This window comes from Telluria antibiotica (assembly GCF_011682055.1).
In the GTDB taxonomy this organism is placed as follows: domain Bacteria; phylum Pseudomonadota; class Gammaproteobacteria; order Burkholderiales; family Burkholderiaceae_D; genus Telluria; species Telluria antibiotica.
Genome location: NZ_JAAQOM010000009.1, coordinates 228,814 through 285,409, shown reverse-complemented (window position 1 = coordinate 285,409; position 56,596 = coordinate 228,814). Strand labels below are relative to the sequence as shown.

Here is a 56,596-nt window from a genome sequence, read left to right as displayed (position 1 = left end):
GCGCCGTGTTCATAACGGGCCATTCCGGCGATATCGCACATGTGCCCGTTGTAAAAATCGAGGTGGGCGCGCACGTACACGTGGTCGGCGTCGTACGGCACGATCTCGACGACGTTCTCGGCCTGGTACGGCACGTCGGCCTCGCCGGGGGCCTTGCCGGGCGTAATCGTCGCGCTCACGAAGCGTTCCTTGTACACACCGGCCATCTGTTCCATGAGTCGCGCGGGTTCCTGCGCGGAGGCGGCACACGCGCCCGATGCCGCCAGCAGCAGGACGAGAAATCGCAGGGTCATCGGTCGCTCCTTTTGTCGGGATGACGGGCAATGATAGAACATCCGACCGCCGCGCGGCTCGCCTGCTCGGCTATGATCGCCTCTTGATCGACACGACAAGAAAGGACGAACGATGCGCCTCCGCACGAGACCCCTCATCGCCGCACTGGCCCTGCTGGTCGGCACGCTGCCCGGCGCACGCGCTGCCGACGCGCGCCCCGTCCTGCTGACACCCGACCGCGTCTGGACGGGCGACGGCGCCTCGCACGGCGGCTGGAGCGTGCTCGTGGCGCAAGGCCGCATCCAGGCCGCGGGGCCGACCGGCACCTTGGCCGTCCCCGCCGACGTCGACCGCATCGACCTGCCCGGCAAGACCTTGATCCCGGGCTTGATCGACCTGCACTCGCACGTCCTGCTACACCCTTATAACGAAACGACGTGGGACGACCAGGTGCTGAAGGAAGCGCCCGCGTACCGCATCGCGCTCGCCGTGCGCCACGCGGCCGACACGCTGCAGGCCGGCTTCACGACGTTGCGCGACCTCGGCACGGAAGGCGCGGGGTATGCCGACGTCGGCATCAAGCGCGCGATCGACGAGGGACAAGTGCCGGGCCCGCGCCTGCTCGTCGCCACGCGCGCCATCGTCGCGACCGCGAGCTATGGTCCGGCCGAGCGCTCGTACCGGCCCGACATGGACATTCCGTACGGCGCCCGGCAGGCGACGGGTGTCGACGAAGCGACGAAGGCCGTGCGCGAACAGGCGTCGCACGGGGCCGACTGGATCAAGTTCTACGCCGACTACCGCACGGGCCCGGACGGCGGCACGCGGCCCACGTTCACGCTCGACGAGATGAAGGCGATCGTCGCCGCGGCACACACGAGCGGGCGCAAGGTGGCGGCGCATGCCAGCAGCGACGACGCGATCCGGCTGGCCGTGCTGGCCGGCGTCGATACCGTCGAGCACGGCTACGGCGCCAGCGAAGCGACGTTCCGCCTGATGTTGGAACACAAAACGGCGTACGTCCCCACATTGACGGCGCCGGAAGCCATCGGCGAATACTTCCAGCACCACGTGCGCGGCGGTACGCCCACGCCCGCGATGCAGCAGGCCGAACGGGCGTTTCGCCTCGCGCGCCGGCTCGGCGTGACGATCGGCAACGGCAGCGACGTCGGCGTGTTCGCGCACGGCACGAACGAACGCGAACTGGAGTGGATGGTGCGTTTGGGCATGACCCCGACGGAGGCATTGCGCGCGGCCACGATCGTCGCCGCGGGCATCCTCGACCGCCAGGACCTCGGGGCGATCCAGGGCGGCATGCTGGCGGACGTGGTGGCCGTGGACGGCGACCCGACGTCCGACATCGCCGCGCTGCGCAAGGTCGTGTTCGTCATGAAGGGCGGCACGGTCTACCGCCGGCCCTAGGTTGATCGGCGGGCCGGATTATTCAGCAAACCCAGGTGTTGGTATCAGGCACGGCGTTGCGGTTTTCCACAATAGCCCGTGCAGATATTTTGCGTGATGATGACCGTGTTACTAATAACGCATGAAGCCTAGCCATGAAAAAACCATTCTATAAAGTCCTTTATGTCCAGGTATTGTTTGCGATTATCGTGGGCGTCCTGCTGGGCATCTACGATCCGGGCATCGCAACGGCGATGAAGCCTTTGGGAGACGGCTTCGTCAAACTGATCAAGATGATCATCGCCCCGGTGATCTTCTGTACCGTCGTCGCCGGTATCGCCGGCATGCAGGACATGAAAAAGGTCGGCCGCGTCGGCGGCAAGGCCCTGATCTACTTCGAGATCGTCTCGACGTTCGCCCTGGCCATCGGCCTGATCGTCGCCAACCTCATCAAGCCGGGCGCCGGCTTCAACGTCAACGCCGCCACGCTGGACACGCACTCGATCGCCCAGTACACGGACAAGACCAAGTCGCTGACCACCGTCGACTTCCTCATGAACATCATCCCGAACACGTTCGTGGATGCGTTCGCCAAAGGGGAAATCCTGCAGGTGCTGCTGATCGCGATCCTGTTCGGCTTCTCGCTGTCGATGCTGGGTGAACGCGGCCGTCCACTGACGCGCTTCATCGACGACATGTCGCACGCCATCTTCGGCGTCGTGAACATCATCATGAAGGCGGCCCCGATCGGCGCCTTCGGCGCCATGGCCTTCACCATCGGCAAATACGGCGTCAAGTCGCTGATCCCGCTGGCCTCGCTCGTCGGTTCGTTCTACCTGACCTGCTTCCTGTTCGTCGTCATCGTGCTGGGCCTCATCGCCCGCATGACCGGCTTCTCGATCTTCCGCTACCTCGCCTACATCAAGGAAGAGCTGCTGATCGTGCTGGGCACGAGCTCGTCGGAAAGCGCCCTGCCCGCGCTGATGCGCAAGCTGGAAAAGATGGGTTGCCCGAAATCCGTCGTGGGCCTCGTCGTGCCGACCGGCTACTCGTTCAACCTGGACGGCACCAACATCTACATGACGATGGCCGCCCTGTTCGTCGCCCAGGCCACGAACACCGAACTGACCCTGACGCAGGAACTCACGATCCTGGGCGTGGCGATGCTGACGTCGAAAGGCGCTTCGGGCATCACCGGTGCCGGCTTCATCACCCTCGCCGCCACCTTGGCCGTCGTGCCGACGATCCCGGTTGCGGGCATGACGCTGATCCTCGGTATCGACAAGTTCATGAGCGAATGCCGCGCCCTCACCAACATCATCGGCAACGGCGTCGCAACGGTCGTCGTGTCGAAATGGGAAGGCGAACTGGACCAGGCACGCCTGACCGCCGAACTGAAGAATCCGAGCCCGGACGACGGCACTTCCGAACTGCATCCGGTCCGCGAAGCCGCGTAAGTCACGCGACCAGAACGATTCCTCGTTCAGACGCCGGGTTCGCCCGGCGTTTTTTTTGCGCCTGCGCTGCCTCAACCGGGCATGCTGTCAGCGGGTGCGCCGCGGCAGGTTTTCGAGGCGGAAGATCACGTCGACGGGTTGGCGCAGCTTCAAGGCGGGCACTGCCAGCAATTGCTCGCGGTCGACGTCCTGCGCGCGCGCCCGGTCCGCGCCGCCGTCGCGCCGGAACTCGGCGCGTTCCAGGCCCATCGCCGTGCTGAGGTTCTTCAGCGCTTCCGGCGTCGCGCCCATCAGGCCACCGACGCGCCGCCCGCCCGCGGCCGCCATCACGTCCGCCTGGCGGCGGGCGTCCTGGATGGCCTGGGTCACGAGTTCGTCGTGAATCGTATCCATGTCGCTGCGGTCGAAGGCGGACGCGAAGCCGTCGAGATTGGGCTTGCCGAGCAGGCCACCGGCCAGCGCGGCCCAGTTGGCGACGTTGCGCACGTTGATGTGGACGTCGCACCGCAGCTCGTACACCGGCGCGCCGTTCGCCGCCCGCTCCTCCTTGCGGATGCCCTGGCGCACCTCGCGCACGACGACGTCGTCTCCCTCGATGCCGAGCTGCCGGGCCAGGTCGCGCACCTCGCCCACGCGCGCCTCGAGGACGGCGCGGGCCGCGGCCGGGTCGGCATCGGGCACGACGATCTCGAAATCGAGGCTGGCGAGGTCGGGCACGACAGCCTGGAACGAACTTCCCGTGACGTGCACGAACGGGTAATCGGGGACGGACGAGGCGACGGCGCCGCTTGACGCCACCAGGAGAACGAGGGCGGCGGTACGCAGACGGGTTTTCAGCATGGACACTCCCTTTTTGTAGACAATGATGTCTATGCTATGACCGGATGAACCGCTAAAGCAAGCGTCCGTGTGCAAAATAAACTTGTAGACAACTCGATCTAGACGAGTTAGTCTAGGTTTATCGACCACGTTCCGAAGACGCCATGGCCAAATCCCCCACCCCTCCCAAGCCAACGCCCGCCGAACTCGACCTGTTGCAGGTACTGTGGCCGCTCGGCTCGGCCACGGCACGCCGGGCCCACGAGGAAATCGTCAAGGAGCGCCCGGAGGTGACGTATGCGACCGTGCTGCGCCTGATGCAGATCATGCACGGCAAAGGTTTGCTGATCCGCGACGAAAGCGAACGGTCACACGTGTACGCGCCCGCGCATCCGCAGGAATCGCTGCAGACGAATCTGCTGAAGGACCTGATGCAGCGCGCCTTCGCGGGGTCGGCCAAGGCGCTCGTGCTGGCCGCGCTCAAGAGCGGCATCTCGAAAAAGGAACGCGAGGAGATCGAACGACTGCTGAAAGACGGAGACGACCGATGAGCGCCGGGCTCGTCAGCGGGCTGTTGTCGGTCTTGCTGCCGACCAGCCCGCTCGCGCCGCTGCCCTCGCACTTGCCTGATGCGTTGCCTGATGCGTTGACCAGGCTGCTGGCCGCGCTGTCGAATGGCTTCGTGCCCAGCCTCGGATGGGCATTGCTGCACTTCGTGTGGCAAGGCGCGCTGGTCGGGTGTGCGACGGCCGTGCTGCTCGTTGCGCTGCGCAATGCCAAGCCGGAACGCCGCTATGCCGTTGCGTGCCTGGCCCTGCTGCTGTGCGTCGCCTGGCCCGCCGTCAATTTCGTGACGATGCTGCTGGACGACCGCGACGTCGCGACCGCGCGCGCGTTGCCGCTGGCGTCGGCACCGGCGGCCGTGTTGCGCGACGCCGTTGGCCTGCTCGCCTGGCTGCAGCGGCAGCTCGACTGGATCGTGGGCGCGTGGGCGGCCTGCGCCGCCGCGTTCGGGCTGCGCATGGCGCTGGGACTCGTGTGGGTCGGACGCGCGTCGCACGGACGGGCCGCCGCGGCGCACGGCGCTGAGGAACGCGTCTGGCAAACGAGGCTGGCCCGACTTGCCGCCCGCTGCGGCATCGACCGCGACGTGCGCCTGCGCATCGTCGACAGCTTGGCCAGCCCGGTCACGGCCGGCTGCTGGCGCCCGATCGTGCTCGTGCCGGCCGCCCTCGTGACGGGCATGCCGCCGCAATTGCTGGAAGCGCTGCTGGCGCACGAGCTGGGGCATGTCCGCCGCCACGACTACCTCGTCAACCTCGTGCAGACCGTGATCGAGGCCCTGTTGTTCTATCACCCGGCCGTGTGGTGGATCTCGCGGCGCATTCGTCACGAACGCGAGCAGATCGCCGACGATTTCGCCGCCCGCCGGCTGGGCGAACCGCGCCGCCTGGCGCGCGCCTTGTCGGAGCTGGAACGCCTGCAGTTTTCCAGCCACCACCTGGCGCAGGCCGCGGCGGGCGGCGACCTGATGGCGCGCATTCGCCGCCTCGTCCGGCCCGATCCGCAGGCGCTGGACTGGCGCGCCGCGATTCCCGTGCTCGGCCTCGTCCTGGCGTGCGCGGCGAGCGCCCACGTGCTGGCGACGCGCGACTCCCCTGCCGTCAGGACGGCCGGCCTGACGCGTTCCGCGGTCGCGGACTTCTCGAGCTGCAGCAAACCGCACTACCCGCAGGCCGACATTGCGGCCAGCCACGAGGGCACGGTCACGTTGAATTTCCGCGTCGACGCCTCCGGCCTCGTCACGGACTCGACCATCCTGCAGTCCAGCGGTTACGCCAGCATGGACGAGGCGGCCCGCGCCGCCCTGCACCGCTGCCGGTTCGCGCCGGCGCTGCGCAACGGCCAGCCCGTCGCGACGTGGCATCCGGTCCAGTACGTCTGGACGCTCGCGTGACGTGACGTCGCCACACTGACTAGCCGGGCGGTCGCGCCCTCATTCATCGACGAAGCATTCGCGCAGGACGGCGCGCGGCGCCCTTACGCCCTGACGAACCGAAGGTCATCGGTTCCCACCACAAGGAGAGCACCATGTCCCGCATCATCCGCACGACCCTGCAATGCCTGTCCCTCGCCCTCGCCTGCACGGCGTCCGCCCATGCGGCACCACAAGGCAGCAGCACCGCAAAGCTCGACTTCACGAGCTGCGCCAAGCCGCAATACCCGCACGCGGACGTACAGGCCGTTCATGAGGGCACGGTCACGCTCGGCTTTCTCGTCGACGAGAACGGCAAGGTCAAGGATTCGAAGGTGAAGGCGTCGAGCGGGTTCCCCACGCTGGACGAAGCCGCGCGCTCGGCGCTGGCACAGTGCAGCTTCCAGCCCGCGCGCCAACACGGCAAGGCGGTGCAGCAATGGGCCAACGTCGATTACGTGTGGAAGCTGCGCTAGCGCAGGAAGGACGGGCGGCACCGCAGCGCCGCCCGGAGGACGTCAAACGCTCGACACGTCCAGTTCGGCCGACGTCGCAGCCACGACCTCGTCCTTGGTGACACCCGGCGCCAGCTCCACGAGCTTGAGGCCGCTGTCCGTGACATCGATGACGCCCAGGTCGGTGATGATGCGGTCGACGACGCCGACGCCCGTCAGCGGCAGGTCGCATTTCTTGAGGATCTTGTGGCTGACGGTGCCGTCCTTGCTTGTGGCTACGTGTTCCATCACGACGACGACACGCTTGACGCCGGCCACGAGGTCCATCGCACCGCCCATGCCCTTCACCATCTTGCCCGGGATCATCCAGTTGGCGAGGTCGCCCTTTTCCGACACCTGCATCGCGCCGAGGATTGCCAGGTTGATCTTGCCGCCGCGGATCATGCCGAACGAGTCGGCCGAGCTGAAGTAAGCGGCACCGGGCAGCGCGGTCACGGTCTGCTTGCCGGCGTTGATCAGGTCGGCGTCGACCTCGTCCGCCGTCGGGAACGGGCCGATGCCCAGCAAGCCGTTTTCCGACTGCAGGAACACTTCGATGTCGTTCGGGACGTAGTTCGCCACCAGGGTGGGCAGGCCGATGCCCAGGTTCACGTAGAAACCGTCCTGCAGTTCCTTGGCCGCGCGCGCGGCCATTTCATCACGAGTCCATGCCATGTCTGTCTCCCTGGTCTTATGCTTGACGCACGGTGCGCTGTTCGATGCGCTTTTCCGGCGTCGGGTTGTGAACGATGCGGTGCACGAAGATGCTCGGCGTGTGCACCTGGTCCGGATCGATCTCGCCGATCTCGACCAGCTGCTCGACTTCCACGATGCAGACCTTGCCCGCGGTGGCGACGTTCGGGTTGAAGTTGCGCGCCGTCTTGCGGAACACGAGGTTGCCGGCGCGGTCGGCCTTCCAGGCCTTGACGAGGGAGACGTCCGGCACGAGCGCGCGTTCCATCACGTACATCTCGCCATCGAATTCGCGGGTCTCCTTGCCGTCCGCGACGATGGTGCCATAGCCCGTCTTCGTGAAGAACGCGGGGATGCCGGCACCGCCGGCGCGCAGCTTCTCGGCCAGGGTGCCCTGCGGGGTAAATTCCAGTTCCAGTTCGCCGGCCAGGTACTGGCGTGCGAATTCCTTGTTCTCGCCCACGTACGAAGCGATCATCTTCCTGATCTGGCGCGTCGTGAGCAGCTGGCCGAGACCGAAGTCGTCGACGCCGGCATTGTTCGAGATGGCCGTCAGGTTCTTGACGCCGGAATCGCGCAGCGCGAGGATCAGCGCCTCCGGAATACCGCACAAGCCGAAACCGCCCACGGCGATCGTCTGGCCGTCGGCGACAACCCCTTCCAGCGCGGAGCGCGCATCTGGATACACTTTGTTCATACCCGTCCCTTTAATCGTTAAGCTTCAAGCGTGGATGAGCCGACAGGAGCTCTTTCTGTACAGCAGAGTAGAATTCGAGAATAGAATACGCCCCTCCAAAGCACAATACCGTAGAAATACCGGCTGGCGCCTCGCGCGGGAACAGTCGACCACCATCAAATGAACGCATCATACGCCATCGATTACGAGTTGATTTTCCAGCACGCGCCCGTCGGCATGTGCATCTCGGTGAACCGCGTGATCCAGTCGTGCAACCACGCGCTGGCGGCGATGTTCGGCTACCAGCGCACGCAGCTGGACGGCCAGTCGTTCTCGGTACTGTACCCGACCATGGACGAGTTCCTGCGCACGGGCGACCGCATCATTCCCATCATGAACGCGAAGGGCCGCTACTCGGACGAGCGCATCATGCGACGCGGGAATGGGGAACTGTTCTGGTGCCACGTGACGGGCCGCGCGCTCGACCCCGCCGAGCCGCTGGGCGCCGGCGTGTGGACGTTCGAGGACGTCAGCGAAAAGCGCCCCGTGACTGCCGAGCTCACGCCGCGCGAGCGCGAGATCGCGGCGCTGCTCGTCGAAGGCAAGACGAGCAAGGTGATCGCGCGCGAGACCGATCTGTCGCCGCGCACGGTGGAGATGCACCGGGCCAAACTCATGCGCAAGTTCTCGGCGTCGACGTCGTCGGAACTCGTGCACAAGCTCGTCGGCATGGCACGTTGATGGTGGGCACAGGGTGTCCACCCTACCGCCGTGCCCACCGGACGTTTCACGGTTACGCTGCCGGCAGGATCTCGCGCAAGCGTGCCGGCAACGGCACCGACTTCTCGGCCGCGAAGTCGATCCATACGACCTTGCCGCCACCTTCCGCCGCGACGACGTCGGCCTTGCCCTCGGCATCGACCATCCGGATCTCGTGCGTCACCTCGAAGCTCGAACGGCCCGCGGGACCGGCGAACGTGCGGATCTCGATCTCCCCCGGATACTTCAGCTGCCGGATGAAGGTGCAGTGGGCGGTGACGAGCACCGGTCCTTCATCCTTGATCTCGACGTCGCCCGCCGCGTGCTCGAGGAAGGCGATGCGCCCGCTCTCCATGTACCGGAAATACACCGTGTTGTTCACGTGGCCGAATGCGTCCATGTCGCCCCAGCGGATCGCCTGGCGCATGACGTGAACCTGCTTCTTTTCGCTCATTGCTGCTTGTTTCGATGAATGGGAAATCGTCCCCGCCGCGCGCGGGCGCGGCGGGCCATGGTCGTACTCGTGGTCATGCGGACGAAATGATACGGGGCTTTACGCCCCTTCGTCCTAGAGGATGGACTCGACGCGGTGCGGGATCACTGCGCCGTCATGCCATCGTCGGCCGTGATGATGGCGCCGTTGATGAAATGGGCTTCCTCGGCGGCGAGCAGCAACAGCAGGCCGTCGAGGTCTTCCGGCCTGCCCGTGCGGCGGCGCGGCAGCATCTCGATCAGCTTCTTGCCCTGCTCCGTGTCGAAATAATCCTCGTTCATCTCGGTCGCGATATAGCCGGGGCAGATGGCGTTCACGTTGATGCCGTAGCGGCCCCATTCGACGGCCATCGCCTTCGTCATCTGCACGACGCCGGCCTTGCTCATGCAGTACACGCCGATCTGCGGCAGCACCCGCAGGCCCGCGACCGAGGCGATGTTGACGATGCGGTGCTGCTTCTTCGGGTCGCCCTTCGCGCGCTGGATCATGCGCTTCGCGGTCTGCTGGGCCATGAAGAAGGCGCCGCGCAGGTTCGTGTCCATCACGTAGCCGTAGTCTTCCTCGTTGACGTCGAGCAGGCGCTGCGTCGTCGACACGCCGGAATTGTTGACGAGGATGTCGATCGGCCCCGCTTCCGTCTCCGCGTGGGCGATCGCGGACTTGATGCTCGCGAGGTCCGTCACGTCGAGCGCAACGACGTGGGCCGCGCCGCCGTCGGCCTCGATCTCGGCGCGCAACTCTTTCAGGCGTTCGACGCGGCGCGACGCCAGCACCACCTGGGCGCCGGCACCGGCCAAGGCCTTGGCGAAACGCGCCCCGAGCCCGCTCGACGCGCCTGTGACCATCGCGATCTTTCCTTCGAAATTGACTTCAATACCCACGTTACGCCCCCTGTCCCCGAACTAAATTCTGTTGCGAAGCCATAATGATTGCACACTTCACCTATTTCACGCCGATTAGATTGCCGCGTCTAATAGTTGCCCTACAATGGCGCTCGGCGTTGCCAACGAGCGCAAAAAAGTGCACACTCGTGCTTAAATTTAATCACTCCAATAAGACATGACTCAGCCCAACACCCTCCTCGAAGAATACGGCCCCCGCGAAGCAATGGAATACGACGTGGTCATCGTCGGCGGCGGCCCCGCCGGCCTGTCGGCCGCGATCCGCCTGAAGCAGCTGGCTGCCGAAAAGGGCCAGGACGTGTCGGTCTGCGTGCTCGAAAAAGGCGGCGAGCTGGGTGCGCACATCCTGTCGGGCGCCGTCATGGACCCGCGCGCGCTGGACGAGCTGTTCCCGAACTGGAAGGAACTGGGTGCGCCGCTGAACACGGCCGTCACGGAAGACCGCATGCTCTTCCTCACGGAGACGAAGTCCTACCAGACGCCGTCGTTCATGATGCCGAAGATGTTGACCAACCACGGCAACTACGTGATCTCGCTCGCGAACGTCGTGCGCTGGCTCGGCCAGCAGGCGGAGGCGCTGGGCGTCGAGATCTTCCCTGGCTTCCCGGCCGCGGAAATCCTGTACGACGACGACGGCTCCGTGAAAGGCGTCGCGACCGGCAATATGGGCGTCAACCGCCACGGCCAGCCGACGGACGCGTTCCAGCTGGGCATGGAACTGCACGCAAAATACACGCTGTTCGCGGAAGGCTCGCGCGGCCACCTCGGCAAGCAGCTGATGGCGAAATACGACCTGAACAAGGGCAAGGATCCGCAGACGTACGGCATCGGCATCAAGGAACTGTGGGAGATCGATCCGGCCAAGCACCAGCCGGGCCTCGTGGTCCACACGGCCGGCTGGCCGCTGCCCAACGACACGTACGGCGGCTCGTTCCTGTACCACCTGGAAAACAACCAGGTCGCCGTTGGCTTCATCGTCGGCCTGTCGTACCAGAACCCGTACCTGTCGCCGTACGAGGAATTCCAGCGTTATAAAACGCACCCCTCGATCCGCCACTTCTTCGAAGGCGGCAAGCGTATCTCGTACGGCGCGCGCGCGATCACGGCGGGCGGCCTGCAGTCGCTGCCGAAGACCGTGTTCCCGGGCGGCGCGCTGATCGGCTGTGACGCAGGCTTCCTCAACACGAGCCGCATCAAGGGCAGCCATGCCGCCATCAAGACGGGCATGCTTGCAGCCGACGCCGCCTGCGCCGCGCTGGGCGCGGGCCGCCAGCACGACGAACTGACGAGCTACCCGGCCGCATTCGAGCAGTCGTGGCTGCACGAGGAGCTGCACGTCGCCCGCAACTTCAAGCCGTGGATGGCCAAAGGCCTCGTCCTCGGCACGCTCATGACGGGTATCGACCAGATCCTGTTCAAGGGCAAGGCGCCGTGGACCTTGCACCACCAGCATGCCGACCACGAATGCCTGCGTCCGGCGTCCGACTTCAAGCCGATCGTGTATCCGAAGCCGGACGGCAAGCTGACGTTCGACCGCCTGTCGTCCGTGTTCATCTCGAACACGAACCACGCGGAAGACCAGCCCATCCACCTCACGCTGACGAATCCGAACGTGCCGGTCGAGGTCAACCTCGCGAAGTTCGCGGGCCCGGAACAGCGCTACTGCCCGGCCGGCGTGTACGAGTTCGTGAAGACGGACGAAGGCAACGATCGCCTGCAGATCAACGCGCAGAACTGCGTGCACTGCAAGACGTGCGACATCAAGGACCCGACGCAGAACATCGTCTGGGTCACGCCGGAAGGCGGCGGCGGGCCGAACTACCCGAACATGTGATGATCAAACGGCGCTGCGGCGCCGTTTTTCATTGGCTGTGTTCGCGATAATTCGGCGACACCGTCGTTCAGCCGAGCTGGGCCGCAGCGCACAACAGATGAGCCGGCGTCGTAAGGCGTCGCGCGTCGAGCAACCGTTGCCAGCCCGAGTAATTGATCAGGTAACGGCTCGCGACGCCGCGAAACCGCACCAGCCAGCTCTTGAAACGGCTGTGCCAGGCGTTCACGTTCTGCAGGTGAATCGCACCGCGCGCGCGTACGCCCGCCTTCACGTTCACCATCTCGTGCATGATGCCCGCTTGCCTGGCGAAGTGACGGTACGAGAGCGCCGAATCGCTGATCAGGAGGACGTCGGCCGGCAGCACAGGCTTGAGGCACTTTTCCAATTGCGCCACCGTTACCTGCCCGCGGCCAGTGTGGAAATCGAGTGTCTGCCCGGTGCGATCGCGTGCGACGAGCAGGCAATCGTGCTCCTTATTGATGCCGCGCTTCGTCGCGACGCCACCGCGCTTCCTCGGCTTGCGCGTCATGTTGCGCGATCCCTTCTGCGATTCCAGGCGATACGTCTCGTCCGCCTCGACGATGGCAGTCAGGATAGATGGCCGATCGCGCATGGCGCCCGGCACGAAGCGATGGCGCCACCTGAAACTGGTCGTGCGATGCACGCCGACGGCGCGCGCCGCCTCGCGCACGGTACGGGACTCGAGCACGCACTGCAGATACGCCAGCCAATGCTCTTTCTTCCGTAGCCTTGCGAGCGGCGTCCCCGTCAGCGCGTTGTAGCTGCGCCCGCAGCCGAGGCAGCGAAAACGCTGCAGGCCGCTGGCCTGGCCGCAGCGGTGGGCGCGGGGACAAGCGCAGCGAGGACACGGCCGTCCTCGCGCAGCCTGCTCGATCAGGGCGATACACTCGTCAGGATGGGCGATGCCCGCGATCCATTTCCGCAACCGGGCCAGGTCGACGGCGGACAATTGCGCCGCCGTTAACATGGCGAACAACTCGTCGAACGTCAGGCCGCGCATCGTCACTCCTCATGAGCTAACTCGACGACACGTATGACCGCTGCAACGAATTTCAGTTCACATAACTACCGCGAACACAGCCTTTTCATTGGTGACCACGGTTGACGTGGCGCTCCGCGCGGCGCTGCACGGCTTCGAAGAACAGGCTCAGCAGCCAGTACACGCCGGCTGCCGCCACGTACAGCGGCAACGGCCGGAACGTCACGGCGATCAGTTCCTTCGTCGCGAGCATCAGCTCGCTCACCGTGATGACGGACACGAGCGCGGTATCCTTGATCAGGCTGATCAACGTATTGCTCATCGCGGGCACGGCCGTGCGCAATGCCTGCGGCAGGATCACGAGACCCAGGGTCTGACGGTACGTGAGGCCAAGGCTGAACCCGGCGTCCCATTGGCCCCGCCCGACGCCGAGGATGGCGCCGCGCAGGCTTTCCGACAAATATGCACCCGCGTTCAGCGACAGCGCGAGGATGCCGGCCGTGACCGGCGTGAATGCGATGCCGACGCCCGGCAGGCCGTAATAGATGACGAATAACTGCACGAGCAGCGGCGTGCCGCGGAACGCGCTCACGTACAGCGTGGCCGGCCAGCGCAGCGGCGCCCACGGCGCGACGCGCAGGACGGCGGTCGGGAAGCCCAGCACGAGCCCGCCGGCCATCGACGCCACCGCGAACGCGAGCGTCGTGCCGGCCCCTTTCGCCAGTACGGGGGCCGCCTCGCGCAGCAGGTCGACCAGCTCAACCAGGGATGTCACGGGGCGTGCGTCGCGTCGACGCCGAACCACTTGATCGACACCTGCTTCAGGCTCCCGTCCGCGCGCGCCCCATCGAGGGCCTTGTCGACGGCCGCGCGGAATTTCGGATTGCCCTTGCGAAAAGCGATGCCCGTGCGCTCGACGTCGCCCACGCGCGCGCCCGCGCGGATCGGCAGCTGCGAATTCTTCAGCAGATACGCGACCATCAGGCTGTCGTTGAGGGCGGCGTCGATGCGGCCGAATGCGAGGTCCTGCAAGTTCTCCGGCGCGGCCGGATAATGCTTGACCTCGATCCCAGGAACTCCCCGCACCTGCTGTTCGAACACGCTGCCCTGCCCCACGCCGACGGTCCGCCCCTTGAGGTCGGCGAGGCTGCGATAGGTCGCTTCCTCGTTGCGGCGCACGATCAACTGCGGCGCCGAGTAGGTGTACGGCTGGGAAAAATCGAACGCCTGCTGGCGCCGTGGCGTGATACCGACCTGGCTCACGATGACGTCGTATTTGCCGGCGGCCAGGCCGGCGAGGATGGCCGCCCATTCCGTCGTCACGAATTCCGGCCGCACGCCCAGCTTTGCGCAGACGAGCTTGGCGACGTCGACGTCGTAACCCGCGAGCTGTCCCGTCTTCGCATCCTTGAAATTAAACGGCGGATACGTCCCCTCCAGCGCGATGCGCAAGGTGCCGCGCGCCTTGACCGTATCGATGAGGTCCGCCGCCCGCGCCGGCGCAGACAGGGCCGCGAGGCCGGCGGCCAGCGCTGCGGCGGACAGCAATGCGCGCCGCGTGGTGTTCAGGAATCGAATGTGCATCGGCTCAGCTCTTCGTTCGGACAGCGCTGATTTAACACCGAATCGCGCCTATGCGCAAAGGAAATATTGTCGTAAATATATGCTAAAACTGTCGTCGGCCGTGCTTGCCGAAGTTGTGACCCGTGACGATCAGCGAACTCTCGACCAGGGTCGACAAGCCCAGCAGCAACTGCACGAGCTTGTCGTCCGGCAGTACCCAGATCGTGCCGGATGGCTGTTCGGCGCCCGTCGCGGCCATGATCAACGGCGCGACCCAGCCGGCGTCCGGCTCGACGTCGAGGATGACGGCGTCGGCCGCCGTCTGCATATAGATGTCGCCGCCGGGCGCGAGGCGGAAGCGCACGCCGACGCCCGTCTCGTGCGGCTTGACGAGCTCCTGCATCGCGCGGTTGTGCTCTTCGATCCACAGCTCGACGTCCTGCGGCGTCTCCAGCGACGTCCACGGGACGGGGCGAAAACGGGGGCGTTCGGTGTCGTTGTTCTGGTTGGCGTCATGCGTCATGGGTGAGATCGATCAAGCTTGAGGACGGCGCGTATGCTACGGCATTTCCCGCCCCGCGGCCAGCGCGTACTCACGGGACGAGCATCACGATGCGCGCATGCACGGCGTCTTCGTCGATGACGAGCTCGGCGGCCGCGATCGGCAGGCTGAAGCGGCGCCGACCCGCGCTGCCCGGATTCACGTACAGCACGCCGTCGCGCTCCGTGCACGCGGGCCGGTGCGAGTGGCCGGACACGACGATGCGTACGCCGGCCGCGCGCGGGTCGATGTCGAGTGCTTTCAGGTCGTGGATCGCGTACAGGGCGACGTTCCCGAAGTCGACGCGGGCCGTCTCCGGAATCGCGCGCGCCCAGGGCGCCATGTCGTTATTGCCGCGCACGACCGTCAGCGGTGCGATGGCCGCCAGCCGCTCCAGGATGTCCGGGCTGCCGATGTCGCCGCCGTGCACGATGTGATCGGCGCCCGAAAGAAAATCGAGCGCCTCGGGCCGCAGCAGGCCGTGCGTGTCGGAAATCAGACCGACGCGCATTCAGTGCTGGTGGCGGCTCAGCTTGATCGCCGTATAAATCGAATACAAAGCGGCCAGGCCGATGACCACGTACACGACACGGCTCGCGGGGCTGCCCGGGCCGAACAGTGTGGCGACGACGTCGATGTCGAGCAAGCCGACCATCGCCCAGTTGAGGCCACCGACGATCAGCAAGGCCATCGCGAGGTAATCGAGGCCGGTCATCAGCGTCGTGCCTTCGCGCACGGCGGCGCGGCGTTCGGGCAGGTGCCGGCGTTCCATTGTCGGTGCGTTCATGGTTGCCATCATGTCCTCCTTCAGGAAAGATTGTTACGGCCTGCGGTGCATGCCGTTCACTCAAGATAGCAAAAACGCGGGAACGCGTGCGCCGCCTATCCTTAACTCAGCCCTTCCACGTGCGGTTCAAGCCCGTATCCGTGTGGATCCAGCCGCCTTTCGGGCCGGAGCGGTAATAGAAGCCGACGCCGCCCTGGCGGAAGCTCTTCACGAGCCCGCCCAGCACTTCCTCGGTGAGGCCTGCGATACGCACGTCGGCCGCCTTGCCGGACATGTGCAGCGACTGGCGCGCCGCGGGCACGCCCTGCTCGATGAGGCGGTTGTTGGACGCGGGGGTGCGGTAGCCGGACAGGATTTCCAGCGGGCGGTCGAGGCCGTAGCGTGCGACGAATGCCTGCGACGCCCACAACGTCTCGAGCAGCTTGGGGTCGATGGCGATCGACGCCTTGCCGTTGACGTCGCGCAGCAAATGGCACAGTTCCTGGTACGCGGAATCGATCACCTCGCCATCTTTCCAGTACAGGACGCTGGTGCGCTCGCCGCTTTGCGGACGGATCAGGGACAGGGTGCGGGGTTTGACCCAGAAGTCGATGTCAACGACCTGGGCATCGAACAGGTCGGGCGGCGGTTCCAGCTCCGTGGTGCCGGCGGCGTCGACCTGGTCGCGGCCGGCGCGGGCCGCTTCGGCTTGTGCGAGGGGGACGGCGACGAGTCCCAGCGCGGTCAGGCGCAAGCCTTGGTGAAGAAAGTCTCTGCGGGAAGCCATAACGAACTCATCATTGAAACCCGCGTACTATAGCGCATGCGCTGGCGAGAAAGAAGATGAGTTCACGTTGTGTAATGTTAAACAACGATCGGGGCGTGATGCGGCTCACTGGCTGCAATTGCAAAATCGCTTGCGGGCCGGCGCCGATTCCGCGTCGAGCTGCTTCCAGAGGAAATCGCATTCGAGCCCGTAGCACGCCTTGTCCTTGCCCGCATTGACATAGCCCCGGCGTTCGAAAAAAGCACTGGCCGAGCCCGGGCTTTGCATATGCAGCTTGCGGATGTTCCACGCGCGCGCCTGCGCTTCGAGCGCACACAGCAACGCCGTGCCGACGCCTTTACGTAACAGATCGGGGCGGACATAGCACAACGGCACCTTGCCCGCCTGGTTCACGAGGGCGAAGCCGACCACCTCGCGCACGCCATCCACGTCGCGATCCGCCACGACGGCATAGTTGCTGGGCGACGCCAGCCAGCCCAGCACGTTGTCGGTGGTCTTGTTGCCGAGCCAGGCCTGCAGGATCTCCGGACGGCCGCCGTGGTCGGGCATGCACCCTTCCTCGATCGAATGGCGCAGCAGCCGGCACGCAGCCTGCGCGTCGTTCGGTGTAGCCTGGCGAATGTCGATACCCATTGTTTTCAGCGTCAACCTAATACAAACAAACGATGAATCAGCAAAGCGTCAGCCGATCCGAACAGCGGAAGGCCGGACTATAACCCAAACGCGCCAGGCCTGCTTTGCGCCACCTCCAAACGTATGCATGGCTCATGGGGCGTCTAAGCATATGATAAAAATGTACTTTTGTTTTGCTATTTTTTAACGGATCATCCATCACCCCAAGAGAGTCTTCACAAGGAACAACAATATGGCGATCCCATCCGTTTCCTCCCTGCGCCGCGCGCTGCTCGCGCTGGCCCTCGGCAGTGCCCTCCTTTCCCTCGGCGCCCAGGCCGCCAACGTGGAACTGCTGAACGTGTCCTACGACGTGGCACGCGAGCTGTACAAGGACATCAACCCCGCCTTCGTCGCCGAATGGAAAAAGACGACGGGCGAGAACATCACGATCAAGCAGTCGCACGGCGGCTCCAGCAAGCAGGCCCGCGCCGTCGCGGACGGCCTGGAAGCGTCCGTCGTCACGATGAACCAGGCCAACGACATCGACATGCTGGCCGACCGCGGCCTCGTCGCGAAGGACTGGGCGAAGAAATTCCCGGACAATGCGGCCCCGTATTACTCGACCATGGTCTTCCTGGTACGCAAGGGCAATCCGAAAGGCATCCACGACTGGGCCGACCTCGCCAAGCCGGGTGTCAAAGTCGTCATCCCGAACCCGAAGACCGCCGGCAACGGCCGCTATACCTATCTGGCCGCCTGGGGCTCGGTGCTCAAGAAGGGCGGTACCGAAGCCCAGGCGCGCGACCTCGTCGGCAAGATCTTCAAGAACGTGCCCGTGCTGGATGCCGGCGGCCGCGCCGCCACCACCACGTTCACGCAGCGCCAGATCGGCGACGCCCTCGTGACCTTCGAGAACGAAGTGAACCTCGTGCGCGCCGAGTTCGGCAACGACTTCGAAGTCGTGTACCCCGCGATCTCCGTGCTGGCCGAGTCGCCGGTCGCCGTCGTCGACAAGGTCGTCGACCGCAAGGGCGTCCGCAAGCAGGCCACGGCCTACCTGAACTTCCTGTATTCGGAGACGGGCCAGGAGATCGGCGCGAAGCATTATCTGCGCGTGCGCAACCCGAAAGTCATGAAGCAGTTCGCCGCGAACTACAAGCCGGTCCAGCTGTTCACCGTGGATGAGGTATTCGGCGGATGGCGGGCCGCGCAGAAGCGCCATTTCGATGACGGTGGTGAATTCGACAAAATCTACCAATCAAAATAAGACACTCTGGAAAATTCCGTTCAAAAAGAAGGCCCTGCGGCAACGCAGGGCTTTTTTTCTTGTAGAATCATGCTTGTGGACTCGATATTTCACAGACTGACATAGACATATGTCAATGTTTGATGCTATCGTTCATTTAAATGTTGCTGCATAGCTAGACGCTATCTGCCGACTCCGACGTTTTGATGCTCCGCCGCCGTCCGGCGCCCGACCATTAACCGTACTCTGACACCATCCATGATCAAAAAATTCCTCGCTGCCGTAGTGATGACGATCTCCAGTGCAGCGGCCCTCGCCGTGCCGTTCGGATCGCAATCGGTGCTGGTGGTCGAAGACGACACCGGCAAGGTGCTGTTCGAAAAGAACGCCAGCACGGTCGCCCCGATCGCTTCGCTGACCAAACTCATGACCGCCATGGTCGTGCTCGATGCCCATCAGGACATGAACGAGCCGATCGAGATCGAGAAGGAAGACGTCGACATGCTAAAGCACAGCACGTCGCGCGTCCCCGTCGGTGCGACGATCCCGCGCCGCGACGTGCTGCAACTGGCGCTGATGTCGTCGGATAACCGCGCCGCCGCCGCACTGGCCCGCACGTATCCGGGCGGCATCGAGGCCTTCCGCCTGGCCGTCAAGCGCAAGATTGCCGCGCTGGGCATGACGCAGACCATCATCGAGGAACCGACCGGCCTGAATCCGAACAACCGCTCGACGGCAGCCGACCTCGTCAAGATGGCGACGGCTGCGTCGAACTATCCGGAAATCACCCGCATCACGACGTCGTCGAAGGACCTGATCAACATCAAGGGCCGCGAAGTCGAGTACCACAACACGAACCGCCTCGTCGGCGCCAAGGGCTGGGACATCGGCCTGTCGAAGACGGGCTACACGCAGGAAGCGGGCCGCTGCCTCATCATGCGCGTGAAAGCCGCCGGCAAGAACGCGACGATGGTGCTGCTGAACGCGGGCGCGTCCTCGGTGCGCGTGCTGGACGCCCTGAACATCCGTCGCCACGTGCTGGGCGATGCCGGCCCCGTCTCGACGAGCCCGGAATCGGCGCGCGCTTCCGTCGGTGGTCCGCGCATCCGCGCCTCCGTCGGCGGCGGCACGCGCCACGGACGCCGGCACGTGATCGTGACGCGCCATCGCCGCCATCACTGAGCAGCGACGCAAGCGACATAATCCTCCAGCGAGGCCGGGACGGGCAACCGTTCCGGCCTCGTCGTTTCTGGCGCAGCGGTCCGGTATCATGACGGTTTTTCCATCAGGAACCATCGATGAACCGTATCCGCACCCTTGCCGCCGCCACCCTCCTCGCCATCGCCGCCACCAGCGCCGCCAGCCCGTGGTGGACGCTGCACCGCCTGCAGGCGGCCGTCGCGCGCCATGACGCGGACGCCGTGGCCGCGCAAGTCGACTTCCCCGCGCTGCGCGCCAGTGTGAAGGAGCAGGCGTTCGCGGCGATGGGCGGCAAGGCGGGAGAGGCGGCGGGCGGGCGCGACGGCGCCAATCCGTTCGCCGCGTTCGGCAGGAAGATGGCGATGGCCGTCGTCGATCCGCTCGTCGACGCAGCCGTGTCGCCGGAAGGCGTCGCGACGATGGTCGAGCATGGCCGCATCGGGATCGGGCGGCCGGCGCCAGCGGCCGACACGTCCGACACGTCCGACTCCGCGCCGGCACGCGACAAGCCCCGCTACGCCCTCGCCTACCGCGGCTTGAACAGCTTCGCCGTGACGGCGCGCGACGGCGGCAGCTTCATCTTCCGGCGTGACGGGCTGTGGACGTGGAAACTGGCCGGCATCGACCTGGCGCGCGGCCAGTGACCGCGCCAGCCGCTCAGCGCGACTTCAGCTGGCGCACATGGCCTTCCAGCTCGGCGAAGGTCGGGCGCTCCGTGGCCGAGATGACCTTGCGACCGAACTCGACGGCGATCGGTGGCGCGTAGCCGTTCATCGACGCCAGCAGGGTCACCTTCACGCATTGCAGCGCCTTCACGACTTCCTGGTGGCGCCGGTGCAGCAGGTTCGCGAGCGGCGCGACGAGGCCATACGACAGCAGGATGCCGAGGAAGGTGCCGACGAGCGCCGCCGCGATCAGGCTGCCCAGCTCGGCCGGAGGCCGGCCGATGGCGCCCATCGTGTGCACGACACCCATCACGGCCGCCACGATGCCGAACGCGGGCATGCCGTCCGCCAGCTTGTGGATCGCCTGCACGGGGATGTCGGAATCCTCCTGGTAGGTCTCGATCTCGTTGTCCATCAGGTTTTCCAGCTGATAGCTGTTCATCGTTCCCGAGACGAGGAGGCGCAGGTAGTCCGTGAGGAATTCGAGCAGATGGTCGTCCATCAGGATCGCCCGGTATTTCGTGAAGATGGCGCTCGCGTACGGATCGTCGATCTCGTTTTCCAGCGCCATCAGCCCTTCGCGACGCACCTTCGTCAGCAGGTCGAACATGAGGGCCATCAACGCCATGTACAGTCCGCGCGTGTAGCGCGAGCCGCGGAACAGCATCGGCAGGCTGTGCCACGTGAGGCTGATCGCCTTGCGGTCGTTGGCGATGACGAAGGCGCCCAGTGCGCCACCGAAGATCATCAGGAGTTCGTAAGGCTGGAACAGCGCGGCCAGGTGCCCGTCCTGCAGCACGAAGCCGCCGAACACCGCCAGCAGCACGATCACGAAACCCACGACGATCAACATGACACCTCCGATAACATTTCTCAGAACGCAACTTTAACATTGTTGCTATGTGGAAAGCAAAAGATCGTGACAGGTCGGCCGCGTGCCCGGTTGCCCGGCGGCGCACCGCCGCCACGCGCGTCTCCTATGCGCCGATGAGAAGCGGGTTGGTCTTATAATGGGCCGAACTGTCGTGTCGCCATCGCGCCCCCGCGCCCACTGTCTTTCCGGATCCGATGAATGTCTGAAGCGCCGCCTTCCACAGAACTATCCTGCAAGCCCACCCGCCGCATCTCCACCGGCATCGCCGGCCTGGACGACATCCTCGGCGGCGGCCTGACCGCCGAGCGCGTGTACCTGATCGAAGGCACGCCGGGCACGGGCAAGACGACGCTCGGCATGCAATTCCTGCTCGACGGCGTGGCGAAGGGTGAAAGCGGCCTCTACATCACACTGTCGGAAACGGCGGACGAATTGCGCGCCGTGGCCGAGAGCCACGGCTGGTCGCTCGATGCGCTGTCGATTTTCGAGCTCGCGAGCGACGAGGCGCTCGATCCGGAAACGCAGCAATCGATCCTGCATCCGGCCGAGATCGAACTCGGCGAGACGGCGCGCGGCGTCATGGAACAGGTCGACAAGATCAAGCCGTCGCGGGTCGTCTTCGACAGTCTGTCCGAGATGCGCCTGCTGGCCCAGAACCCGTTGCGTTACCGTCGTCAGATCCTCGCACTCAAGCAATTCTTTGCGTCCCGCGCATGCACGGTTCTCATGCTCGACGACAAGACCAGCCAGTCCGACCAGCATTTGCACAGCATCGCCCACGGCGTCGTGTCCCTTGAACAGCTGGCCAAGGAATTCGGCAAGGAGCGGCGGCGCGTCAACGTGATGAAGATGCGCGGCATCGCGTTCCGCGGCGGCTATCACGACTACGTCCTGGATACCGGCGGCCTCCGGATCTTTCCCAGGCTCGTCGCGGCCGAGCACGCCATGGAATTCAAGCCGATCACGCGCTCCACCGGTTCGTCCGGGCTCGACACCCTGCTGGGCGGCGGACTCGTATCCGGCACCAACACGCTGTTCGTCGGCCCGTCCGGCGTCGGCAAGACAACGGTCGTCGTGCGCTGCATGCTGTCGGCGCTGAACCGAGGACAAAAAGCGGCCTACTATCTGTTCGACGAGGGGCTGGGCACGTTCTTCGCCCGTTCCGCTGCGCTCGGCCTCGACCTGCGACCGCACCTCGACACGGGCCTGTTGAACGTGCGCCACATCGATCCCGCTGAGCTGGCACCGGGCCAGTTTGCCCAGATGCTGCGCGATTCGGTGGAGATCGAGGGCGCGACCTTCGTCGCCATCGACAGCCTCAACGCGTATCTGCAGGCCATGCCAGGCGAGCATTTCCTGGTCCTCCAGATGCACGAGCTGCTCGCCTATCTCAACCAGAAGGGCGTGACGACGGCGCTGATCCTCGGCGAGCACGGGATCATCGGCGAAGTCGTGCGCGACGTCGATCTCAGCTACCTGAGCGATTCGACGATACTGCTCCGCTATTTCGAAGCAGGCGGCAAGCTGCGGCGCGCGATCACCGTATCCAAGAGCAGGACGACGAGCCACGCGCTGACCATCCACGAGCTCCTGCTCGGTCCCAACGGCATCGAGGTCGGCGCCGCGCTGGAGGGCTTCGAGGGCGTCCTGACGGGCCTGCCGACCTACCGCGGCGGCACCCCGATGATGGTCGCGACCGATGCCAAACGCTGACCGTCGCGAACAGCGGGTCCTCGTCGTCGCGCCGCATGGCCGCGATGCCGACGTCATCTCGGGCGTCGTCGCGCGCGACGGTGTCGACTGCGAAATCGTGGCCAACGCCGAGGCGCTCGTGGATGCGGTCGGGAACGGCGCTGCGGCCGCCATCGTCGCCGAGGAGGCGCTGTCGCCCCAGGCGCTGGCGCGCCTCTCGGAATGGCTCGGGACGCAGGAATCGTGGTCGGATTTTCCGTTCGTCGTCCTGTTGGCCAAGCGCTTCGGCACGGCCCCCGCGCAGCTGAAGGCGACCCTGGGCGTGCTCGGCAACGTGATCCTGCTGGAACGCCCGCTGAGCGCCGATACGCTGGCCACCGCGGCGGCCTCGGCCCTGCGTGCGCGCCGGCGCCAGTACCAGGCGCGCGAAGTGCTGGCCCAGCGCGCGGCCGTCGCCGACGAACTGGCCTCGTTGAATGCGCACCTGGAGGCGCGCGTCGACGAGCGGACCTGCGCCCTGGCGCGCGCCAACGACCGGCTGACGGCGGAGATCATGGAACGCGAACGGGCCCAGCAAGCCATGGCGCAAGCGCAAAAGCTCGAATTCCTCGGACGTTTCACTGGCGGCATCGCGCACGACTTCAATAACCTGCTGAACGTCATCCAGGGCAATATGGAGCTGATCGGCATGTTTTCGCGCGAAGACTCGACGAAGGAGCGCGCGGCGACGGCACAGGTGGCGTGCAGGCGCGGTGCCAAGCTCACCAGCCAGTTGCTGTCGTTCGCGCGCAATCAGGTGCTGGACTTGCGCCCGCTCCCCGTCAAGGCGCTGTTCGAGAACGTCGCGGCGCTGGCGACACCGATCCTCGGTGCCGGCGTCAGGCTGTCCACGGCAACCGGCGGCGACGTCGACGCCGTTCTCGCCGACACGAGCCAAATGGAAATGGCCTTGCTCAACCTCATCATCAATGCGCGCGACGCGATGACGGGCCAGGGCGCCATCGACCTGCGGGCCGTGCGTGCGCAACCTCCCGCCGGGGCGCTCGCCGCGGGCGACTATGTGTGCGTTACGGTGTCCGACGATGGCCCGGGCATGTCGCCGGAAATCGCGGCCAAGGTCTTCGAACCGTTCTTCACGACCAAGGGTGTCGGCAAGGGGACGGGGCTGGGGCTGAGCCAGGTCTATGGCATGGCCCAGCAATCCGGAGGGGGCGCCTTCATCCGCAGCGCGCCGGGCAAGGGCGCGACGGTGGAGATCTGGTTGCGCGCCGCCCGTGACGATGGCGCCCGCGAAGGGATGGCCGCCGTCGACCGCCAGGGACTGGCCGGACTCAAGGTGCTCGTGGTGGAAGACGACGGCGACGTCCGCGCCGGGATCGTCGACGCGCTGCTGGCCCTGGGCTGCAACGTGTCGCAGGCGGGGGGCGGCACCCAGGGCCTGGCTGCGCTGGCGGGCGGCGAGCCCGGCCTCCTGGTGACGGATTACCTGATGCCCGACATGACGGGCGTCGAACTCGCCGTGCGCGCACGCGAGCTGTTCCCGCGCCTGCCCGTGCTCGTGGCGACAGGGTATGCCGACATGGGCGCCATCGAAAGCGCGATCGGCAGCCATGCCGTGCTGCGCAAGCCGTTCCGGCTCGCGGAACTGAGCGCGGCCGTCAACCGCGTGGTGAACCTCGCGTGATTACGCCGCCGCCTCCGGCGGATACGTGATGCGCAGGCCCTCGACGTGCGCGAACGGCGTCAGCTTGTGGGGCCGGCGCTGGCGTGCATCGATGATGTCGTCGACGGGCACGGCGCGCACGAGCAGCGCGTCGGCGACGAGCGAGCGGTGGCAGCGCCACGGCACCGCTTCCGCGCACATCAGCGCGCACGGCCTGTCGCGGCCCAGCGCGATCACGGTGTCGACGTTCGCGGCGAATTCGTCGGTCTGCATGTAGTCGGCGTAGCCGCGGAACGACGTGTTGCGCCAGCCCGCGTTCGGCGAGTCCTTGCGCGGGCGGCGCAGGCCGCCGAGGCCCGGCAGGTAGCGGTACTCGATGCCCGCGTCGGCCAGCGATTGCGCTAGCTGGTCCTGGCCGAACTGCGGGTTGTGGCGCGACTTCGGCACGGTGCGGATGTCGAGCAGGCAGGCGATGCCGTTCTGCCACAGCAGGCCGATGAAGTCCTCGATCGTGCGGTTCGAATGGCCGATGGTGCAGACGGTGTCCATGCGTCCATTCTGGCATGGACGCGCGCGGGCCGGCGCTACACTGGATCCTTGACGATGCGGTCGACGTAGCACCAGCCCCACGTCTCGCCCGGTTCCTTCGAGCGGATCACCGGGTGCCCCGTCGCACGGAAGTGCTTCGTCGCGTGCCTGTTCTTCGAATCGTCGCAGCACCCCACGTGGCCGCACGCCAGGCACACGCGCAGGTGCACCCACGTGTCGCCCATCTTGAGACATTCCTCGCAGCCGTCCGTATTGCCCTCGCGCGTGGCGATCTGGTGGAAATGCGTGCAGTCGTTGCTCATGCGTTCCTCCCGTCGTGTCCCTTGTCCACCATCCCGCGCAGGCCGCTGACCCGGTGCGTGCGCCGCAGGATCGCCTCGCCCAGCACCGCGGGTGCCGGCGTCGTCAACGTGAATTGCCGGCTCGCGCGCGTGATGCCCGTATAGACCAACTCGCGCGCCAGCACGGCGCCCCCTTCTTTCGGCAGCGCGAGCACCGTGTGCGCGAATTCCGAGCCCTGCGATTTGTGCACGGTCATCGCGTACGCCGTCTCCACGTGGCGCAGCCGCGTCGCGAGCACGCTGCGCACGTTGTCGCCTTCGAGGAACCACACGCGCAGCGAACCGGCTCGCGCGGGGTCCGGGAGCGCCAGGCCGATATCGCCGTTGAAGGTCTTGGTCGGATAGTCGTTGCGCGTGACCATGACGGGGCGTCCCACATACCAGTCGCCGCGCGCGATCAGGCCCGCGTGCGCGAGGCGCTGTTCGATCGCGTCGTTCAAGCCCTCGACACCCCACTCGCCTTCGCGCACGGCACACAGCACGCGGAACGATTCGAAGCGCTGCAGCACGGCGCGCACCCAGTCCTCGTGGCTGCCGTGGTCCGCGCTGCCCGCGCGCAGCAGCTCCAGGTACGGCCGGTAGCCCTCGTTCGCCAGCTGGATCACGTGGTGCTGGTGCGCGTGGTCGATCCAGCGCAGCACGCCCGCCGCGTCCGGCGCGCGCAGGGCCGCGGCCGCGCCGTCGACGTCGCCCGCGTTGACGGCCAGCGCCAGCTTGCCGATCGGGCCGCCGAAGCGGCGGCTGTGGCGCAGCATCACGGTCTGCTGGGCGAGCGGGCCGCCCGTGCCCGCGTACTCGGGAGGAATCGTCTCGCCGCTGGCGGCGCGCACATAGGCCAGCGTGTCCGCGTCGTAGTGGCCCGCCTGCGCGTCGTGGCACAGGTCGCCCAGCACGGCGCCCGCTTCCACGGATGCCAGCTGGTCCTTGTCGCCCAGGAGGACCAGCGTGGCGCCCGCGGGCAGCGCGTCCAGCAGCGACGCCATCATCTCCAGGTGCACCATCGACGCCTCGTCGACGATCAATACGTCCACGTCGAGCGGATTGCCGCGGTGGTGCGCGAAGCTGCGCGTGTCCGGGCGCGCGCCCAGGAGGCTATGCAAGGTGCGCGCGGCGCCCATGCGCGTGGTCAGTTCACGCAGCGGCAAGGCGCCCCCGACGCGGTCGGCCAGGTCGCCCAGCGCCTTGTCGATCGACTGCTTCAGGCGCGCCGCCGCCTTGCCCGTCGGCGCGGCGAGCGCGATGCGCTGGCGCGCGGCGTCGGGCGCCGTCGCGAACAGGAGGGCCAGCAGGCGCGCCACCGTGTACGTCTTGCCCGTGCCCGGGCCGCCCGTGATGATGGCGAACGCGCCGCGCAGCGCGACGGCGCAGGCGATGCGCTGCCAGTCCGGCGATTCGCCCGCGCGCTGGGCGCCGAACAGCGCTTCCAGCCACGTCCGGGCCTGCTCGAGGTCGACGTCGCGCCTCTCCTGCGCACGCGTGCGCACGCACGTGGCGACGAGCGTCTCGTCGCGCCAGTAGCGGCGCAGGTACAGGCGGCTGTCGTCCAGCACGAGCGGCTGGTCGTAATCGAGGTCGCCCACGTGCCACACCTGCTCGCACGCGGCCAGTTGCGACACCCAGCCCTTCACGCCGCGCGGCAGCGGTTTCGCGGCTTTCGAAAGCGCCTTCCAATCCTCGTCGACCCAGCCGAGCAGCGTGGCCGGGTCGCCCGCCAGGTCGTCCAGCAGCAGGCAGCTGTGGCCTCGCCCTTCCAGCTCCGACAGCACGAGGGACGCCAGCAGCAGCGGCGCCGACCGCGCACCGAGGCTGCCGACGAAGCGCGCGAACGCGCCGGACAGGCGGCGCAGCTCGCCCGCTTCCGTCAGGCGTTCGACCTCGGACCAGAATTGGGCCAACTGAGCGTCCGCATCGAAGGTCGCGTCAGGCTTCATGCGTCTCCTTTCCCAGCAGGCGATCGAGGCCGTCCAGAAGTTCCAGGTCGGGCTCGAGCAGGTAGCAGCCATGCGTGGCCGGGTTGCCGACCCCGCGCAGGAACAGGAACACGGCGCCGCCCAGGTGTTCCTGCGGCGAGTAGGCGGCGCCCAGGCGTGCGCGCAGCAGCCGGTGCACGGCGAGCATGTAGATGGCGCCCTGGATGTCGTAGCGGTGCTCTGCCATGCCGGCCGCCATCGCGCCTTGTGTATAGGCCGCGTCGCCCGGCCCCAGCGCGTTCGATTTGTAGTCCAGCACCCAATAGCGGCCGTGGCATTCGAACACGAGGTCCGTGAACCCCTTCAGCATGCCGTGCAGCTGGCGCTCGGGCAGCACGGGGCGCGGGGTCGTGCCCAGCATGCGGCGGCGGCACAGGCGGTCGAGCGCGGCGACGTCCAGCTGGCGGCTGGGGAACCAGAATTCCATCTCCGCGAGCGGCGCATCGATGTCCGCCAGCGCGCAGCCGACGGGCGGCAGCGGCGTCACGGCGATCATGCGCAGCCACGCCACCGCGTCGTCGAGGCGGTTGCCCCACCCGGCGCGCCGGATCCGCTGCGCGAGGCGGCCGCGGAATCCTTCGTCGTCGACCTTGCCGAAGCCTTCCTGTGCCATCCACTCGAGCTGCTCGTGCAGGAAGTTGCCGGGGCCGGCGCCGCGCGGGAAGCGGTGCCACGGCGCGTCCTCGCTGTGCGTGACGGCAACGACGCCGGGGTCTTCCTCTTCCATCAGGTTTTCTTCCTGCGGCCGCGTGGGCGGCGCCGTCGCCACCGTGTTCTTCGTCAGCGACGTGAACGAGCCGACGGCCCAGTTGCGTTCGAAGCGCGCGTCGAAGCGCGGCGGCTCCACGAGTTCCGGCCGCACGTCCGCGCGGCGCAGCACCGTGCAACCGTCCGGGGCGGCCAATGCGTGCAGCTCGATGCCGTCCACGCCTTCGCGCAACCGCTCCCACCGGTCGCGCACCGCGTCGGCCGGCACGGGAGAGCCGCCCGTCAGCAGGTAGCCGAGCGCGGACTCGTGCAACTGGTTCTCGCCCTTCTTGCGCGCCGCGACGGCCGCGACACCGAGCCACAGGAAGTGCCGCGCGCGCGTCAGCGCCACGTACAGCAGGCGCAAGTCTTCTTCCAGCCGCGCGCGGTCGACGGCTTCCAGCGCCGTATCGGACAGCGCGAGGTCGATGCGGCGCTCGCCGCCCTCTTCCGCGTATTCGAAGAACGCGCGGTTGCGGCGGTCCGTCTTGCGCGCCGTGACGGCGAACGGCAGGTACACGAGCGGATACTCCAGGCCTTTCGACTTGTGGACGGTGACGACTTTCACCAGTTCCGCGTCGGACTCGAGCCGCAGCACGCGCTCGTCGCCGCCCTCCCCGACGCCTTCGACCTGCTCGGCGAACCAGCGGATCAGTGCCTGCTCGCCATCCAGTTCGCGGCTCGCTTCCTGCAGCAATTCCGCGAGGTGCAGCAGATTCGTCAGGCGCCGCTCGCCGCCCGCCGCCGCCAGCAGCTTCGCGGGCAACTCGAGTTCGTGGATGAAGCGGCGCAGCATCGCCAGCACGCCCTGGCGCTGCCAGGCCTGGTGCAGCGCCTTCAACTGCTCGACGCGGGCTTCCCACGCCAGTTCGTCGCTCGCCAGCTGCGCCAGTTCGGCCAGCGGCAGCGCGCAGGTGGCGGTCGCGAACGCGGCGCGCGCGAGCGTGACGTCGAGCGGATTCGCGACGGCCTGGAGCCAGCGCAGCACGTCGCCCGCCTCCGCGCTTTCCACGACGGAGTCCTGGTCGGACAGGTACACGCTCGCGACCTTGCGCTGGACGAGCGCGCGGCGCACGGCCGCCGCCTCGCGCCGGTCGCGCACGAGGATCGCGATGTCGGCCGGCAGCAGCCGCGCGAAGCCACCCGCATCGTCCGCGAAGCCGACCCGCGGGTCGTTCAGCAGCCGGACGATGTGCTCCGCACAGTGCTGGGCGAAGAATTCGCGGTAGTCGTCCGCGCGCAAGTCGTCCGCGTCCGCGAGGCCGACGGCCAGCGCCTGGAACGGCCCGTCGACGCCGACCAGCGCCTGCTTGCGCCCCGCCGCGTCGACGGCATCGAACGGCAGCGGGTTCTCCTCGCCCTTGCGGAAGCGGAATGCGCCGGCCGCGTAATTCCCTTCCGCGTGGCGGAACAGCTGGTTCACGGCGGCGACGAGCTGGCGCGTCGAGCGGTAGTTCGTGCCCAGCTGGTAGTGCCTGCCGCTCGTGGCCCGCCGCGCCGACAGATAGCTGTGGATGTCGGCGCCGCGGAAGCCGTAGATCGACTGCTTCGGGTCGCCGATGAGGAACAGGCCGCGCGCCGGGTCGTTGTCCGCCACGCGGTACAGCAGGTCGAAGATGCGGTACTGGTCGGGCGACGTGTCCTGGAATTCGTCGACCATCGCCACCGGATACTGGTCGAGGATGCGCCGCCGCAGCGCCTCGCCGTTCGGCCCTTCCAGCGCATCCTTCAGGCGCGCCAGCATGTCGGCAAAGCCGAACTGGTGGTTGCGGCGTTTCAGTTCCGCCATGCGGTGCGCGATGGCGCAGGCGGCGTGGCGCAGCAGCGCGTGCGATATTGGCGCGATGGCGTCGAGACCTGCTTTCAACGCCTCCGTGTGCTCGAAGCACTGCGGTACCGGCGCGCTGTAATCCTTGCTGAACGCGTCCATGATGCCCGCCGGCGTCAGCCGCTGCCACAGCGCGTCGGTTAGTTGCGGATAGTGCGCCTGCGGATCGTCGGCCCAGCGGCGCAGCGCGTCGAACGCTTTCGCCAGCGAGTCCGGGCGCATCTTGTTGCCGTTGAATGCCTTCGGGTTCACGCTGCGCTGTGCCGCGATCCACGCTTCCATCGCGTCCGCGCGCGCGTGCCAGCCGTCCTTCAGCCGCTCGAGTTCCTTGCGCTGTGCCTTCTCCGCGTCGCCGATGACGGCGCCCAGCGGCCGCTCGCTGGCGCCGTCGATGCGGCCCGCGCGCTGCACCAGTTCGCGCACGGAGCGCTTCAGCGCCTCCACGTCGCTCCAGCACGACAGGAGGCGCGCCAACGCGGCGCCGTTCAGCGGGTACACGTGCTGGCGCCAGTAATCGTGGGCGGCATCCTCGAACAGCGCGCGCTCGTCGCTCACGAGTTCCTCGTCGAACAGGCTGCCGCTGTCGAACGCGTGCTCGCGCAGCATGCGCTGGCACCACGCGTCGATGGTGAAGATCGCCGCCTCGTCCATCGTCTCGGCCGCCAGCACGAGGCGGTGCGCCGCGACGAGGCGCGCGGCCTCGTCGTCGTAGGCATCGGCCAGCGCTTCGAGGTACGGGTCGTCCGCGTCGGCCTCGCCGCGGAAGCAGGCGGCGGCCTGCACGAGGCGTTCGCGCACCCGGTTCGACAGCTCGCGCGTGGCAGCGCGCGTGAACGTCATCACGAGGATTTCCGGCGGCATCAACGGACGCGCGTAGCCATCCTCTCCGCCATGGCCCAGCACGAGGCGCAGGTACAGCGCGGCGATGGTCCACGTCTTGCCGGTGCCCGCGCTTGCCTCGATGAGGCGCGAGCCGTGCAGCGGGAACGTCAGCGCGTCGAGCAGCTGGCTCATGGCGCGTCTCCGTCGAAGCGCGTCGCCACGACGCTCTCCTTCACCCACGCGACGAGCGGGCCATACAGCGCCTCGGCCACCATCGGCCAGCCGCCGCCGGCGCGCAACAGCGCGAATTCGGGCCACAGCCGGGCGAGGCAAGGATCGAGCACTTCGCCGTCGATCTCGAAGCCGCCGTCGTACGTCTCGCGCGCGTCACCGCCCGCCAGGTGCGCGAGCGCCGTCTTGCACGCGACGGGAAGCGGCCGGTCGAGGTTCGCGCGCCACAGCGCGACGAGGTTGGCCAGCTGGGCGCGCGCCGCGTCCTGCGCGAGCGGCGCCAGCGCGAGGCTCGCGTCGCGCGCGACGAGCACGCCGCCGACGGCCTCGCCCATCGCGCCAGCCGCCAGTTGGCGCAGCCACGGGCCGAGCAGCTTGTCGCCGCGCGGCTCGCCCTTGCGGTCCAGCACCTTGGACGACATCTGCAGCAGCCATACCGTCTCGTCGTCGTTGCTGCGCAGGCGATCGATCCAGTCCTCGATGCGCACGCGGTCCACGTCGATGGCGACGACGAGCTTGGGCGCGGGACGCGGATAGCGGCTGCCCACCTCCAGCCACGCGCGCCGCACGGGGACGAGGTCGTCGACAAGCTGTTGCTGCCACTGCCGGCCCACGAGGCCGATCGGCAGCACGCCTTCGCGCGCAAGCCGCGCGGCACGGGTCTCCAGCACGTGGCGCACTTCGCCCGGCGCTTCCGGCGTACCGCTGTCGTCGAGCAGCGTGTCTTCGAGGAAGTAGCGGTCGAGGGCGTCGAGCGAGAACGGTTCTTCGTCTTCGCCGACCACCTGCAGGTCGTTGAACGTGACGCCCAGCCGGCGGCGGAAGAAGAACCGCGCCGGCTGGCGCAGGAAGCTCGCGAGTTCGCCCAAGGTAAGGCGGTAGTCGGGATCGAGCTCGAACGGCGGCAGCGCGTCATCGTCCGTCCCGGCCGCGCCGGCGCCGTGGGCAGCGCGCCATTCTCCCGCGTACGTAAGCAGGCCACCGCGCTCGAAGTAGCGGCGTGAGAACGGCTGCAGCGCGTGCACCGTCGTGCGTTCGGTGAGATCAAGATCCCAGCCTGCGGCCAGGTAATCGCGCAGCTGCGACACGAGCACCGACGCGGGCTGCTCCGTGTTGTCGCGCACGTTGCGTCCGACCCAGCTGACGTACAGTTTTTCGCGCGCGGCCAATACGGCTTCCAGCATCAGGTAGCGGTCGTCGTCGCGGCGCGAGCGGTCGCCAGGACGGCCCAGGCCCGGCAGCGCGAGCAGGTCGAAGTCGGACTGCTGGCCGCGGCGCGGGAAGTCGCCGTCGTTCATGCCGAGCAGGCAGACGACGCGGAACGGCACGGCGCGCATCGGCATCAACGTGCAGAACGTGACACCGCCGGACACGAACTGGTGCGACAACGCGGGCTGGTCCAACTGGCCGAGCCACGCCTCGCGCATCACGGCGAGGGGCACGGGTTCGTCGAACAGCGCGTTCTCGCAGATCTCCAGCCAGCATTGCAGCGCCTCTTCGAGCTGGTGCAGCATCAGGCGGTCTTCCTCGTTCGTCGCGCGGAAGAACCGCGCCAGCAGCGCGCGGGCGCAATCGCCCCATTTCAGCGGCGACTGGACGCGGTCGAGGTCGTCGCGCCACGCGAGCAGCGCTTCGACGAGTTCCGCCAGCGAGCCCGCGAGCGCCGCATCGAGGCCGCCCACTTCCGGATACGGTTCGATGTCGCGGAAGCTCGCGCCATGGCCCGCCGCATAGCCGAGCAGCATGCGGCGCACGCCGAACAGCCAGGAATTCTGTTCGCCGGCCGAACCCAGTCCGAGACCGGCGCGGTGGCGCTGGTCGAGGCCCCAGCGCACGCTGGCGCCCTCGATCCAGTGGCCGAGGATGGCGAGGTCCGCTTCCTCCAGGCCGAAACGCGCGGCCACGGCCGGCACGTCCAGCAGGTCGCGCACCTCGCTCTGGCGGCAGCGCTGCTGCGGCAAGCGCAGCAACCATTCCAGCGCCACCAGCAGCGGATTGCGGCTGCGGTCCTTCACGTCGCCGATCTCGAACGGGATGTAGCGCGGGTCGCTGCGCTTGTGCTGGTCGAACACGGCGTGCACGGCGGCGGAGAACGTTTCGATGTCCGGGACCATCACGACGACGTCGCGCGGCCGTAAAGGATCGTCGCGCTCCTCGGCGAACCACGACAGCAGCTGGTCATGCAGCACTTCGACCTCGCGCTGGGCGCTGTGGGCGATGTGGAATTCGATCGAGCGGTCGTCCGGTGGAGGCGGATCGTGCGGATGTTCGGACAGCGGCAGCAGGTCGCGCACGGCGGCCTGCACTTGCGCCAACAGGGTGTCGCCGTCGTCGTCCGTAAACAGGTCGATGCGCAAGTTACCGAATTGGGCACCCTCGCCGTTGTCGAATTCGTCCAGCATGCGCACGAAGTCGCGGCCTTGCCGTCCCCAGCTCGCGAGCAGCGGATGGCTGTGCGCGTGCAGCTGCTCGACGGGCAATGCCGACAGGTCGCTGCCGTTGCGGTGCTGCTGGCGCTTGTACGCCGCCTGCAGCAGTTCGCGGCCCTCGATGATGTCGCCCCAGTAGAAACGGCACGGGTTCGGCACGGCGATCAGCACCTGCGTGTGGCGCGACAGGCCGGCCATCGCCTGGATCGTCTGGTACGGCAAGGTGGACATGCCGAACAGGATCACGCGGCGCGGCAGCCGCAGCACGGGCGCACGGTCGTCCAGCACGGCCGCCATGAACTGCTGGTGGATCGTCGCACGGCCGGACCAGCGCCGCTCCGGCGGCAGGCTCGCGTGGACCTCGCGCCAGAGCTGCGCCTGCCAGCGCTGGTCCGGCATCAGCGGCACGGGGTCGGTGCCGGCGCGGCGCAACTGGTCCAGGCCGTCGGCCCAGTCGGTGAGCCAGTCGGCGCGGTACACCTGGTACTGGTCGTACAGGTCGGCGAGGCGTTCGGCCAGCTGCAGCCGGCGCTCGGCGTCACCGTCGTCCAGGAAGCGCGCGAGCGGTGCGAACGCGGGCTGGTCCAGCACCTCGGGCAACAGGCGCATCAGGCGCCACGTCAGGGCGTCCTTGTCGAACGGCGAGCGGCGCGGCACCCGTTCCGGGCCCAGCATGCCCCGGTAGGCTTCCCACTGGAAGCGCGCCGGCAGCGCCACGCGCGTGGCCGCGCACACGCCCAGCTCCTCCGCGAGCGCGATCTTGAGCCACTCGGCCACGCCGTTGGACTGGACGAGCATGATCTCTTCCTCCAGCGGACCGAGCGGATTGTCGCGCAGCCAGTCGAAGACGGCGGCGCGCAGCAATTCCATCTGGTTGCCGTGCAGGATGAGGAGGCCGGGGCGGATCGGGGATGGCATGACGACGGGTGGCGAGGAGACTCGCGCAGCATACTACTTCCGGCCGCCCGGCGGTAGAGCTCAGGTCTTCTGGTCCTGGCGCCGCGCGCCCAGCTCGGCGGCGATGTGGTGTTCCAGCCGCGCCAGCAGGCCGCGCAGCCGGGCCGCCAGTGCCCGGGCGGCGTCCGGCCCGTGCTGGCGCTCCAGGTCCGCGCACACATCGCCGAACGCGAGCGCGCCCACCGTGCGCGCCGCCGATTTCAGCCGGTGCGCGACGGCCACCGCCCGCGCCACGTCGTGCGCCGCGAGCGCACGGTCGATCTCGCGCAGGCCGTCGCGCGCTGCGACCAGGAACAGGAACGCGAACTTGCGCATCCGCTCCGGCTGGCCGCCGGACGCGTCGGACAGCACGCGCACGTCCAACAGCACGCCGGCCTGCTCGTCCGCCGCGCGCCCGAGAATGCGCGCGACCGCATCCTCGAGCAGCTCGCGCGCGACCAGTTGCTGGAATGCGACGTCCTCGACACGCAGCACCGTGACGCCATCGAACGCGCCGGCGGCCAGCGGGCGCGGCGCGCCCGTATCCGGCCACGCCGGGGCACCGGCCTGCGGCACGGGGACATCGTCCGCGTCGGTCGCGACGCACAGCACGGCGTCCGGCTCCACGCCGCCACCGACGGGCACCGTCACGCGCCACAGCGGACGCACGACGCCATCGCAGCCGGCGACCGCGTCCCGCGCGGCACGCTTCTCGCCCAGCGCCAGCACGGCGCGGTCCGCGTCCCACAGCGCGTCGGCCTGGGCGGGCGGCAGCACGTCGCGGTCGCGCCGGCCCACGACGTGCGCCGCAGGCAAGCCGCAGAAGGCCGCCATCTTCGCGTTCACGTAGCGGTAGCGCCGGTCGCGGTCCTGCAACCAGATGGCGGCGTCGACGTGGTCCAGCACGACGTCGAGCAGGTCGCTCCGTGCCTCGGCCGCGCGGCGCGCGCGCATGAGGCGGACGAAGAGCGCCGCCGCCAGCAAGGTGGCCGCGAAGCCGGCGCCGCCAGCCAGCCAGGGCGGCACGCCCATTTCCAGGTCGGCGCGGCGGGCGACGAAGCGCGCCTTCCACACACTGTCGTCGAAGCGCACGGGCAGCACGGTTTCCAGCAAGTCGTCGTCGCCGGCCAGCGCCGCCAGTGCGGGACCGGCGCCGTCGTACAGCAGGCTGTCCGCCCCGTTCACGGCCAGCGGCCCTGCAGCGTCGGCCGCGGCCGCCGCGTACAACTGCAGCGCGACGGGACGGCCGACAGCATCCGGCAATGCGCCCCGCACGAGCGCCGGCACGGAAAAGCCGATGCCCACCGATCCTACATACGCCGCGCGCCGCCCTTCGACGTCGACCGGCACGGTGCCGCCGGCCGTCACGCGGTAGACGGGCGCGCGCAAGCCCATGCCCAGGTGGCGCACGGGTTGCTCCACGACGACGGGCTTGCCCGACGCCGCCATGCGTCCGCTGTCGCGCGTGCGCGCCATCGTCTGGGCGGCGACGGGCGCCCCGGCCGTCAGGTCGACGCCGAATTTTTCCGGCAGCAGCGGTTCCAGGTAGGTGAGCACCGTGTGCGACGGCCGATGCCCGGCGGGCCGGATCGCGAAATCCGGATAGCCGGCCGGGTCGAGGCTGCGGTCCGCGCGGACGGCCGCGACGAACGCGTCGCGCGCCCCATCCTCGACGTAGGCCGCGAAGTTCACGGATTCGAGCGCGGGATAGTGTTCGGCCACGCCGAGCGCCTCGACGTAGCGATGGAACTGCAGCCGCGTCGCGGTGCCGCCGTTCGCCTCGAACATGCCGGCCAGCCCGCGCACGACGTCCGCATAGGCACGCACGGCGCCATCCAGCTGCAGCTTGCCGCTGCGCGCCAGGTGGTCGAAGCGGGCCCGCGCGGCCACGTCGACCGCATGCGCCGTACCCAGGTAGACGCCGGTTCCCACGGCGAGGGCGAGCACGCTGGCGCCTGCCCAGCATGCGGCGCCCGGTCCCGTGTTGCGCGATGCAATGTCCGCCATGTCGAAGGCCCCAATCTGACAACAGATATTGTCGTGCGGAAATTTTTAGAATTTTGCTAGTATGGATGAATCGGGCCGGATTGGCGAGCTCAACAATAAGGAATGCTTATGCGCGCGGCGGACAAGAGCGAGGACGACCCGTGGCTGTGGCTGGAAGACGTCGATTCGGAGCGGGCCCTCGACTGGGTGCGCGACCGCAACGCGGAAACGGAGCGCGAGCTGACTGCGCTGCCCGGCTACGCCGCGCTGCGCGCGCGGCTGAAGACGATCCTCGATGCGCGCGACCGCATCCCCTACGTCGGTCACCACGACGGCCGCTTCTATAATTTCTGGCGCGATGCCGACCACGAACGTGGCATCTGGCGCCGCACGACCTTGGACGCGTACCGCAAGCCGCAGCCGGCGTGGGAAACGGTATTGGACCTGGACGCCCTCGCCCGCGGAGAAGGGGAGAACTGGGTCTGGGCGGGCGTTTCATTCCTGGAACCGCACGGCACGCGCTGCCTCGTCTCGCTGTCGCGCGGCGGCGGCGATGCCCATGTCGTGCGCGAATTCGACGTGGCCGCGCGCGCGTTCGTCGACGGCGGCTTTACCCTGCCGGAAGCGAAGACGAGCGTCGGCTGGATCGATGCGGACACGCTGTTCGTCGCCACCGACTTCGGGCCCGACTCGATGACGACGTCGGGCTACCCACGGGTGGTGAAGGCCTGGCGCCGCGGCACGCCGCTGGGAGAAGCAACCCTCGTCTACGCGGCGCAACCGGACGACTTGTCCGCGTCCGCCTGGGTGGACCCGACGCCCGGCCACACGCGCCAGTTCGTGCTGCGCCAGGTCGATTTCTACACGAGCGAACTGTTCCTGCGCGATGCAGGCGACGGCCGCCTGACCCCGATCGCCAAGCCGGCGGACGCGAACGCGTTCGCGCTGCGCGACCAGTTGATCGTCGAACTGCGCTCCGACTGGACGATAGCGGACCGCACGTGGCCGCAGGGCGCCCTGCTCGCCATCGGCTTCGACCGCTTCATGGCGGGCGCGCGCGACTTCGACGTCCTGTTCGAACCATCGTCGACGACGTCGCTGGACGGCATCGCCGCGACGCGCACGGCGCTGTTCGTGACGATCCTGGACAACGTCAAGAACCGCGTCGTCGAGTGGCACCGCGCGGGCGACCGCTGGCAGCGTCGCGACGTGGCGGTGCCTGGGATGGGTGCGCTGCACGTGTCCGCTGTCGACGAATACGAATCGGACCGGGTGTTCCTGACCGTCACGGACTTCCTCACGCCGAGCAGCCTGTACCTGATGGACGCCGGCAGCGATGCGCGCACCCTGCTGAAATCCATGCCGGCGTTCTTCGACGCGGCGCCGTATGCCGTCAGCCAGTTCGCGGCGCGCTCGCCGGACGGCACGAACGTCCCGTATTTCGTCGTGATGCGCAAGGATGTCCCGCTGGACGGCACGCATCCCACGCTACTGTACGGCTACGGCGGCTTCGAAGTGTCGCTGACGCCGTTCTACAGCGGCGTGACTGGCGAGGCGTGGCTCGCGCAGGGCGGCGTGTACGTGCTGGCGAACATCCGCGGCGGCGGCGAGTTCGGCCCGCGCTGGCACCAGGCCGCCCTGAAGGAAAACCGGCAGAACGCGTTCGACGACTTCCTCGCCGTCGCCGAGGACCTTGTCCGCCGCGGCATCACGCAGCCGCGCCACCTGGGCATCATGGGCGGCAGCAACGGCGGCCTGCTCGTCGGCGCCGCACTCACGCAGCGCCCGGACCTGTTCGGCGCCGTCGCTTGCCAGGTGCCGCTGCTGGACATGCGCCGCTACCACGAGTTATTGGCCGGCGCATCGTGGATCGGCGAATACGGCGATCCGGACGAACCTGCCGAGTGGGCGTACCTCGCCCGCTACTCGCCGTACCACAACGTCGCGGCTCGCCGGCACTACCCGCGCGTGCTGTTCACGACGTCCACCCGCGACGACCGCGTCCACCCGGCCCACGCCCGCAAGATGGCGGCGCGGATGCGCGAGCAGGGCCACGACGTCCTGTACTGGGAAAACACGGAAGGCGGTCACGCGGGTGCGGCGAACAACGAACAGACGGCCACGATGTGGGCGCTGACGTACGCATTTATGTTGAGCCAGCTCAACTAAAGGCGACGTTTTTAACGCGCCACCGGGATGTTTCGCATGTAACCATCAGTTTTCAATATCCATCTACCGGAAGATGTGCCCGTGAACTAGCAGGTCTGCTAGGACGCCAAATGAATGTTGCATGGAATACTTGTCTCCTACACATCTTTCCATGGAGGAGCGGCGATGGCTAATGATTTCGTTACCGAAGCAAGCCTGCGGGAACCGTTGGCAGGTACCCTGATGAAACCGTCCGCATCCCTGGCGCCCTCCGTCAGTGATCTGAAGAAATATCGGATCAGCAGACGGGAGAGCCAGGAAAAATTCTGGGGCCGCTTCGGCGTCACCCAATCGAGCGGCAGCCGCTTCGAAACGGGCCTCGCCATTCCGGCCCCGGTCGCCCTGCTGTTGAAACTTTATGTCAACGGCAAACTCAACGATGGTGATCTTCTGGGGTAATCAACCCCAAAGAAATTGCCCTCACAACCGCCTGTTGCCGGGTGTTGACGTTGAACTTCTGCCGGATATTTCCCATATGGAAGTTCACCGTCGCCTCGGAGCAGCCGGTGATCTTTGAAATTTCCCACGACGATTTGCCTACCATCACCCAGTTGAGCACTTCCAGCTCACGCGGGGTGAGGCGCGGAGCCGCCTCCTGCGCCGGCGGGGGGCAGAACCGCACGCCCGACGCGAACGCATAGTCGCGCACGAGGGCCAGGTCGGGCAACATGCTCGCGACGTCGCGCACGAACGCGCCGTCGGCCGCCGTGTCGACGGCAAAGCTCAACAAGCCGAATTCCCCGTTCGGACCATGGATCGGAAACGAGACGCCTGCACGGATGCCGTGGCTGCAGGCTTCCTCGTACAGCGAACGCTGGACCGGGCTGCGAAACATGTCCGGCTGCCACACGAGCGGCAAGGTGCTGGCCATGCAATGGCTGACGATGGGGTCGACGTACGCGAAACGTTCGGCGTCGTAACGTTCTCGCCATTTTGTCGGGTAATTGGTTTGGGTAAACGCGTTTTCGAGGCGGGCGTGGCGCGAACCCGACATACCGAACAAGACTTTGTCAAAACCATACTGCCGGCCGAGGGCGAACAGCGCTTCGCCCCAACTGGACGCGGTGTCAGTATGTAACAACTCGTCTAAATCGACGGTCCTCATGGCTTCCTCGCGCTCTTGTTGTAATGACACTCGATATGCTAGTTGAGTTGTAACCAAAAAGCACGAAAAATTGGCGTTTTATTCATTTTAGGCGAGTGCGTGCGTTTGCTCAGTTGTCGTTCCGATACACCTTCGAACGGGCCTGTCAGCGTATCGTGCGCCGGTCTCTGCGGTTTTCTATTATCCTCGCGCGAATTGTCCATTTAAAATTTCAAAAATGCAAGTTTATGTGGCGTCTGTAACATTCTTGTCGCGTAGGCACTGCCTATGCTTGACTTGACTGGACACCAGAGTATCGTTGCATCTTCCAGACATTTAACAAAACGTGTCCGTCAAACTTTGCTTGCACGCGTCCACATCCCGATCCCGCGGCCTTCACGTCCGCGCGTCCCGGCGCCCGCCGGTGCCCTGCCCTTCCGTACTTTTTCTACCTCGAGGATTTCTAGTCAATGAATAACATGACCGACATGGCTGAACAGCTCGACGTCAAGCTGTTGCTGTCCACGCTGATGGCGCTGAAAAAGGGCGACTTCTCCGTGCGCATGCCGTCCGACTGGACCGGCGTGTCCGGCAAGATCGCCGACACCCTGAACGACATCATCGAGACCAAGGAAAAGATGGTCGAGGCAGTGACGGAAGTGTCGCGCGTCGTGGGCCGCGAAGGCCACCTGACGCAGCGCGCCACCCTGCCCGGCGTCGTGGGCGGCTGGTCCACGATCATCAGCTCCGTCAATACGCTGATCGACGACCTCGTGCGCCCGACGACGGAAATGGCGCGCGTCATCGGCGCCGTGGCGAAGGGCGACCTGTCGCAGACGATGGCGCTGGAGGTGGACGGCCACCCGCTGAAGGGCCAGTACCTGCGCGCGGCGACCACCGCGAACACGATGGTGGAACAGCTGTCGTCGTTCTCGTCCGAGGTGACGCGCGTGGCGAGGGAAGTCGGTACCGAGGGCAAGCTGGGCGGCCAGGCCTACGTGCCGGGTGTCGCGGGCACGTGGAAGGACTTGACGGACTCCGTGAACTCGATGGCGGGTAACCTGACGTCGCAGGTGCGTAACATCGCGGAGGTGACGACCGCCGTGGCGAACGGCGACTTGTCGAAGAAGATCACGGTGGACGTGCGCGGCGAGATCCTGCAACTGAAAGACACGATCAACGTCATGGTGGACCAGCTGCGTTCCTTCGCGTCCGAGGTGACCCGCGTGGCGCGTGAGGTGGGTACCGAGGGCAAGCTGGGCGGCCAGGCATACGTCCCCGGGGTCGGCGGCACGTGGAAGGACTTGACCGACAACGTGAACTTCATGGCGTCGAACCTCACGGGCCAGGTGCGTAACATCGCCGCGGTGACGACCGCCGTGGCGAACGGCGACTTGTCGAAAAAGATCACGGTGGACGTGAAGGGCGAGATTCTCGAACTGAAGAACACCATCAACGTGATGGTGGACCAGCTGTCCTCGTTCGCATCCGAAGTGACCCGCGTGGCGCGTGAGGTGGGTACCGAGGGCAAGCTGGGCGGACAGGCGCAGGTGAAGGGCGTCGCGGGCACGTGGAAGGACTTGACCGACTCCGTGAACTCGATGGCGGGTAACCTCACGGGCCAGGTGCGTAACATCGCGGACGTGACGACCGCCGTGGCGAACGGCGACTTGTCGAAGAAGATCACGGTGGACGTGAAGGGCGAGATTCTCGAACTGAAGAACACCATCAACGTGATGGTGGACCAGCTGAACTCCTTCGCGTCCGAGGTGACCCGCGTCGCAAGGGAGGTCGGTACGGAAGGTAAGCTGGGCGGCCAGGCGAACGTGCCCGGCGTCGCGGGCACGTGGAAAGACTTGACGGACGGCGTGAACTCGATGGCCGGTAACCTCACGGCGCAGGTGCGTAACATCGCGGAGGTGACCACCGCCGTGGCGAACGGCGACCTGTCGAAGAAGATTACGGTGGACGTGAAGGGCGAGATTCTCGAACTGAAGAACACCATCAACGTGATGGTGGACCAGCTGTCGTCGTTCGCATCCGAAGTGACGCGCGTGGCGCGTGAGGTGGGTACGGAAGGTAAGCTGGGCGGCCAGGCATACGTGCCTGGCGTCGGCGGTACGTGGAAGGACTTGACCGACAACGTGAACTTCATGGCGTCGAACCTGACGGGCCAGGTGCGTAACATCGCGGCGGTGACCACCGCCGTGGCGCGCGGCGACCTGTCGAAGAAGATTACCGTGGACGTGAAGGGCGAGATCCTGGAACTGAAGGACACCATCAACGTGATGGTGGACCAGCTGTCGTCGTTCGCATCGGAGGTGACCCGCGTCGCGCGCGAGGTGGGTACCGAGGGCAAGCTGGGCGGCCAGGCCAACGTGTCCGGTGTCGCGGGTACGTGGAAGGACTTGACGGAGAACGTCAACCAGCTCGCGGCCAACCTGACGAACCAGATGCGCGCGATCGGTGAAGTGGCGACGGCGGTGACGCGCGGCGACCTCTCGCGTTCCATCCAGGTGGAAGCGCGCGGCGAAGTGTCCTACCTGAAGGACAACATCAACGAGATGATCCGCAACCTGAAGGAGACGACGCAGAAGAACGCGCAGCAGGACTGGCTGAAGACCAACCTGGCGCGCTTCACGCGGCTGCTGCAGGGCCAGCGCGACCTGCAGGCGGTGACGAAGCTGATCCTGTCGGAGCTCGCTCCGCTCGTCTCGGCGCACCACGGCGTGTTCTATATGATGGATTCGCAGGAAGCCGACGCGCGCCTGCGCATGATCGCGAGCTACGGCTACCGCTCGAGCCGCAAGCTGCCGACGTCGTTCCTGCCGGGCGAAGGCCTCGTTGGCCAGTGCGCGCTGGAAAAGACGCGCATCTGGCTGACGGACGTCCCGCGCGACTACATCGTCGTGTCCTCCGGCCTCGGTTCGGCGCCGCCGACCAATATCGTCGTGTTGCCGATCCTGTTCGAACAGCAGGTCAAGGCCGTCATCGAGATCGCGTCGCTGGACCGCTTCACGGAAACCCACCTTTCGTTCCTCGACCAGCTGATGGAATCGATCGGCGTCGTGCTGAACACGATCGAGGCGAACAGCCGGACGGAATCGCTGCTGACGCAGTCGCAGTCGCTGGCGCAGGAACTGCAGCAGACCAACCAGGAGCTGGCGGAAAAAGCGCGCCTCCTGTCCGAGCAGAACATCGAGGTGGAACGCAAGAACCGCGAGGTGGAACAGGCGAAGCTGGCGCTGGAAGAAAAGGCCACGCAGCTGGCGCTGTCCTCCAAGTACAAGTCCGAGTTCCTCGCGAACATGTCGCACGAACTGCGTACGCCGCTGAACTCCCTGTTGATCCTCGCGCAGCAGCTGTCCGACAACCCGGAAGGCAATCTGTCGTCGAAGCAGGTGGAATTCGCGAAAACGATCCACGGCTCCGGCTCCGACCTGCTGACGCTCATTAACGACATCCTCGACCTGTCGAAGATCGAGTCCGGTACCGTCACGCTGGACGTGTCGGAATACCGCTTCTCGAACCTGCGGAACTACGTGGACCGCACGTTCCGTCACATGGCCGAGGCGAAGCACCTCGGTTTCGCGGTGGAGCTGGCCGAGAACCTGCCGACCGCCGTCATGACCGACACCACGCGCCTGCAGCAGGTCTTGAAGAACCTGTTGTCGAACGCGTTCAAGTTCACGAGCCACGGCAACGTGTCGCTGACGATCAGCCTCGTGACGAGCGGCTGGACGGCCGACCACCCGCACCTGCTGCATGCGGACGCCGTGCTGGCGTTCTCCGTGCGCGACACGGGCGTCGGCATCCCGTCCGACAAGCTGCAGCTGATCTTCGAGGCATTCCAGCAGGCCGACGGCTCCACCGCCCGCAAATACGGCGGCACGGGCCTGGGCCTGTCGATCTCGCGCGAACTGGCGCGCCTCCTGGGTGGCGAGATCCGCGTGGAATCGACCGTCAACATCGGCTCCACCTTCACCTTGTACCTGCCGTACAACCGCGCGGGCTTCATCAACTACGAACAGACCCGCCAGCCGCAACCGGCGCGCCTCGCGCCGCCGCAGCCGCAACAGTCGGCCGTGCCGGCACCGATGATGCTGCTGGAAGCGGAACCGGAAGCCGATACCGGCGGCGCCGTCACGAGCGTCGCGCTGAGCGACCCGTCCGGCGGCCTCGTCGAGTACGCGACGATGCTCGACGACCGCGGCCTGATCGTGCCGGGCGACCCGTCCGTGCTGATCGTCGAGGACGACGAGCGCTTCGCCAAGACCCTGCTCGAATTCGCCCGCGAAAAGAACTTCAAGGGCATCGTCACGCACCGCGGCGATTCCGCGCTGTCGCTCGCCCGCGACTACCTGCCGTCCGCGATCCTGCTCGACATCGACCTGCCCGACATCGACGGCTTCACGGTGCTCGACCGCCTGAAGCGCGACCCGAGCACGCGCCACATCCCCGTGCACGTGATGTCGTCGCTGCGCGAGCGCGAGCGCGCGCTGCGCCAGGGCGCGATCTCGTACATCAACAAACCGGTGAGCCGCGAGATGCTGCAGGAGGAATTCAAGCGCATCCAGAAATTCCTCATGGGCGGCAAGCGGAGCCTGCTCGTCGTCGAGGACGACATGGCGCAGCGAGAATCGATCGTGGGCCTGATCGGCGATTCCGACGTGCGCATCGTGACGGCGGAAGACGGCAAGGCGGCGCTGGAGGCGCTCGCGCAACAGCACTTCGACTGCATGGTGCTGGACCTCACCTTGCCCGACATTTCCGGCTTCGACCTGCTCGACCAGATCGGCAAGCAGCGGCAACTCCGCGACCTGCCGATCGTGATCTACACGGCGCAGGAGTTGTCGCGCAAGGAGGTCACGAAACTGAAGCGCTACGCCAAGACCATCGTCGTCAAGGACGCGCGCTCGCCCGAGCGCCTGCTCGACGAGACGGCGCTGTTCCTGCACCGCTCGCAGGCCAGCCTGCCGGAGACGCAGCGCCGCATGCTGGAAGAGATCCACGCGGCGGACGGCGGCCTCGCCGGACGCAAGGTGTTGATCGTCGACGATGACCTGCGCAACATCTTTGCCCTGTCGTCGCTGCTGGAGCGCCAGCAGATGCAGGTGTTGTTCGCGGAGAACGGCCGCGACGGCATCGAGGTGCTGGAAAAGGATCCGACCATCGAGATCGTCCTGATGGACATCATGATGCCGGAGATGGACGGCTACGACACGATGCGCGCCATCCGCCGCATCCCGAAATTCAAATCGCTGCCGATCATCACCCTGACGGCGAAGGCGATGAAGGGTGACCGCGACAAGTGCATCGCGGCCGGCGCGTCCGACTACATCACGAAGCCCGTCGACGTCGCGCAGCTGCTGTCGATGATGCGGGTGTGGTTGCACTGATGCCGGCAGCGACGCAGGTGATTTCCAATGCGTGGACCGGCCTCGCGGCCGGGCTCGCGGTCGAGGACCTGGAAACGGAGCTGCTGCTGGAAGCCCTGTTCCAGCGCTTCGGTCACGAGTTTCGCGGCTACGACCGGGCTTACCTCCGGCGCCGGCTGGCCGACGCCATGCACGCGCACGGCGCCGCCACGCTGTCCGGGCTGCAGGAAAAAATCCTGCACGACCCGGCCGCGGCGTCGGCCCTGCTGCGCGCGCTGGCACCGCAGCCCATCGAGCTGTTCGAGAATACGGGCCATACGCAACGCCTGCGCACGGTCCTCGCACCGTCGCTGCGCGCGTGGCCCGTGCCGCGGGTATGGGCCGCGGAATGCGCCGGCGTCGGCGAAGCATGGACGCTCGCCATCGTGCTGGCCGAAGAAGGCGTGCTGGGCAAGCTGGACATCCACGCGACCCTCGCCAACGAGGAACTGGTGGCCCAGCATCAGGATGCCTGGCTACCCGTGGCCGCGCTGGACGCCGCGCAGAACCGGTACGCGGCGAGCGGCGGTCATGCGGCGCTGTCGACGTACTTCGAAATGCGCGATGGCCAGGCGCGCCTGCAGCCGCAGCTGCGCCGGCGCATCACGTGGTCGCAGTACAGCCTGGTGACGGATGCCTCGTTCAACGAGTTCCAGGCGATCCTGTGCTGCGGCGCCCTGTCCGACTTCGGTCCCGTGCTGCGCCAGCGCGTGCTGCGGCTGTTCCACGACAGCCTGGCGCGCTTCGGCGTGCTGTGCCTTGACCGGCCGCTGGCCGTGTCGGACGCGTACGCCGGCAGGTACCAGGCGATCGAGGGCGACCGCCCCTGGTACAAGCGCGTCGGCTGACGCGATGGCGTGACTACACGGCCTGCGCGCTCGGGCGCTGCGCGATCCGGTCACGCCACGCCTGCAGGTTCGCGAGGCCGTCGTCGGCCGGCCGGTACTTCATCAGCCCGCGCGCGAATTCCAGCGCGCAGAATGCCGTGATGTCGGCGATCGTGAAGCGGTCGCCGGCCACGTAGTCGCGGTCGGCGAGCACCCCGTCCAGCCAGTGCGTCGACTCCCTGACCTTGGCGCCCTGCGCCGCGCCGAATTCGGCGAACTGCGGCTGCTCGAGCGGCGCGAGGCCCGGATGCGTGTGGCGGATGCAGTTGGCGATGCGCAGGAACAGCTGCAGCTCGCAGCGCCGGTCCATCATCTCGATGAACGCCCGTTCCTCGAATCCTTCGCCCATCAGGTTCGGATCGGGGTGGACGCCCTCCAGGTAAGTACAGATGGCGCGCGTCTCGGCCAGGGTGCGGCCGTCGTCCAGTTCCAGCACGGGTACCTGGGCCATCGGGTTCAGGGCCATGAAGGCCTCGCTGCGGTGCTCGGCCGTGCCCAGGTCGACCTGCACCGTGCGGACGTCGGCGACGCCCTTCTCCGCCATGAACATCAGCACGCGGCGCGGATTCGGCGCGCGGCTGCTCGTGTACAGTTTCATCCGTCCCTCCTTGGTCGTGTGCGTCGCCGATCATACGCCCATCGCCGCGCCACGTCCGCTGTCTGTCTGCTTGGTCATTTGACAGTGCGCGCCGTTTGACCGTAGATTGGCGGATTGGCCGCGCGCGCCCTACCCGCCGCGCGCGCGGGTCCGACGTACATATTCGATAGGATTTCCATGCACCGCAGCCTGCTTTCCGCCGCCGTCGCCCTCACCCTGGCGACGGCGCCCGCCCTTCACGCCAGCGCCGCGCCCACCCGTGCGAGCGCGGGCACGGCGGCCGGCGACACCACGACGCAATTGCCGCGCACCGCCGTCCCGACGCATTACCAGATCTCGCTCGCGCCGGACGCCGCGACGGCCACGTTCAGCGGCCGCGCCGTCGTCACGATCAACGTCACGAAGCCCACCAGCGCGCTGACCTTGAACGCGGCCGACCTGACGTTCGCAAAAGTGACGCTGACCCCGGCCGCCGGCGGTGCCGGCCGCGATGCCACAGTCAACATCGATGCGGAAGCCCAGACCGCGACCTTCACGTTCGCGCAGCCCGTCGCGCCGGGGCTGTACCACTTGGCGATGGACTACTCGGGTGTGATCGGCACGCAAGCCGTCGGCCTGTTCTCGCTCGACTATCCGGGCGCGGACGGGAAGAAGCAGCGCGCGCTGTACACGCAGTTCGAGAACTCGGACGCACGCCGCATGATCCCGTCGTGGGACGAGCCGGCGTACAAGGCCAGCTTCGCGCTGGACGTCGTCGTGCCGGCCGGCCAGATGGCCGTCAGCAATATGCCGGCCGCGCACACCGAGGCCCTGCCGGACGGCCGCCGCCGCGTGAGCTTCGCCACGACGCCGAAAATGTCGACCTATTTGCTGTTCCTGGCACTCGGCGATTTCGAGCGGGCGACGGCGAAGGTGGACGGCACGGAAGTCGGCGTCGTCACGCGCCGCGGCGCGCTGCCGCAGGCGCGGTTCGCGCTCGACGCCCAGCAGGCCATCCTGCGCGAGTACAACGATTACTTCGGCGTGCGCTACCCGCTGCCGAAGCTCGACAACGTGGCCGGCGCCGGCCGCAGCCAGTTCTTCAGCGCGATGGAAAACTGGGGCGCCATCTTCACGTTCGAATACGCGCTGCTGCTCGACCCCACGATCGCCACGCAGCACGACCGCGAGGAGATTTTTTCCACGGCCGCGCACGAGATGGCGCACCAGTGGTTCGGCGACCTCGTCACCATGCGCTGGTGGGACGACCTGTGGCTCAACGAAGGCTTCGCCTCGTGGATGGAAAGCCGCATGACGGCCCGCCTGCACCCGGAATGGAATACCCGGCTCGGCACCGTCGCCACGCGCGAGACGGCGATGCGCCGCGATTCCGTCGCCGGCACGCACCCCGTCGTGCAGCACGTGGAAACGGTCGAGCAGGCGAACCAGGCGTTCGACGAGATCACGTATTCGAAAGGCGAATCCGTCATCCGCATGCTGGAAGCGTACGTCGGCGAAAACGCGTGGCGCAGCGGCGTGCGCGCGTACATGAAAGCGAACGCCTACGGCAACACGGTGTCGGACGACTTGTGGAAGCAGATCGAGAAGGCGGCCGGCAAACCCGTCACGGCGATCGCCCACGACTTCACGCTGCAACCGGGCATCCCGTTGATCAAGGTCGGCGACCCCGCGTGCAGCAACGGCGCGGCCACGGTGCCGCTGACGCAGGCGGAATTCACGCGCGACCGCGCGGGCAAGGCGCCGCTCGCGTGGCGCGTGCCCGTCATCGCGCAGATCGCCGGCAATGCGAAGCAGGGCACCACGCTCGTCGCGGGCGGCCAGGGCGCCGTCACCGTGCCGGGCTGCGGCGCCGTGATCGTCAACGCGGGCCAGACCGGTTACTTCCGCACCCTGTACACGACGGCCGGCTTCGCGCAACTGACGCAGCAGTTCGCGGGCATCGCCCCGATCGACCAGATCGGCCTGCTGGCCGACAGCAGCGCGCTGGGCCTCGCGGGCCTGCAGCCGGCATCGGACGTGCTGGACCTCGTGCAGGCGACGCCGGCCGGCGCCGATCCGGCCGTGTGGTCGCGCATCGCGGGGCTGCTCGACGGCATCCATGAACGCTACCGCGCGGAGGCGCGCGGCGGCGACACGACACGCCAGCGCCGTTTCGCCGCGTATGCGACGAGCCGCCTGGCGCCGCTGATGGCGCAGGTGGGCTGGACGGCGCGCCCGGACGAGCCGACGGCCGTCGCGAACCTGCGCGAACGCCTGATCGTCGTGCTGAGCGACCTGGGCGACGCGACCACCGTCGCCGAAGCCCGCCGCCGCTACGCCGCGCTCGCGCAAGACCCGCAGGCGGTGCCCGGCCCGCTGCGCAAGACCGTCATGGGCGTCGTTGCCCAGCATGCCGATGCCGCCATGTGGGACCAGCTGCACGCGGCCGCGCGCAACGAGACATCCCCGCTCGTGCGCGACCAGCGCTACACCTTGCTGGCTGCCACGGAAGACCGCGCCCTCGCCATGCGCGCGCTGGAACTCGCGCTCACGGACGAGCCGGGCCTGACGATCAGCGCGACGATGATTTCGGAAGTGGCGATGCGTTACCCGGACATGGCGTTCGACTTCGCCGTCGCCCACCTCGCCAAGATCAACGAGCGCGTGGACGCCAGCTCGCGCAGCCGCTACCTGGCGCGCCTCGCGATGGGCTCGGCCGACCCGGCGATGGTGAACAAGCTCGGCGCGTACGCCGACGCGAACCTGGCGCCCACGTCGCGCGGCGACGTCGAGGCGGCCGTCGCCGCCATCCAGGACCGCATCCGCGTCAACGCGGCGCGCGTGCCGGAAATCGACGCCTGGCTGGCGAAGAACGCCCGCTGACGCGGCACATCACGGCTCGGTGACCGCCGCGCCGTGATGCGCGGCCAGCCACGCGTCGAGACGGTGCGCGGCACCGGGCGGCGCGTGCAGCCCCAGCTTCGTGCGGCGCCACAGGATGTCGTCGGCGCACCGGGCCCATTCCTGGCGCACGAGATACTCGGCCTCGACCTCGAACAGGCCGGGCACGATTTCCTCGCCCAGGTCGGCGCGCGAACGGCAATGGGCCAGCAGCGCGGACAGCCGCGTGCCGTAGCTGCGGGCATACCGCGCCAGCAAGGCTTCGGGCAGCCACGCGAATTGCTGGCGCCGCGTACGCACCCAGCCGTCGTATTCCAGCACGGCCCGCGCGAGCGGCACTTTGCCGTACAAGTCGCCGCCGGGCAGGCACGCGTGCGCCGTCCAGGGCGGCATGCTGCGGCCCAGCCGGGGGCCGATCCAGTCGACGGCCTGCTCGGCCAGCTTGCGGAACGTCGTGACCTTGCCCCCGAACACGGACAACAGCGGCGCGCCGCCGGCCGTGTCGTGCTCGAAGCGGTAGTCGCGGCTGGCGGACGACGCATTGCTGCCGCCTTCGTCGATCAGGGGGCGCACGCCCGCATAGCTCCACACGACGTCCGCCGGAGCGATGCGGCGCGTGAAGCAGCGGTTCACGGCGTCGCACAGGTACGCCGTCTCGGCGGCGCTGATGGCGACGCGGTCGAGGTCGGCGGGGTCGTGGTCGACGTCCGTCGTGCCGACCAGCGTGAACGCGCCCTCGTACGGCAGCGCGAACACGATGCGGCCGTCGGGCTGCTGCAGCAGGAACGCGTCGGGCCCGTCGAACAGCCGCGGCACGACGATGTGGCTGCCTTTCACGAGGCGCATGGGCCGCGCGGGACCGGCGCCCGTCTCGTGCAACAAGCTGCCGGCCCACGGCCCGGCGGCGTTGACGAGGCAGCGCGCGTGCACGTGGATCACGCCGTCCGCGCCGCGCAGCTCGGCATCCCAGCGCGCGGCATCGCGCCGCACGCGTACGCAGCGCGTGCGCGTGAGCACGGTGGCGCCGCGCTCGCGCGCATCGAGCGCGGCCAGCACGACGAGGCGCGCATCGTCGACCCAGGCATCGGAATACGCGAACCCCCGCGCGAACTGCGGTTGCAGCGCCGCGCCGGCCGGCGTCGCGCGCAACGCGATGGCACCGGACGCGGGCAGGAAATCGCGCGGCGCCAGGTGGTCGTAAAGAAACAGGCCGGCGCGGATCATCCACGCGGGCCGCTGCCCCGGCGCATGCGGCATCAGGAAACGCAGTGGATGAATGATGTGCGGCGCGCTCTTCAGCAACACTTCACGCTCGGCCAGCGCCTTGCGCACGAGGCCGAAGTGGTATTGCTCCAGATAGCGCAGCCCGCCGTGGATCAGCTTGCTGGACGCGGACGACGTATGCTGGGCCAGATCGTCTTTTTCGCACAACACGACGGACAAGCCGCGCCCCGCCGCGTCGCGTGCGATGCCGGCACCATTGATGCCGCCGCCCACGACGAGCACGTCGCAATCGATCCGTTTGGCAATCTCTCCCATCTTCGCTGCGCTCCTTTGGTCCGGCCCGCGCCGGCAGCAGCCTACTATAAACCGCGAACGGGGCGCTGTGTACGGCCGCGTCAATCCTGCCGGGGTCGGCCGGCCCGGCCGTGTAGAATCGGCCCATGAGCACCGTAGCGAGAATCCGTTGAGATGGCGCCCGACATGCGCGCCTGGGTACGCATGCCGTCCGGCAAGCGGCTCGACCTGTTGAACCCCACGCCGTTCGACTGGGACGACAGCGACCTCGCCCTCGGCCTCGCGCGCACCTACCGCTGGGGCGGCCATTCCGCGTGGCCCTTGCCGCTGTCCGTCGCGCAGCACTCGATCGCCGTGATGCTGTTGCGCCGGGCCGCCGCGCCCGCGCCGCTCGCGCCCGTCGTGGAATTGCGCGAGCTGCTGCACGATGCGGAAGAAGGCTTGCTCGGCTTCGACGCCGTGTCGCCGATCAAGCCATTCCTCGGCGAGGGTTTCCGCGCCCTCACCCGCCGGCTGGAACAGGCCGTGTTCCTGCGCTACCGCCTGCCCGCGTGGACGCCGGCCGAGCACCAATCGCACAAGCGCGCCGACCGTCTCGCCGCCGCCAGCGAAGCCGTGCACGTGGCCGGCTGGTCGGAACGGGAAGTGCGCACGACGTTGAAAATCCGCTCGCCCGTGCTGGAGCGCGATCCGCTCGTCGACGTCTACGACTGTCCGCCATGGGAACCGTGGGCGCCCGCGCTGGCCGCCGAACGCTTCCTCGCCGAGCTGGAACGCCTGCAGCGGCGCATCGACGGGGACGGAGCATGAGCCCGGACGACGATGCCGCCCTCGCCCGCGCGGCCGCGTTGCTGCGCGAGGCGGACGGCCTCCTGATCGGCGCAGGCGCCGGGATCGGCGTCGATTCGGGCTTGCCGGACTTCCGCGGCGACCACGGCTTCTGGCGCGCGTATCCTGCGCTGGCCACCGCCGGCATCCGCTTCATCGAGATCGCGAACCCGCACGGCTTCGACACGCACCCGGAACTGGCGTGGGGTTTCTACGGCCATCGCCTCGCGCTGTACCGGAACACGGTGCCGCATGCGGGCTTCGCGATCTTGCGCGACATCGGCGCCCGCCTGTCGCACGGCGCGTTCGTCTTCACGAGCAACGTCGACGGCCAGTTCCAGCGCGCCGGCTTCGACCTGGAACGCATCGTCGAATGCCATGGCTCGATCCACCACCTGCAATGCACGGGACCGTGCGGCGACGCCATCTGGCCCGCCGACACCGTCGATCCCCTCGTCGACCCTGCGACGTGCCTGATGGCGCCGCCGCTGCCCCGCTGCCCGCACTGCGGCCGGCTCGCGCGGCCCAACATCCTGATGTTCGGCGACGGCCGCTGGCTCGATGACCGTACGATGCGCCAGTACGAGCGCCTGGAACGCTGGCGCCGTCACGTGCGCAACGTCGTCGTCGTCGAGCTGGGCGCGGGCACGGACGTCCCCTCCGTGCGCCGCCTGTGCGAGGCCCAGCGTGCGCCCCTCGTGCGCATCAACCCGCGCGAACCGCACGTCGCGGCCGGTATGGGCATCGGCATTCCGCTGGGTGCGCTCGCCGCACTGCAGGCGCTGCGCGCCTCGCTCGACTGACCGAGCAGCCAGGCAGTCATTTCACGCGTTAACACGTCTTGATCGACGCGAACAACTCGACGCCGCCTCAAGTCCATGAGCTAAGATATTGATTCGACGGGATTAATTTTAATATCCACAAGAAATGTGGATAACTGTGTGGACAAGCGCCTCTTGACAAGCCAGAACCGCAGTATTGATGCGGGTTTCAACAAACTGCACAACGAAAAGGCAAAATCGAAGCCGTTAAAAATCAATGACTTGCACGTGCACGTGTTTTAAGCACATGATGTGGATGAGGCAAATTCCTACAAAAAGTCGATGAGGGGGATAACTCTGCCCCCGGGTGCCGCTTCTGTCCACTTTTCCTGTCATCTTGCCGTCATTTCCCAGAAACCCGGGTACCTGCCTCAGCGCCAGGCGTTCCGGGCACGTTCGCGCACGAGCATCCGCACCGTATCCGGCACCGGCTTGCGGATGTGTTGCGTTTCGGCATTCGTCCACACGCATTCCTCGAAATGCTTGAGCATGGCCGGCGTGACGAAGCGCGTACGCTGCGCGTACACGTGGCGGTCGCCCATCTGCGCCTGCTGCTTGATGAAGAAGCGATTCGGCACGACGAGGTGCAGGTGCTCCTTGGCACGCGTCATCGCGACGTACAGCAGGCGCCGCTCTTCCTCGATGTCCTCCGCACTGCCCGTCGCCATGTCGGACGGGATGCAGCCGTCGACGACGTTCAGCACGTGCACTGCCTTCCACTCCTGCCCCTTGGCCGAGTGGATCGTCGACAGGATCAGGTAGTCCTCGTCCAGCAGCGGCGGGCCGGCGCGGTCGCTCGTCGCTTCCGGCGGGTCGAGCGTGAGTTCGGTCAGGAACGTTTCGCGCGAGCCATACCCGCCCGCGAGCGCGACGAGCTGGTCGAGGTCGGCCGCGCGCACGGGCGCGTCGTCGTGCAGGCGTTCGAGGTGCGGCTGGTACCAGTCGCGCACGAGTTCCACGTCCAGCGGCCAGCGCAGGCCGGACGTTCGCAAGGTGCGGAACAGTGCGGTGAACTGTTCCCACTCGCCTTGCGCGCGCGGGGGCGCGGGGAAGACGTCGACGGCCGCGACGGGGTCCGCCGCTTCCGCCACCGCGTCCAGGAAGCGGGCCGCCGTCGCCGGGCCGACACCGGGCACGAGTTGCACGACGCGGAAGCCCGCGACCCTGCCCGCGGGATTCTGGGCGAAGCGCAGCATCGCGAGCACGTCCTTGATATGCGCGGCCTCGAGGAATTTCAGTCCGCCGAATTTCACGAACGGGACGTTGCGCCGCACGAGTTCCAGTTCGAGCGCCGCGCTGTGGCTGGCGGCGCGGAACAGCACGGCCTGCTGCTTCAGCACGATGCCCGCGTCGCGCTGTTCCAGCACGCGGTTGCAGACCCAGCGCGCCTGCTCGGCCTCGTCCGGGATCAGCACGAGCTGGGGCTTGGCGCTCGCCACTTTATCGGTCCACAGCGTCTTCGCGTGGCGCTCCAGCGCGGCAGCGATGACGGCGTTCGACGCGTCGAGGATCGGTTGTGTCGAGCGGTAGTTGCGGTCCAGCGTGATGATGCGCGCGGGCTGCGCGAACTGCTGCGGGAAATCGAGGATGTTGCGCACGGTCGCGCCACGGAACGAGTAGATCGACTGCGCGTCGTCGCCGACGACCATCACGCCGCGCCCGTCCGGCTTCATGCCTTGCAGGATGGCGGCTTGCAGGCGGTTCGTGTCCTGGTATTCGTCGACGAGCACGTGGTCGAACAGCGCGCCCAGTTCGGGGCCCAGCTCGGGATCGGCCGCCATCTCGGCCCAGAACAGCAGCAGGTCGTCGTAGTCGAGGACGTTCTGCTCCTGCTTCGCGTCGACGTACGCGCCGAACAGGGTCTTGAGCTGGTCTTCCCATTCGCTACACCACGGGAACGTCGACTGCAGCACGTCGGCCAGCGGCTCGCGGCCGTTGACGACGCGCGAGTAAATCGCCAGGCACGTGCCCTTCAGCGGAAAGCGCTTCTGGCCGGCCGTGGCGCCGAGGCCGATGTCCTGCCGGACGAGGCCCATCAAGTCTTCGGAATCGGCACGGTCGTGGATCGTGAACGACGCTTCCAGCCCGATCCGCCCCGCGTACTCGCGCAACAGCCGGGCGCCGATGCTGTGGAACGTGCCGGCCCACGGCAGGTTGCCGACGGCGGACGACGTGCCCAGCACGCGTTGCAGCACGCCGGCCGCGCGCTGCCCCATCTCGCCCGCGGCGCGGCGCGAGAACGTCAACAGCAGGATGCGCTGCGCATCGGCGCCGGCCAGGATCAGTTTCGCGACCCGGTACGCCAGTGTGTTCGTCTTGCCGGAGCCGGCGCCCGCCACGACGAGCAGCGGCCGAACGACGTCCGCGCCGACGTCGTGCTCGACGGCGGCCAGTTGTTCGGGATTCAGGCTCGCGAAAGGATCGGCAGGGGTGGCGGTAGCGGCGACGGACATGGCGGTTGGGCGTTGATGCTCAACTGTACATTTGTCCAGTATCTAAAAGCAAGAGGGGCGATGTCGATGTAGAAAAACCACGTCAGCGGGACGCACGAGCCGCGCGCTGGCCGAATCGATGCATGATTGGCAAAGCTTGCTCAGATATCCACAAAAACTGTGCATAAGGTTGTGGAAAAGCACCCTCTTGACATGGCAAAACCAAGCAGGAATGCGGCTTTCAACAATTTGCCCGTTGTGCGGGCACATCCCAACCTTTGCAAAATCAAGGGTTTACGAACTCAGCCTGGGCACACACCGAAAAAACATGCAAGATGTTATCAAGCAATTTTGTGCATAAGTGCTGAGCCGCCCCTTTCAACGACACCAGGAACGCCGCCGGCCCGGCTCCGTGAGCACCCGTTCGATGACGTCGTTGCCGACGTTTTGCGAACGCAGGTATTCCACGGCCGACATCGTATTGCTGCGCTGCTGCAGGGCAATGCCCAGGTCGACGATGTCCTGTTGTTGCGCATCGCGTCGCTGGTAGGAAACGGTCGCCTGACCGTCGTCGAGCTCGAGGGAATCTTCGTTCATCGCAGTTCCTGACGTTAATGGGATGATGGGTTGCTGCCTAACGAGTATTTCCCACCTTTAGCGAAAGTCAAGGTTATTTTGATGTTCATCCACACGGCCGCGTAATTTCCGGCAGAGAAGCTGCAGCACGGGCAGGCGCGCCGTGCGCCGTCTTCGTCCCGGTACGCCTAGAATGGTCCCGCCATCCATCCACCATGAGGACTCCATGAGCGCGATGCCCGATCCCGACATGAAACCCGGCGACGAAGCCGAACCCGGCACACCTGGCGCCGGCGAAGACTTGTGCGAAACGTGCGGCGGCAGCGGCAAGCTGGCCGACGGCAAGACCTGTCCCGAGTGCGAAGGCACGGGCCGCGTGATGCGAGGCATCGGCGGCGGCTGACGCGCGCACGCGCGCCGGCCCGCGCCGGCGCGCATGGACAGACCCGGGCGGCGGCGCGATAATCCAGGGATGAACGCACCGCCCCGCCCCGCCAGCACCGACCATCCAGATCACGCCGACCGTCCCCGTCCCCGCTCCCTCGCCGACCTGTTCATATCGTTCACCATCCTGGCCCTGCAGGGCTTCGGGGGCGTGCTGGCCATCGTCCAGCGCGAAGTGGTCGACCGCAAGCGCTGGCTCACGCAGGAAGAATTCATCGAAGACTGGGCCGTCGCCCAGATCATGCCGGGGCCGAACGTCGTCAACCTGTCGCTGATGATCGGCGGCCGCTACTTCGGCATTCCCGGCGCCCTCGCCGCGCTGTCCGGCCTGCTCGCGGTGCCGCTCGTGATCGTCCTCGCGCTCGAGCTGCTGCACGACCGTTTCGCCGCGAGCCCCATCGTGGCCGGCGCGTTGCACGGCATGGCCGCCGTCTGCGCCGGCCTGATCGCCGCGGCCGCGCTGCGCCTCGTGAGCGCCCTCAAAAACAACCCGATGCCTCTGTCCTGGTGCCTGGCCATCACCGCAGCCGGCTTCATCCTCGTCGGGCTCGTCAAACTTCCGCTCGCATGGGTGCTGTGCGGCCTGGGCGGGCTCGGCTGCATCCTCACGTACCGCCGCCTGAAGCCATGACCATGCCCCTGCACCTCACGCTGGACTGGGCCGATTGGCTCAACC

At 67.2% G+C, this 56,596-nt stretch carries 48 protein-coding genes (2 of these 48 running past the window's edge); 22 read left to right on the top strand and 26 right to left on the bottom strand.

Translation table 11 applies throughout. From position 1 onward, the window contains the following. Positions 1-293, bottom strand: the 5' portion of a protein-coding gene (locus HAV22_RS16550; protein ID WP_166860406.1) for a hypothetical protein. 280 nt of this gene lie to the left of the window's left edge; 293 of the gene's 573 nt are visible here — the first part of the coding sequence; its start codon is at positions 291-293; its stop codon lies beyond the left edge, outside the window. A gap of 112 nt (positions 294-405) precedes the next feature. On the opposite strand from HAV22_RS16550, the gene HAV22_RS16545 reads away from it, so the two are divergent. After that, a complete protein-coding gene (locus HAV22_RS16545) occupies positions 406-1,695 on the top strand; it encodes a metal-dependent hydrolase family protein (protein ID WP_166860404.1) in 1,290 nt (429 codons plus the stop codon). Positions 1,696-1,829: 134 nt separating this feature from the next. Further along, the gene (locus HAV22_RS16540; protein ID WP_166860403.1) at positions 1,830-3,131 is read left to right on the top strand and encodes a dicarboxylate/amino acid:cation symporter; all 1,302 of its coding nucleotides are present in this window, start codon (positions 1,830-1,832) and stop codon (positions 3,129-3,131) included. A gap of 87 nt (positions 3,132-3,218) precedes the next feature. Here HAV22_RS16540 and HAV22_RS16535 read toward each other — a convergent pair whose 3' ends face one another. Beyond that, positions 3,219-3,971, bottom strand: coding sequence for an SIMPL domain-containing protein (locus HAV22_RS16535; protein WP_166860401.1), 753 nt, complete (start codon positions 3,969-3,971; stop codon positions 3,219-3,221). A 143-nt stretch (positions 3,972-4,114) separates the two neighbouring features. On the opposite strand from HAV22_RS16535, the gene HAV22_RS16530 reads away from it, so the two are divergent. The 3 genes from HAV22_RS16530 to HAV22_RS16520 all read left to right on the top strand — a co-directional run bounded on the left by HAV22_RS16530 (position 4,115) and on the right by HAV22_RS16520 (position 6,401). Beyond that, positions 4,115-4,501, top strand: coding sequence for a BlaI/MecI/CopY family transcriptional regulator (locus HAV22_RS16530; protein ID WP_166860400.1), 387 nt, complete (start codon positions 4,115-4,117; stop codon positions 4,499-4,501). Beyond that, positions 4,498-5,907 carry a M56 family metallopeptidase gene (locus tag HAV22_RS16525; RefSeq protein WP_166860398.1) on the top strand — a complete coding sequence of 470 codons (1,410 nt, stop codon included), beginning with the start codon at positions 4,498-4,500 and terminating at the stop codon, positions 5,905-5,907. The genes HAV22_RS16530 and HAV22_RS16525 overlap by 4 nt, the downstream gene beginning before the upstream one ends. Positions 5,908-6,041: 134 nt before the next feature. After that, entirely contained in the window at positions 6,042-6,401 is a 360-nt protein-coding gene (locus tag HAV22_RS16520) for an energy transducer TonB (protein WP_166860396.1), read from the top strand. A 42-nt stretch (positions 6,402-6,443) separates the two neighbouring features. Here HAV22_RS16520 and HAV22_RS16515 read toward each other — a convergent pair whose 3' ends face one another. Both HAV22_RS16515 and HAV22_RS16510 read right to left on the bottom strand, forming a co-directional pair. Then, the gene (locus tag HAV22_RS16515) at positions 6,444-7,094 is read right to left on the bottom strand and encodes a 3-oxoacid CoA-transferase subunit B (protein WP_166860394.1); all 651 of its coding nucleotides are present in this window, start codon (positions 7,092-7,094) and stop codon (positions 6,444-6,446) included. Positions 7,095-7,110: 16 nt separating this feature from the next. Beyond that, positions 7,111-7,809: a CoA transferase subunit A gene (locus tag HAV22_RS16510; RefSeq protein ID WP_166860393.1), complete on the bottom strand. Its 699-nt coding sequence runs from the start codon at positions 7,807-7,809 to the stop codon at positions 7,111-7,113. Between the two features lie 159 nt (positions 7,810-7,968). On the opposite strand from HAV22_RS16510, the gene HAV22_RS16505 reads away from it, so the two are divergent. After that, positions 7,969-8,529 (top strand): PAS and helix-turn-helix domain-containing protein, encoded by a 561-nt coding sequence (locus HAV22_RS16505; protein WP_166860391.1) that lies wholly within the window; start codon positions 7,969-7,971, stop codon positions 8,527-8,529. 52 nt (positions 8,530-8,581) lie between these two features. On the opposite strand, the gene HAV22_RS16500 is transcribed toward HAV22_RS16505, so the two are convergent. Further along, complete coding sequence (locus HAV22_RS16500) at positions 8,582-9,001, bottom strand: acyl-CoA thioesterase (protein WP_166860389.1); 420 nt, start codon at positions 8,999-9,001, stop codon at positions 8,582-8,584. Positions 9,002-9,144: 143 nt separating this feature from the next. Continuing rightward, entirely contained in the window at positions 9,145-9,921 is a 777-nt protein-coding gene (locus HAV22_RS16495; RefSeq protein ID WP_166860387.1) for an SDR family oxidoreductase, read from the bottom strand. 178 nt (positions 9,922-10,099) lie between these two features. On the opposite strand from HAV22_RS16495, the gene HAV22_RS16490 reads away from it, so the two are divergent. Further along, positions 10,100-11,776 (top strand): electron transfer flavoprotein-ubiquinone oxidoreductase, encoded by a 1,677-nt coding sequence (locus HAV22_RS16490; RefSeq protein ID WP_208296224.1) that lies wholly within the window; start codon positions 10,100-10,102, stop codon positions 11,774-11,776. A 67-nt stretch (positions 11,777-11,843) separates the two neighbouring features. On the opposite strand, the gene HAV22_RS16485 is transcribed toward HAV22_RS16490, so the two are convergent. The 8 genes from HAV22_RS16485 to HAV22_RS16450 form a co-directional block, all read right to left on the bottom strand. Next, positions 11,844-12,797 (bottom strand): IS1595 family transposase, encoded by a 954-nt coding sequence (locus HAV22_RS16485; protein WP_166860385.1) that lies wholly within the window; start codon positions 12,795-12,797, stop codon positions 11,844-11,846. An 85-nt stretch (positions 12,798-12,882) separates the two neighbouring features. Continuing rightward, positions 12,883-13,551, bottom strand: coding sequence for an amino acid ABC transporter permease (locus HAV22_RS16480; protein WP_371869665.1), 669 nt, complete (start codon positions 13,549-13,551; stop codon positions 12,883-12,885). Beyond that, a complete protein-coding gene (locus HAV22_RS16475; protein ID WP_166860383.1) occupies positions 13,548-14,360 on the bottom strand; it encodes a transporter substrate-binding domain-containing protein in 813 nt (270 codons plus the stop codon). The genes HAV22_RS16480 and HAV22_RS16475 overlap by 4 nt, the downstream gene beginning before the upstream one ends. 82 nt (positions 14,361-14,442) lie before the next feature. Further along, positions 14,443-14,862, bottom strand: coding sequence for a hypothetical protein (locus tag HAV22_RS16470; protein WP_166860381.1), 420 nt, complete (start codon positions 14,860-14,862; stop codon positions 14,443-14,445). 70 nt (positions 14,863-14,932) lie between these two features. Continuing rightward, positions 14,933-15,391: a metallophosphoesterase family protein gene (locus HAV22_RS16465; protein ID WP_166860379.1), complete on the bottom strand. Its 459-nt coding sequence runs from the start codon at positions 15,389-15,391 to the stop codon at positions 14,933-14,935. Beyond that, entirely contained in the window at positions 15,392-15,667 is a 276-nt protein-coding gene (locus HAV22_RS16460) for a DUF378 domain-containing protein (protein WP_229421272.1), read from the bottom strand. Positions 15,668-15,773: 106 nt separating this feature from the next. After that, entirely contained in the window at positions 15,774-16,433 is a 660-nt protein-coding gene (locus HAV22_RS16455; protein WP_166860376.1) for a YcbK family protein, read from the bottom strand. A 105-nt stretch (positions 16,434-16,538) separates the two neighbouring features. Continuing rightward, on the bottom strand, positions 16,539-17,066 hold the full coding sequence (locus HAV22_RS16450) for a GNAT family N-acetyltransferase (protein WP_166860375.1): 528 nt from the start codon (positions 17,064-17,066) through the stop codon (positions 16,539-16,541). A gap of 232 nt (positions 17,067-17,298) precedes the next feature. On the opposite strand from HAV22_RS16450, the gene HAV22_RS16445 reads away from it, so the two are divergent. The 3 genes from HAV22_RS16445 to HAV22_RS16435 all read left to right on the top strand — a co-directional run bounded on the left by HAV22_RS16445 (position 17,299) and on the right by HAV22_RS16435 (position 20,138). Continuing rightward, positions 17,299-18,315, top strand: coding sequence for a sulfate ABC transporter substrate-binding protein (locus HAV22_RS16445; RefSeq protein WP_166860373.1), 1,017 nt, complete (start codon positions 17,299-17,301; stop codon positions 18,313-18,315). A gap of 237 nt (positions 18,316-18,552) precedes the next feature. Further along, positions 18,553-19,476 (top strand): serine hydrolase, encoded by a 924-nt coding sequence (locus HAV22_RS16440; RefSeq protein ID WP_166860372.1) that lies wholly within the window; start codon positions 18,553-18,555, stop codon positions 19,474-19,476. Between the two features lie 116 nt (positions 19,477-19,592). Then, positions 19,593-20,138 (top strand): DUF2939 domain-containing protein, encoded by a 546-nt coding sequence (locus HAV22_RS16435; RefSeq protein ID WP_166860370.1) that lies wholly within the window; start codon positions 19,593-19,595, stop codon positions 20,136-20,138. 13 nt (positions 20,139-20,151) lie between these two features. On the opposite strand, the gene motA is transcribed toward HAV22_RS16435, so the two are convergent. Next, entirely contained in the window at positions 20,152-21,012 is an 861-nt protein-coding gene (gene motA / locus HAV22_RS16430; protein WP_166860369.1) for a flagellar motor stator protein MotA, read from the bottom strand. Between the two features lie 219 nt (positions 21,013-21,231). On the opposite strand from motA, the gene HAV22_RS16425 reads away from it, so the two are divergent. Together HAV22_RS16425 and HAV22_RS16420 are read left to right on the top strand one after the other, a co-directional pair. Further along, a complete protein-coding gene (locus HAV22_RS16425; protein WP_166860368.1) occupies positions 21,232-22,746 on the top strand; it encodes an ATPase domain-containing protein in 1,515 nt (504 codons plus the stop codon). Beyond that, positions 22,733-24,409: an ATP-binding protein gene (locus HAV22_RS16420; RefSeq protein WP_166860366.1), complete on the top strand. Its 1,677-nt coding sequence runs from the start codon at positions 22,733-22,735 to the stop codon at positions 24,407-24,409. Before HAV22_RS16425 ends, HAV22_RS16420 begins: the two co-directional genes overlap by 14 nt. On the opposite strand, the gene HAV22_RS16415 is transcribed toward HAV22_RS16420, so the two are convergent. Genes HAV22_RS16415 through HAV22_RS16390 form a run of 6 tightly spaced genes read right to left on the bottom strand, consistent with a single transcriptional unit; the run spans position 24,410 to position 36,248 of the window. Further along, positions 24,410-24,937 carry a DUF488 domain-containing protein gene (locus tag HAV22_RS16415; protein ID WP_166860365.1) on the bottom strand — a complete coding sequence of 176 codons (528 nt, stop codon included), beginning with the start codon at positions 24,935-24,937 and terminating at the stop codon, positions 24,410-24,412. Between the two features lie 35 nt (positions 24,938-24,972). Further along, complete coding sequence (locus HAV22_RS16410; protein ID WP_166860364.1) at positions 24,973-25,239, bottom strand: UBP-type zinc finger domain-containing protein; 267 nt, start codon at positions 25,237-25,239, stop codon at positions 24,973-24,975. Further along, positions 25,236-27,209 (bottom strand): exodeoxyribonuclease V subunit alpha, encoded by a 1,974-nt coding sequence (gene recD, locus HAV22_RS16405; RefSeq protein ID WP_166860362.1) that lies wholly within the window; start codon positions 27,207-27,209, stop codon positions 25,236-25,238. The genes HAV22_RS16410 and recD overlap by 4 nt, the downstream gene beginning before the upstream one ends. Beyond that, positions 27,199-30,837, bottom strand: a complete 3,639-nt coding sequence (gene recB / locus HAV22_RS16400; RefSeq protein ID WP_166860361.1) for an exodeoxyribonuclease V subunit beta — start codon at positions 30,835-30,837, stop codon at positions 27,199-27,201. Before recB ends, recD begins: the two co-directional genes overlap by 11 nt. Beyond that, complete coding sequence (recC, locus tag HAV22_RS16395) at positions 30,834-34,223, bottom strand: exodeoxyribonuclease V subunit gamma (RefSeq protein ID WP_166860360.1); 3,390 nt, start codon at positions 34,221-34,223, stop codon at positions 30,834-30,836. Before recC ends, recB begins: the two co-directional genes overlap by 4 nt. A gap of 60 nt (positions 34,224-34,283) precedes the next feature. Further along, the gene (locus HAV22_RS16390; RefSeq protein ID WP_166860358.1) at positions 34,284-36,248 is read right to left on the bottom strand and encodes a CHASE domain-containing protein; all 1,965 of its coding nucleotides are present in this window, start codon (positions 36,246-36,248) and stop codon (positions 34,284-34,286) included. 108 nt (positions 36,249-36,356) lie between these two features. On the opposite strand from HAV22_RS16390, the gene HAV22_RS16385 reads away from it, so the two are divergent. Continuing rightward, positions 36,357-38,396, top strand: coding sequence for a prolyl oligopeptidase family serine peptidase (locus HAV22_RS16385; protein WP_208296223.1), 2,040 nt, complete (start codon positions 36,357-36,359; stop codon positions 38,394-38,396). Between the two features lie 222 nt (positions 38,397-38,618). Further along, positions 38,619-38,834, top strand: coding sequence for a helix-turn-helix domain-containing protein (locus HAV22_RS16380; RefSeq protein ID WP_229421281.1), 216 nt, complete (start codon positions 38,619-38,621; stop codon positions 38,832-38,834). Here HAV22_RS16380 and HAV22_RS16375 read toward each other — a convergent pair. Continuing rightward, entirely contained in the window at positions 38,809-39,540 is a 732-nt protein-coding gene (locus tag HAV22_RS16375) for a helix-turn-helix transcriptional regulator (protein ID WP_166860355.1), read from the bottom strand. The two genes, HAV22_RS16380 and HAV22_RS16375, sit on opposite strands and share 26 nt — an antisense overlap. Positions 39,541-39,989: 449 nt before the next feature. Here HAV22_RS16375 and HAV22_RS16370 point away from each other — a divergent pair, with 449 nt between their 5' ends. Both HAV22_RS16370 and HAV22_RS16365 read left to right on the top strand, forming a co-directional pair. After that, positions 39,990-44,918, top strand: coding sequence for a response regulator (locus HAV22_RS16370; RefSeq protein ID WP_166860353.1), 4,929 nt, complete (start codon positions 39,990-39,992; stop codon positions 44,916-44,918). Next, entirely contained in the window at positions 44,918-45,784 is an 867-nt protein-coding gene (locus tag HAV22_RS16365; RefSeq protein WP_166860352.1) for a CheR family methyltransferase, read from the top strand. Before HAV22_RS16370 ends, HAV22_RS16365 begins: the two co-directional genes overlap by 1 nt. Positions 45,785-45,797: 13 nt before the next feature. Here HAV22_RS16365 and HAV22_RS16360 read toward each other — a convergent pair whose 3' ends face one another. Next, positions 45,798-46,421, bottom strand: a complete 624-nt coding sequence (locus HAV22_RS16360) for a glutathione S-transferase family protein (RefSeq protein WP_166860350.1) — start codon at positions 46,419-46,421, stop codon at positions 45,798-45,800. A gap of 177 nt (positions 46,422-46,598) precedes the next feature. On the opposite strand from HAV22_RS16360, the gene HAV22_RS16355 reads away from it, so the two are divergent. After that, a complete protein-coding gene (locus tag HAV22_RS16355) occupies positions 46,599-49,283 on the top strand; it encodes a M1 family metallopeptidase (protein WP_166860349.1) in 2,685 nt (894 codons plus the stop codon). Between the two features lie 9 nt (positions 49,284-49,292). Here HAV22_RS16355 and glpD read toward each other — a convergent pair whose 3' ends face one another. Further along, on the bottom strand, positions 49,293-50,840 hold the full coding sequence (glpD, locus tag HAV22_RS16350) for a glycerol-3-phosphate dehydrogenase (protein WP_166860348.1): 1,548 nt from the start codon (positions 50,838-50,840) through the stop codon (positions 49,293-49,295). A 165-nt stretch (positions 50,841-51,005) separates the two neighbouring features. Between glpD and HAV22_RS16345 the strand changes: the two genes are divergently transcribed. Next, positions 51,006-51,629 carry a phosphohydrolase gene (locus HAV22_RS16345; protein ID WP_229421271.1) on the top strand — a complete coding sequence of 208 codons (624 nt, stop codon included), beginning with the start codon at positions 51,006-51,008 and terminating at the stop codon, positions 51,627-51,629. After that, positions 51,626-52,450, top strand: a complete 825-nt coding sequence (locus HAV22_RS16340) for an SIR2 family NAD-dependent protein deacylase (protein ID WP_166860345.1) — start codon at positions 51,626-51,628, stop codon at positions 52,448-52,450. The genes HAV22_RS16345 and HAV22_RS16340 overlap by 4 nt, the downstream gene beginning before the upstream one ends. Before the next feature lie 389 nt (positions 52,451-52,839). Here HAV22_RS16340 and HAV22_RS16335 read toward each other — a convergent pair whose 3' ends face one another. Both HAV22_RS16335 and HAV22_RS16330 read right to left on the bottom strand, forming a co-directional pair. Continuing rightward, on the bottom strand, positions 52,840-54,921 hold the full coding sequence (locus HAV22_RS16335; protein WP_166860344.1) for an ATP-dependent helicase: 2,082 nt from the start codon (positions 54,919-54,921) through the stop codon (positions 52,840-52,842). Between the two features lie 357 nt (positions 54,922-55,278). Beyond that, positions 55,279-55,497 carry a hypothetical protein gene (locus HAV22_RS16330; protein ID WP_166860342.1) on the bottom strand — a complete coding sequence of 73 codons (219 nt, stop codon included), beginning with the start codon at positions 55,495-55,497 and terminating at the stop codon, positions 55,279-55,281. A 205-nt stretch (positions 55,498-55,702) separates the two neighbouring features. On the opposite strand from HAV22_RS16330, the gene HAV22_RS16325 reads away from it, so the two are divergent. The 3 genes from HAV22_RS16325 to HAV22_RS16315 all read left to right on the top strand — a co-directional run. Beyond that, the gene (locus HAV22_RS16325; protein WP_166860340.1) at positions 55,703-55,879 is read left to right on the top strand and encodes a hypothetical protein; all 177 of its coding nucleotides are present in this window, start codon (positions 55,703-55,705) and stop codon (positions 55,877-55,879) included. Between the two features lie 69 nt (positions 55,880-55,948). Further along, the gene (locus HAV22_RS16320; protein WP_166860338.1) at positions 55,949-56,551 is read left to right on the top strand and encodes a chromate transporter; all 603 of its coding nucleotides are present in this window, start codon (positions 55,949-55,951) and stop codon (positions 56,549-56,551) included. Further along, positions 56,548-56,596 carry the 5' end (the start) of a chromate transporter gene (locus tag HAV22_RS16315; RefSeq protein WP_166860336.1) on the top strand. Its footprint extends 638 nt past the window's final position, so 49 of the gene's 687 nt are visible here — the first part of the coding sequence; its start codon is at positions 56,548-56,550; the stop codon falls past the right edge of the window. Before HAV22_RS16320 ends, HAV22_RS16315 begins: the two co-directional genes overlap by 4 nt.

What these genes read in the sequence shown, in the direction of transcription:
- HAV22_RS16545 (WP_166860404.1), top strand. Translation starts at nt 406, where the DNA reads ATGCGCCTCCGCACGAGACCCCTCATCGCCGCACTGGCCCTGCTGGTC.
- HAV22_RS16540 (WP_166860403.1), top strand. Translation starts at nt 1,830, where the DNA reads ATGAAAAAACCATTCTATAAAGTCCTTTATGTCCAGGTATTGTTTGCG.
- HAV22_RS16535 (WP_166860401.1), bottom strand. Translation starts at nt 3,971, where the DNA reads ATGCTGAAAACCCGTCTGCGTACCGCCGCCCTCGTTCTCCTGGTGGCG.
- HAV22_RS16530 (WP_166860400.1), top strand. Translation starts at nt 4,115, where the DNA reads ATGGCCAAATCCCCCACCCCTCCCAAGCCAACGCCCGCCGAACTCGAC.
- HAV22_RS16525 (WP_166860398.1), top strand. Translation starts at nt 4,498, where the DNA reads ATGAGCGCCGGGCTCGTCAGCGGGCTGTTGTCGGTCTTGCTGCCGACC.
- HAV22_RS16520 (WP_166860396.1), top strand. Translation starts at nt 6,042, where the DNA reads ATGTCCCGCATCATCCGCACGACCCTGCAATGCCTGTCCCTCGCCCTC.
- HAV22_RS16515 (WP_166860394.1), bottom strand. Translation starts at nt 7,094, where the DNA reads ATGGCATGGACTCGTGATGAAATGGCCGCGCGCGCGGCCAAGGAACTG.
- HAV22_RS16510 (WP_166860393.1), bottom strand. Translation starts at nt 7,809, where the DNA reads ATGAACAAAGTGTATCCAGATGCGCGCTCCGCGCTGGAAGGGGTTGTC.
- HAV22_RS16505 (WP_166860391.1), top strand. Translation starts at nt 7,969, where the DNA reads ATGAACGCATCATACGCCATCGATTACGAGTTGATTTTCCAGCACGCG.
- HAV22_RS16500 (WP_166860389.1), bottom strand. Translation starts at nt 9,001, where the DNA reads ATGAGCGAAAAGAAGCAGGTTCACGTCATGCGCCAGGCGATCCGCTGG.
- HAV22_RS16490 (WP_208296224.1), top strand. Translation starts at nt 10,100, where the DNA reads ATGACTCAGCCCAACACCCTCCTCGAAGAATACGGCCCCCGCGAAGCA.
- HAV22_RS16485 (WP_166860385.1), bottom strand. Translation starts at nt 12,797, where the DNA reads ATGCGCGGCCTGACGTTCGACGAGTTGTTCGCCATGTTAACGGCGGCG.
- HAV22_RS16475 (WP_166860383.1), bottom strand. Translation starts at nt 14,360, where the DNA reads ATGCACATTCGATTCCTGAACACCACGCGGCGCGCATTGCTGTCCGCC.
- HAV22_RS16470 (WP_166860381.1), bottom strand. Translation starts at nt 14,862, where the DNA reads ATGACGCATGACGCCAACCAGAACAACGACACCGAACGCCCCCGTTTT.
- HAV22_RS16465 (WP_166860379.1), bottom strand. Translation starts at nt 15,391, where the DNA reads ATGCGCGTCGGTCTGATTTCCGACACGCACGGCCTGCTGCGGCCCGAG.
- HAV22_RS16460 (WP_229421272.1), bottom strand. Translation starts at nt 15,667, where the DNA reads ATGAACGCACCGACAATGGAACGCCGGCACCTGCCCGAACGCCGCGCC.
- HAV22_RS16455 (WP_166860376.1), bottom strand. Translation starts at nt 16,433, where the DNA reads ATGGCTTCCCGCAGAGACTTTCTTCACCAAGGCTTGCGCCTGACCGCG.
- HAV22_RS16450 (WP_166860375.1), bottom strand. Translation starts at nt 17,066, where the DNA reads ATGGGTATCGACATTCGCCAGGCTACACCGAACGACGCGCAGGCTGCG.
- HAV22_RS16445 (WP_166860373.1), top strand. Translation starts at nt 17,299, where the DNA reads ATGGCGATCCCATCCGTTTCCTCCCTGCGCCGCGCGCTGCTCGCGCTG.
- HAV22_RS16440 (WP_166860372.1), top strand. Translation starts at nt 18,553, where the DNA reads ATGATCAAAAAATTCCTCGCTGCCGTAGTGATGACGATCTCCAGTGCA.
- HAV22_RS16435 (WP_166860370.1), top strand. Translation starts at nt 19,593, where the DNA reads ATGAACCGTATCCGCACCCTTGCCGCCGCCACCCTCCTCGCCATCGCC.
- motA (WP_166860369.1), bottom strand. Translation starts at nt 21,012, where the DNA reads ATGTTGATCGTCGTGGGTTTCGTGATCGTGCTGCTGGCGGTGTTCGGC.
- HAV22_RS16425 (WP_166860368.1), top strand. Translation starts at nt 21,232, where the DNA reads ATGTCTGAAGCGCCGCCTTCCACAGAACTATCCTGCAAGCCCACCCGC.
- HAV22_RS16420 (WP_166860366.1), top strand. Translation starts at nt 22,733, where the DNA reads ATGCCAAACGCTGACCGTCGCGAACAGCGGGTCCTCGTCGTCGCGCCG.
- HAV22_RS16415 (WP_166860365.1), bottom strand. Translation starts at nt 24,937, where the DNA reads ATGGACACCGTCTGCACCATCGGCCATTCGAACCGCACGATCGAGGAC.
- HAV22_RS16410 (WP_166860364.1), bottom strand. Translation starts at nt 25,239, where the DNA reads ATGAGCAACGACTGCACGCATTTCCACCAGATCGCCACGCGCGAGGGC.
- recD (WP_166860362.1), bottom strand. Translation starts at nt 27,209, where the DNA reads ATGAAGCCTGACGCGACCTTCGATGCGGACGCTCAGTTGGCCCAATTC.
- recB (WP_166860361.1), bottom strand. Translation starts at nt 30,837, where the DNA reads ATGAGCCAGCTGCTCGACGCGCTGACGTTCCCGCTGCACGGCTCGCGC.
- recC (WP_166860360.1), bottom strand. Translation starts at nt 34,223, where the DNA reads ATGCCATCCCCGATCCGCCCCGGCCTCCTCATCCTGCACGGCAACCAG.
- HAV22_RS16390 (WP_166860358.1), bottom strand. Translation starts at nt 36,248, where the DNA reads ATGGCGGACATTGCATCGCGCAACACGGGACCGGGCGCCGCATGCTGG.
- HAV22_RS16385 (WP_208296223.1), top strand. Translation starts at nt 36,357, where the DNA reads ATGCGCGCGGCGGACAAGAGCGAGGACGACCCGTGGCTGTGGCTGGAA.
- HAV22_RS16380 (WP_229421281.1), top strand. Translation starts at nt 38,619, where the DNA reads ATGAAACCGTCCGCATCCCTGGCGCCCTCCGTCAGTGATCTGAAGAAA.
- HAV22_RS16375 (WP_166860355.1), bottom strand. Translation starts at nt 39,540, where the DNA reads ATGAGGACCGTCGATTTAGACGAGTTGTTACATACTGACACCGCGTCC.
- HAV22_RS16370 (WP_166860353.1), top strand. Translation starts at nt 39,990, where the DNA reads ATGAATAACATGACCGACATGGCTGAACAGCTCGACGTCAAGCTGTTG.
- HAV22_RS16365 (WP_166860352.1), top strand. Translation starts at nt 44,918, where the DNA reads ATGCCGGCAGCGACGCAGGTGATTTCCAATGCGTGGACCGGCCTCGCG.
- HAV22_RS16360 (WP_166860350.1), bottom strand. Translation starts at nt 46,421, where the DNA reads ATGAAACTGTACACGAGCAGCCGCGCGCCGAATCCGCGCCGCGTGCTG.
- HAV22_RS16355 (WP_166860349.1), top strand. Translation starts at nt 46,599, where the DNA reads ATGCACCGCAGCCTGCTTTCCGCCGCCGTCGCCCTCACCCTGGCGACG.
- glpD (WP_166860348.1), bottom strand. Translation starts at nt 50,840, where the DNA reads ATGGGAGAGATTGCCAAACGGATCGATTGCGACGTGCTCGTCGTGGGC.
- HAV22_RS16345 (WP_229421271.1), top strand. Translation starts at nt 51,006, where the DNA reads ATGCGCGCCTGGGTACGCATGCCGTCCGGCAAGCGGCTCGACCTGTTG.
- HAV22_RS16340 (WP_166860345.1), top strand. Translation starts at nt 51,626, where the DNA reads ATGAGCCCGGACGACGATGCCGCCCTCGCCCGCGCGGCCGCGTTGCTG.
- HAV22_RS16335 (WP_166860344.1), bottom strand. Translation starts at nt 54,921, where the DNA reads ATGTCCGTCGCCGCTACCGCCACCCCTGCCGATCCTTTCGCGAGCCTG.
- HAV22_RS16330 (WP_166860342.1), bottom strand. Translation starts at nt 55,497, where the DNA reads ATGAACGAAGATTCCCTCGAGCTCGACGACGGTCAGGCGACCGTTTCC.
- HAV22_RS16325 (WP_166860340.1), top strand. Translation starts at nt 55,703, where the DNA reads ATGAGCGCGATGCCCGATCCCGACATGAAACCCGGCGACGAAGCCGAA.
- HAV22_RS16320 (WP_166860338.1), top strand. Translation starts at nt 55,949, where the DNA reads ATGAACGCACCGCCCCGCCCCGCCAGCACCGACCATCCAGATCACGCC.